The following is a 55,116-nucleotide window of genomic DNA, read 5'->3' on the forward strand; positions in this document are numbered from 1 at the left end:
GTAATCTGTGCGGTAATCGGCTGCGGGTTCCCAGCAGAATCCATCGCGACAAAGAAAGGTTGTGGGGTTGCCCCACTCATGAAAGCCGACTTCCACTGGTTGGTATTCGTACTGCTGACGTCGAACTTCCAAACGTTTCCTTTGAGGTCACCAGCGTAAATCACATCCACATCGCCGTCGTTATCTTCATCGACCACCGCGGGCGGAGCCAAACCATTGTCGCCCGCGACCCCTGTGTCGATCTTTTTGATCACCGCCCCTGTCGCTAGATCGAAAATATACAAAACGGCCTTGCCGCTCGTGGAGTTGTAGCCATTGCCGACGATAACCGCCCAGTCCCCATTGTTCATTTTTGCGATCACCGAGCGGCCGAGCATATAGCCAAGGTCGGGATCGCCGTTGCAGGCGACGACCGTGCCGCCGCTGTCGAAGCACTCCCATTTGACGTCGACTGGCGAAAACCCGTTTGGGTTCGTGACATCAAGCCCAAACAGTCCCTTGCCGCCGCGGCCCAAAGTGGCTACTAAGTAATTCTTACCATCCGTTTGACTGCGGTTTGAAACAACGATATCGCCGTCGACGAAATAGTCGTGGGTATAGGTGGGCTGACTCAGGTTTTTGAGTTTGGAAATCAGGGCACTGGGGATGTAGGCAAACAGTTCCTCTCCCGACGAGGCGTTGAAGGCGTGCAACATGCCGTCGTTGGCGCCCACATAAACCGTATCGGTGTCTTTGACGTAGAAGGGCGAGGAGTGAACGATATCGCCTAAAATGTTGTTCATCGCGCGGTTGCGCAGCGTCCCGCCGTTTTGCAATTCCTTGCTGCGCTCGCCGCGCAGGAAGTCGAGCACATCGGCGCTGCCAAGTGCGGTTTGATCCGCAGATGAAAGATTGCTCCAGAAAAACTCGACGGCATTGCCCCCCGAGCGGGTATAAATCTTTCGTGCTGACGGAGCAGGAATGTGTTCCGATGCTTTCCAGGTGGGTGTGGCGCCAACACCTGAACTGCTGATTGGATAAGCAAGGAGGTCGCCGGACCAGATCCCGCTATTGAACAACGCTTGAAAAATCAACGATTCATTGGCAAATTGGGTCGAATTCGCCGTCACGTTACTGGCCGAACCCGATTTCTCCAAAATGTTACTAAACGCCCGCTCTAACCCTTTGACCAGCTTACTGGGTTCAGAGACAAACACATAGTTGTCTGGCATACCATCGCCGTCGACATCCCACTCGGCGGGCAAATCGGGACGATTGTTGCCATTCAAATCGGTAAATCCGCCATATTTCCCGGCAAGGTAGAGCATGTTACGGTTGCCGCTGAGGGGATTAAGGGAATATTCTTGGGTATCGATGAAAAAGCTATTGAGACTCTGTTTCCCGGGAAGATCCGGGCGCAAATCGGTCGTATTGGCGTAATAGGCAAGCCCCGAAATGTAGTACGAATTTTGTTTTGGGGCATAAGGACAGGTTCCCATCACCTGGGCTAGGTTAGTAACCGTAACGCTTTTTCCGTTGTTGCAGTTGCCAGCGTTGCTGGAAACCCCGAAAACGTATCCCACCGTATCGCTGCCGGTTGCGTTGATCTGTGTCCAGGTGGTATGAAGACCTTCCATCTCACCAACTTGCTGAGTCAGCGTGGAGACGTTGATCGAGGAATCGGGATTGCTGGGCTCGCCGCAGTCGTTAGCGGTGAAACTAGCCGGCATTCCCGGTTGTTTTGCCTTGTCGCAGGTAAAAAAGGTGCCGGGGATCTTTTTGTCGAGCCAGGGGTTGGCGTCGTTGATCGCGACGACGAAGTTCTTCTGACAAGAAAACTGGATCGGATCGTTCCAGGTCGTGTAGATCGGAAAACTTCCCCCCGGCGCGCCCGCTGCGTATTCGGGTGTGGGCGGAAGTTTTTTGAAGTAGCGGATCACTTCGTAAAACATCTCGCCGATCGGATCGTACGATTTGTAGCCGTCGCGGTGGAAGCGGTTGATATAGTTGATCACCCCACTCCAGCCACCCGAGGCCCCCAAGGGGTTTGGATAAATCTGTCCGGTTGCGGGATTGATTTCTTTGGCGGCATTGGCCACGAGGTTGCCGCTCGCATCCATCTGCTTCTCGCCCACATAGCGCATCGGCGCGCGTAGCACCCCGCCATCGCGGGATTTGGAGTTGTCGTTGGTATAGGCAAAGACGCCAAAGCGCATCTTGTCGGCATAGCGCTGGATGAGCCCCTCAGGCTTGTAGACGGTGGTGCCGCCACTGGTATAACCCTTGCAATTGGCTTCCAGCCCTTTGCCCGGAACACAGACCTTGACCTTGACATTAAAAGTGCCTTTATTACTCCCCCCGTAACTGGTCCCAGCCTTGAACTGATATCCGCCAGCACTGTGGTTGGTGATATACAAGGGACCTGACCAGGGCGTGTATCCCTTTGCATTGGCGATGTATTTGACCGGGAACCAGCTTGCGTTGTCAATAGCTCTTGCACGCTGTAACACGGTCTGGGTCGTGTCATCAATCTCACGATCCCCCCCAGTCATCGTCCAGATGAACAGATCGATGGCAGTCATCGTCGCCCAATTGAGAAAATTGCCGCTCCATTTGGCGCTGTCGCTGCAGGTGTGGTTGGGCAATGAGGCAGCGCCACCGGGAAGGAAAATGCCACCACTCTTACTGTAGCTGTAGCATTTGTTGGGATCGAAAATGCCCAGATACGTGTAACTGGGGAAGAAGCAAGCGCCAACTTCGACTATATTACCATTATCATCCACCTGGTTTCTGCCCGTGCACCCCGGAGGATTGCCCGCCTGATCGGCGTAAGCGGCCCCTCCCATAGGGGTTTCCACCGACATATCGATCATCACATTGGCAAAAGCCGAAGTCGACACGAAAGGCGGGACGTTTGGGATCGTTGCTGCCAAGGACTCACTTAGCCAGATGATGCCCAAAAGGAAAAGCACTTTGCGCATTTTGCTCTCCTTCAATCCGTCGCATACACCGACTGCAGCATCACCGTCGCCCGCCCCGTCCCCGGATTGCTGCGCGCGGTAATGCGGTAGCGCTTGCAGTTTTTGGGATCGGAAGAGCCACCGTCGGTGCAGGGGAAGTTAGAGCCGAGATATTCCACGAAATACTGCGGGGTACCCGCGAGCCCTCCCAAGCTCACACTGGCATTGGCCCAGCCGGTAAAGTTCGATGCTTTCCAGCGCTCAGGGCAGTCTTTGTCCGGTGTTGGACACAGGCCGTTCACACAGTTGTTGATGGCCGAGGGCGACGTAGGGCAACTGTTGTCGGCATCGGTATAGCTGGGAAACCCGCTGTTGGGCGGAACGGTTTTCGACTGCGCCTCGGCCACCGCTTCGCCGACCCTTAGGGCAGCTTCAGCCGCTTGCAGGGCAAGGTTGCGGTCGAAAGTATTGGCAGCCATTTTTTCTTCCAGCGCTACGGTTTGGATGCCCGCGACCCCGAGCAAGGTAACGAGGACGAGCAGCACCAAGGCAACAATCAAAGCCGCACCCGATTGCTTTCTCATGGCACGCGATTTCTCAAGTTGACCACGGTGTACCATTTGCGCTCGACAGGTTGCAGGTCGGTGCCGACTTTTTCTAGAGTTTGAAAGGTAAACTCGACCCTTGCAGCAACCACGTTCTTCCAATCAGGTAAGCCGTCGCCGTCGTAATCGGGCACGGCATTGGCGTCGCGGTATTGGGAGTCCAAGCCGCCGCTTGGATTGCGGGCAAGGTATTGAATTTGCATATCGCTGATGCCTTCGGCGACTTCTTCGGCAATGCCTCCTGCCGTGCCGTTATTGTTTTGCAGCTTGAGGCGGTAGAGCGAGCGTCCTGCTGGTTCGTTGCAATTCGCTCTGCCGTTACAGCCGATATACCAGGCGTTCGCGGAGAGCTTGCTGATGAAACCCCCGCTGGTGAATGGATAACTGGGAGGGTCAGGGTTACCAGGAGGTTGCCCACAATTGGGGGGTACTGGATAACCGAGATATTTGCTGCAGTTGCCTGGGGAAACTGAGCTACCGGTGTTGTGGACGATGGTGTCGTTGCTCGAATTGGCATTTGTCGTCTGAAAAATCGCCGCCTGTTTGTAATCGCACACCAAGAGGATATCGCCATCGACGATCCCGTGGGTGGTGGTATTGACTTTGAATTGGGCAGAGGTGGGCTGGTGGTCTGTGATATACACCCCATCATTGGCCGTACCACTATGTACGATGACGGCGTCTGTGCCTGATGCGCGATCAGCGGCACCAGCGCCAAATGCCTTGGGGAATGTGTTGTCTGTGCCCTCGAAACCGTGGATGCCGTCACCCCAGTTCGACCACCAGCTGCCGGCAGCGCCGTTGAGCACGTTGGCGGTAGGTAGGTTGCTGCCGCAGGCAATTCCGCCCGCTTCGCGTATATCGCGCGCCATGATTTCAAAGGCATAACGGGCGCTTTCTTGCAGGCGGGCAAGGTTTTCGTTCTGCCGGTAGGCTTCACGGTTGGCCAAAAACACGCCGATTACTCCGCCGATCAGCAGCAGCCCTAAAACCAGAGCGACCATCAGCTCGACTAGAGAGAAACCGCGCGCGTTCATAGCTGGCTCGTCACCTCGATGATTTGAGTGGTCGACCCACCAGCGCGACTGTCGTCCCAGAATACCTTGACCGTGCAGCTCGTCGCCGTGCAGGCAATGAGGCCGCAGGCGGAATTTCCCAAGTTTTCCTTGAGCTTGCCTAGCCAATACGCCTGATCGCGGGTGATAAGGTCATTTTCGCTGGGGGGGTTGCATTCGGGGGTGTCGGGGCTGCCTGGCGTGCCGAGGTTGTAGCCACCTGCGGTCGCTGCATCCCTATTGGCGCGCATGGCATCGAGCATAAGATAAGCCAACATTGTCGCCTGGCTGCGCTGTAAGGCGCTTTGGTTAGCTTTGAGGGCGTTGGCTTGCAACGCTGCCACGCCCAAAAGGCCGATGGCCAGCACCAGGACGGCGATCAAAACTTCAATTAGGCCCAAACCGCGCTGTCGTTTCATGAGGTATAACAACTGGCAATATCGCCTGAGTCGTTTTCGGGAATGCCGTTGCCGTTCCTATCGCTACCCAGCCTGGGGCGCAGGCGGGTGATAACGATAGCTCTAGCGCCTACGGTTTGATTTTGGTAGCACACAGCGAAAGTGCCCATGTTGTTGGCTGTGCCCCTGGGGTCGTAGCGCAAATAGTTGCTGAAGTTGTTGTTAGGCCTTAAGGTGTAGCCTTCAGGCAATCCCGGCCAAACGCGCAAGATTTCGTCGCCAGGGGACCATTTACCGTCTTTATTGGTGTCCAAAAACGCCATCCAACCCGTCTCCCACTCATTTCCGCTCAGCGTGCACGCGGCGCCGTCGGCGGTTTTGCACAACCACACGCTTTGCCCGCGTTTGATAGCTTCCGAGCGGGCAAAGTTGATCGCAGCCATAAATTCGTTGGTCGCCGATGTCAGGCGGTTGCTTTGGACGATCTGGAGAAACCCGGGCACGGCAACCGCAAGCAGGATCGCCGCCACGGCGATGGTCACCATCAGTTCCACCAGGGTAACACCACGCATCGCGAAAGCGAAGCGGCGGGCATGAAAGGATTTAGCCATCGGCAGTCTGTTCGAAAGCTTTTGCGGAACAGCTTAGCGCGCCGCGCAGAGAAAGAAAAGAGCGCTCCCGACGAACGGTAGGATTTTGCCGACGAGCGGCATCTCTTGCCGCGAGACTAAAACTCTTGCACCCATCTTGTCAGCTCGCGTGCCTGCTTTGGCAGCTTTGGGCTATCGGTGATCGCCCAAAGGGCGACGTAGGTATCAAGCAAGAGGTTCAAGGCTGTTGCCCACCCAAAAACAGACGCGTGATCTCCTCGTTGTGGGCGTCGATGTTGTCTGGCACCTCGAATTTGCCCTTGGCAACGCCAATGCGTTTGCCCGTTGACGCCATATCTATGGGTACCAGCTTGGCAACCGGACGCCCATTGCGGGCAATGACCCCGCGCCGAACCCCCAGCCACCACCCAGACACGAATCCGGGGGCAATTGCCGGGGGTGGCGCGCGCAAAGCCGAGACGTTACGAAAGGAGCGCCGCAATCACCCGTTCGGTGACCTCATCCACCGGCCCGACGCCATTGACGCGCCGGACTTTCGGTGCGGCAGGATCGCCGCTCGCTTCCCACGCAGTGTAGTAGTCGATGAGCGGTTTCGTCTGCTCATGGTAGACCTTGAGCCGCGCCCGCACGGTTTCTTCTTTGTCGTCGTCACGCTGAATGAGCGGTTCGCCCGTGACGTCGTCGACGCCGGGCTGTTTCGGGGGGTTGTATTTCACGTGGTAGGTGCGGCCTGATGCGGGATGGACCAACCGACCGCTCATCCGCTCTACGATCTCCTCATCGGGCACCTCAAAAACGAGCACGACATCGAGCGGCACGCCGTCGCGCTTCAATGCCTCGGCCTGTGCGAGTGTGCGCGGGAAACCATCGAAGAGGTAACCATTTGCGCAATCGGGCGCTTGCAGCCGCTCGCGCACCAGCCCCAGGATGATCTCATCAGAGACCAGTCCGCCGGCGTCCATCACCTTTTTCGCTTCCAACCCCAACGGCGTCCCCGCTTTGACCGCGGCGCGAAGCATGTCGCCCGTGGAGATCTGCGGAATGCCGAAGTGGCGACAGATCGCTTGTGCCTGGGTCCCTTTACCGGCTCCAGGCGGCCCCAAAAGAATCAAACGCATAACGTTTCCCTCCTTCTCGATTACCCAAACTCGTTCCTGCGCGATTGCGCGAAAAACGCACGGATCCGCGCTAAGTCCTCCGCGGTATCGACCCCTGGCGGCGGCGCTTCAGCAGCGAAATGGACGACGATGCGGGCGCCGTACCACAACGCACGCAGTTGTTCGAGTTTCTCTGCTGCCTCCAGCGGGGCTTCGCCCCACGTTGCAAAACGGCGCAAAAACCCGGCACGGTAGGCGTAGAGACCGATATGACGCCAAACGGGGACGGGTGGTGCCGCGTTCGCATCGAGCGCAAAGGGGTCTGCTTCCCGGACCCAAGGAAGAGGCGCCCGCGAGAAATAGTTCGCGTATCCGTTGCGATCGCAGACCACCTTGACCACATTGGGGTCACGCCATTCGCGCACCGTTGTCACCGGGACCGCTGCCGTAGCGATCGCCGCGTCGGGATGCGCGGCCAACCGTTCGACCACCGCATGAACGAGCGCAACCGGCAGTAGCGGTTCGTCCCCTTGCCAGTTCAGGACGATCGTCTCGTCCCCCCAACGTTGCTGCGTGACGACCTCTGCCAAACGATCCGTACCCGAAGGGTGTTCTGGCGCCGTCATCACCACGGCACCACCAGCCCGTTGCACCGCTTCGGCGATTCGCGGGTGATCGGTGGCCACCCAGACCGATTCGGCTGCCGCGCGCTGCGCTTGCTCCCAGACGCGGACCACGAGGGGCTTGCCCGCAACGTCCGCAAGCGCCTTTTCAGGAAGACGGCTCGAAGCAAACCGAGCCGGGATGACGATCTGAAACGGCGTCACAGCGCCCCCGCTTCGGGGCGTGGTTCCGAGGGGGGTGCTGCCGAAGCTACGCCCTTTTTGAGCGCGGCAACCTCCGCTTCACTGAGCGGCTCTGCCTCTTCGGCAAGCATCACAGGAATCCCATCGCGAACCGGATAGGCCAGACGATCGAATGGACAGACGAGCGCAAGCGGTTGTTTGCGCACGAGCAGTTTCCCTTTACACAGCGGGCAGACCAGGACGTCCAGAAGCTGCGGATCCATCGATCGTTTCCTCGATTCGGTCGACAAGTTCGGTTGGCACCTGGGCACGAACGACCAATACGAAATCGTCCGCCACGGCCCATTCGGCGCATTTTACCGCATCTTTCGCGGTAAAAAGGCGCCAAACCCCGGGTTCCGGTTTGGGGAGGTCATGCGCATGGAAACGGTGGTGATCGGGAAACGGATGGCGCGCTACCGTTGCTCCCAGCGCTTCGAGCGTGACAAAAAACCGTTCGGGATGGGCGATACCGGTGATCGCGGCAACGCGCCGCCCAGCGAGTTCGGAAAGCGGTATAAGGGTTTCGGCATCCCCTTTGCGCCCCCGTCGCCAAGCGGCGAGTGGCTGCAACCCGACGGGTTCGATCGTCAATGCCCAAGTGGCAGGGATTGCGTCACGCCCCAACAACGCACGTACGGTTGCCCGCGCCTCGGTGTCGTTTGCCGCACCGCGCACAAGCACCGCCGAAACGGAGCGCAACCGGTCAAGGGGCTCCCTGAGCGGCCCAGCCGGCAGCAACCAGCGATTGCCGAGTGTTGCGGGATCGAGCACGACCAGCTCGAATTGTCGCGCCAACCGGTGGTGCTGCAGGCCGTCGTCGGCTAGGATCACGTCCAGATGCGGCTCGGTGGCGAGCAGATGGGCAATAGCATGCGGGCGGTCGCGTCCGACGACCACCGGCACCCCGGTCGTCTGCGCCAGCAGCGTCGGTTCATCGCCGTGACGGCGGGGATCGCAGCCGCTCACCCGCTCGCAGCCGCCACGAGCGGTGACGTCACTGCGGTAACCGCGGCTGACCACCGCGACGCGTCGCCCCCGTTCGCGCAACGCACGCGCGAGCGCCTCCACCACGGGGGTTTTGCCGCTCCCTCCCGCAGTCAGGTTGCCAACGACGATCACCGGAACCGGAAAGCGCCGCCGGTGGCGTTGCGCCCAGGCGCGGTGCGCAAGAAACCCAAGGCGATAGCACGCCGCAAGCGGTAGTAGCGCCTGCGCCGCAAAGCCACGCGATTGCCACCAGCGCGGTGCTCCCCCGCGCACGCCACAGCACCTCACTGCGGTTGTTCCACCGCGAAGGTGACTTTGGCCAACCCCGCCTCTTGTGCGGCGCGCAGCGCGTCGATCACGCGCTGGTGCGGCGTTGCCGCGTCCGCTTCGATCACCACCACCGGGTCGCTCTTTGCTGGGGCTTGGCGCACCAACGCTTGACGGAGCGCCGCAACGTCTTGCGTCGGAACTGCGACGCCTTCGACGAACACCTGCCCGTGCGCGGTGATCTGGACGTGGATCGTTTCCGGCTCCTGCGCCGTCTGCGCTTCCCCTTCGGGGAGGTCGATCCGCAGCTGCCCCACTTGCGAAAAGGTGGTCGTGACACTCAAAAAGATGAGGATCACAAGCACCACGTCGATCAGGGGCACCAAGCTGAGCTCGGGGGCGTCGCGGCGCGAAGCCTGGGTAGTGAAACGCATCACCAAACCTCCCGACGCCTACCCGTCGACCCGCTCACCGTGCGCCACTTCGATGAGGCGCACCGCCGCCTGCTCCATCTCCAGGATGAGGTCGTCAACGTACGCGCGATAGTGGCGCCAGAAAATCGTTGCGGGAATCGCGATGATGAGCCCGAAACCGGTGGTGTAGAGCGCTACCGAAATGCCGTGCGCCAGTTGTTGCGGGTTCGCGGTGGCCCCTTGGGAGGCAAAGATCTCGATCATCCCGACGATCGTGCCAAAAAGACCCAGAAGGGGAGAAATCACCGCGATCGTTCCGAGCGTCGTCAAATAGCGTTCGAGTTCGTGGGCCACCACGCGCCCTTCGTCTTCGATCGCCTCTTTCATCACCTCACGGGGCGCCGCGTAGTTGCGGAGCCCGGCCGCAAGCACCCGCCCCAAGGGTGAGTGGGTCATCAATTTGACGGCCAGCGTGTTGGGCGATTCGCCACTGCGCAGCGCGCTCAGCACCGATTCGAGTAGTCCGGGCGGGTTGATGCGCCGTCTGCGTAGCGCCACCGCCCGCTCCAAAACGATCGCAAAGCCAACGACCGACGCGACGATGAGTGGCCACATCGGCCAGGAAAGCAGGGAAAAACTACCCACGAACGCACTCCTCGAGCATGGCTATCGAAAATGTGTGACAAAATACCACCAACGACTGCGGTTGCCAAGGTAAACGCCCCATGTCCGAACCCATCTGGACCGTCTCTGACCTCGCCGAAGCGGTGCGCGCATCGCTCGCCACCGCGTTTCCGACCCCACTCTGGGTCACGGGAGAGGTCAGCAACTTCAGCCGCGCGCCATCTGGGCACTACTACTTCACACTGCGTGACGACAACGCGGCGATTGCCTGCACGTTGTGGCGATCGCGCGCCGAACGGATGATGCGGGGCGAGACGGGGGGGCTTCCCAAAAATGGCGACGCGATCGAAGTCTTCGGGCAACTGACCACCTACGCGCCGCGCGGCACCTACCAGCTCGATGTGCAACAGATCCGTGCCGCCGGCGCCGGCGCTTGGTTTCAGCGGTTTTTGGCGGTGAAGGCGAAATTGGAAACCGAAGGGCTCTTCGATGCGGCGCGCAAACGGCCGTTGCCCCGCTTTCCGCGCCGCATTGCGATCGTCACCAGCCCGCAAGCGGACGCGTTGCAGGATGTGTTGCGCACCCTTGCGGCGCGCGCGCCGATGATCACTGCGGTGCTCGTGCCCACGTTGGTGCAAGGCCCTCAAGCGCCGGATGCGATCGTCGCAGCGCTCACCACCGTGGCGCAATGTGCGGCGGCACTTCGTTTGGAAGCCGTGTTGCTGGTTCGTGGCGGCGGTGCCGCGGAAGATCTCGCAGCGTTCAACGAAGAGGCCGTTGCCCGCGCGATTGCCGCCTGCCCGATCCCGGTGGTAAGCGGCGTTGGACATGAGACCGACACGACGATCGCCGACTTCGTCGCGGACGCGCGCGCGCCGACCCCAACCGGTGCGGCGGTGCTGATCGCGCAAGGGTGGAGCGAAGGCACCGCCCAGATCCAAGAACTCGACGCGCGGCTCAAGCGTGCGTTTCGCATCCAGTGGCAGCAGGTCAATCAACAGCTCGATTGGGGGGAACGGGACCTGAAACGGCTCTCGCCCGCGTTCGCGATCCGCGAACGGCGCGAACGGCTCGAGCAGCGCTACGCCGCGCTGCGTGAAGCGCTTGCCCAACGGTTGCGCAGCTCAGCCCGAACGCTCGAGGCCACCGCCGCGCGGCTCTGCCACCCGCGCGCGCAACTCGCGGCCCAACGCACGGCGCTCGAGGCGATCGCGCAACGCCTTCCCCACCCGCTCGCGCTGCTTGCCCCCTATCGCAGGGCTTGGTCGGCAAGCAGTGACAGGTTACGCGCCGCCTCGTTCGATTTGGCAGAGCCGAAGCGGCGATTGGAGACGCTCGCTGCCCGCCTCGAGGCGCTTTCCCCCACCGCGGTCTTGGCACGCGGTTATGCGTTGGTGTTCGATTCCGAAAGCGGACGGCTCATTACCCGCGCCGCGCAATTGGAAACCGAGGAACGGATCGCGATCCAATTTGCCGACGCCCGGGCGTTAGCAGAGGTTGTCGGTGGCGAAAATACCGAGTAGAATGGTCAGGCTTTACTGTTCAACCAACCCATGGAGGGCCAAACGATGATCCATCAACTTCCCGAACTCCCGTTTGCGAAAAACGCGCTCGAACCCTATATGAGCGCTGAAACGCTCGAATACCACCACGACAAGCACCATCAGGCCTACGTCAATAACCTCAACAATCTGATCAAAGGGACCGAATTTGAAGACATGCCGCTCGAAGAGATCGTCAAGAAGGCTCCTGCTGGCGGCATCTACAACAACGCGGCGCAAACCTGGAACCACTCGTTTTTCTGGAACTGCCTCTCGCCAAACGGCGGCGGCGAGCCTTCCGGCGCGCTCAAAGCAGCGATCGAAGCGAAATGGGGGAGCTTCGACGCATTCAAGAAAGCGTTCCATGCCTCGGCCGTCGGCAACTTCGGTTCGGGCTGGACGTGGCTGGTGAAGAAAGCCGATGGCAGCGTCGATATCGTCAATATGGGCGCTGCCGGAACTCCGCTCACCACGGGGGATACGCCGCTTTTGACCATCGACGTCTGGGAGCACGCCTACTACATCGATTACCGCAACCGTCGCCCCGATTTCGTCACCGCGTTCCTCGACCATCTGGTCAATTGGTCGTTCGCGGAGCAAAACTACGCGGCGTGACCGCACCCCGTTTCGGTTGAACATCGCCCCGGCAACGGGGCTTTTTTACGCGAAGGGCAACCATGAGCAACCGGCATCCCATTTTGGCGCACATCGATGCGCTTGGGCAGCAGATCTGGCTCGATCAATTGACACGGGAATGGCTCCTCGATGGTACGTTGCGCGCGTGGCAAGCGAAAGGGGTCACTGGCGTTACCACCAACCCGGCGATCTTCGAAAAAGCGATCAGCCAAAGCGACGCGTACCGTGACGAACTCGCGGCGTTGCGGCAAAGCGACCTGGAGCCGGAAGCGGCGCTCGAACTGCTCGTAGCCGCCGATGTGCTCAGCGCCTGTCAACAGTTTCGCGCGACCTGGGACGAAAGCAACGGTCGCGCCGGATATGTCAGTATCGAAGTGAGCCCAGCATTGGCCCACGACCGTGACGGCACCATCGCTGCTGCGAAACGGCTCCTTGCGCGCATTCCCGAACCCAACGTGTTGATCAAGATTCCGGCAACCGCTGCAGGGATCGACGCGATGGCAACGCTCGTCGCCGAAGGGATCGGCGTCAATGTCACGCTGATTTTCTCTCCGGGTCAATGGCAGGCCGTCGTCGACGCCTACCGCCGAGCGGCTGCCGCGGCGCAAGCGCTAGGCATCACCCCGGGGTATAGCGTCGCGAGTGTCTTCCTTTCGCGAATGGACAGCGCGGTCGATCCCCTCCTGGCGGAACGGGCGCCGGAGCACCCGGAGTGGCAAGGGATGACGGCGGTTGCGATGGCCAAAGCGATCGGCGCCACGTATCGCAGCCTGTTGGCTACCGATCCCCTTTTTGCTGCACACCCGCAACGGGTTTTGTGGGCGAGCACCAGCACCAAGAACCCAGCCTATTCCGATCTTTTGTACGTCGAACCACTCATCGGGCCAGAAACGATCAATACCCTGCCACTCGCCACGCTCGAAGCGCTGCTCGATCACGGCAAAGCGGACGAAGCCACACTTGCGCTCCACGTCGACGAAGCACACCAGCATCTGCAACGTTTGCAGACGCTGGGTATCGACCTCGAGGCGATCGGCGCCGATCTGCAGCGCGCGGGGCTCAATGCGTTTGCGCAAGCCCAGGCGCGGTTGTTGGCGATCGTTGCCGGTTAGGCCGGCTGCATCACCGCTTCGGGGGGTTGGGCGTATTTCTCCAGCTCTTTCTTGCTCACCCCCTGGCGGCCGGTGCTGGTTTCGAAGAGCTCTTTCATGTCGAGGATCAGGACGATCTGACCGTTGGAGAGGATCGTCACACCCGCAACCCCTTTGGGTCGGAAATCTTCGAGCGACTTGATCACCGCGTCTTCCCGCCCAGCGAAGCTGTCGATACCAAGGATGAACGAAAATTCGGCCATTTGCATCAGTACGCCGTAATTGGGGCTGCGGGTCATCGGCCAATTGAGGAGCAGCGAAAGCGGCAAAATCGGCAGCACTTCGCCCCGCACCACCAACGTCGAGCGTCCACCTACCTCGCGCACCTCGTCGAGGTGAATCGGAAGGATTTCGCGCACCATCGAGAGCGGCACTGCGAAGGGTTGTTCGCCTAGGCGGACGAGCAGCACCGGCAGAATCGCGAGCGTGAGCGGCAGGCTGATGATGAAGGTCGTCCCGCGCCCCGGTTCCGATTGCACGTCGATCGTGCCGTTCAATTTGGTGATGTTGGTCCGCACCACGTCCATCCCCACGCCGCGCCCCGAGACGTCGGAGACCTTCTCTGCGGTGGAGAAACCGGGCAGAAAGATGAGGTTGAGGCTTTGCCGGTCGTCCAACCCGTTCGCTTCGTCGGCCGAAATCAACCCTTTCTCGACCGCTTTCGCGCGAATCTTTTCCGCACTCATCCCTTTGCCGTCGTCGGCGATGATGATCAGGATATGGTCCCCTTCCTGTTTCGCGGAGAGTTGAATCGTCCCTTCCGGTTTCTTCCCGGCAGCGATGCGCTCTTCCGGCGATTCGATACCGTGATCCACCGCGTTGCGGATGAGGTGAATGAGCGGATCCGAAAGATCGTCGATCATCGTCTTGTCGATCTCGGTCTCTTCACCGCTGATCACGAGTTCGATCTGTTTGCCGAGCTGGCGTGCCAAATCGCGCGCAATACGCGGATATTTCTGGAACAACCGCCCAATGGGCTGCATCCGCGTTTTCATCACCGCGTTTTGCAGGTCGGAAACCAAGAGATCGAGCTGATTGACCGAAACGTCGAGCGCATGAAGGGTATCGGGGTCGGTTTTCCCCGCCAGGATGTCGCTACGCAACGCGGTCAAGCGGTTTTTGGTAAGCCCGATTTCGCCCGCTAGGTTGAGCACCTGGTCGAGGCGCGACGTTTCGATGCGGATTCCCTGGTCCCGATTTTCGGCTGGCCGCCGCACCGGGGCAGGGACGGACGCGCGCTTGGGCGCAGGTGGCGCCGCTTTTGCTTCCGCTTTGCCGTCGTGCGCTTTGGCGTCGTCTGGCTTCGGCGTCGCCTTGGACTCGTTCGCTGTTTCCCCCGCAACCACTTGGTGCAGCAACTCCCAATCGGGTTCACTGCCCCCATCTTTACCCGAATCTACGGCATCGGCCTGGCTTTTGGTACCCCCACCTGCGGGTTCGGGCAGTTTCCCGGCAAGCGCGGCCCGCAACCGTTCGAGTAGTGACTCTTCCGCGGGCGGCGGTTGCACGCTGCGCTCCAAATAGGAGAACATGTCCCGGACGGCGGCGGTGGCTTCCAGGATCAGATCCATGAGCGATGGCGTGAGCGACAGTTCGTCGTTGCGCAGCTTGTCGAAGAGGTTTTCGGTCAGGTGACACAACGTCACCAGTTCGTTCGCGCCAAGAAACCCCGCACCCCCTTTGATGGTGTGAAACCCACGAAAAATTTCGTTCAAGAGATTTTTGTCGTGCGGGTTCTTTTCGAGCTCGACCAAACGGTTATCGACGCCTGAGAGCAGGTCTTCCGCTTCGACCAAAAAATCCTGGAGAAGGTCCTGCATACCAGCAAAATCGCTCATGGCTCTGCTCCTTGTTTCTGCGCTGTCCCGAGCCGTCAGAAGCCGAGACTACTCAGTAGATCATCCACCTCTTCTTGGGACGACAAAACGCCCTCCCCCTTCTGAACAGCCGGCCCATTCAGCAAGGCTTCGTCGCCTTCCGATTGGTGTTTTTTCTGTCGCAGCTCTTCTGGCATCGCTTCGATGAGGATCTGCAGCAGTTCGGTTTCGATCCGGCCGACGATCTCGATCACTTTTTTGATCACTTGACCGGTAAGGTCTTGGAAATCCTGCGCCATCACGATGTTCATGAGCTGCTCGGCGGTGAGGTGCGCGTTCTCTTCCGTAAGCGCAAGGAACGCATGCGTCTCTTTCGCAAGCGCTTTGAACTCCTGCGGCGAGAGCTGATTGGCAAAGAGCTGATCCCAACGGGCGCGCAGCGCCTGCGCTTTGCTCTCCAACTCTTTTTGCAACGGCGACGCGATCTCGGCCGCATTGAGGACCTTGACCGCAGCTTCTTCAGTTTTCTGCGCGATGTAGCGCAGCCGCTCTTTGGCATCGGGAACTGCTTGCGCTGCTTCCGCGACGACCGATTCACACCCAAGCTCTTTGAGCGCCTCATGGAGTTGCCGCGCCACCTTTCCGATGCGGCGGTAGAGTTCGTCGCGCTGCTCGGGTGTCAGGGGCGGTTCGGCTGCTTCGCCTGGGTCAGAAGCATCCGAATCCGCCTCGGCGCTTGCTTGAAACTGCTCGGCAACGGTATCGAACAGCGCCTGCAGTTCATCGCTGTCACCACTCTCCGTTTCCGGTTCCGAGCTCTGCGCAGCAGCGCCGACGATGCTGTCGAACAACGCTTGCAATTCGTCGCTGTCGCCAGATTCGTGTTTTTTACTCATCGTCTTGCTCCACGCGCTACTGTTTGCCCAGCTTCGCAAAGATGCGGTCGAGCTTTTCCGCCAACACCGCTGCCGTGAAAGGCTTGACGATGTATCCTGAAGCGCCCGCCTGCGCCGCCGCGATGATGTTCTCCTTTTTCGCTTCTGCGGTGATCATCAACACCGGCAGGTGTTTGAGCTTTTCGGAACTGCGGATCTTTCTGAGCAGCGTCAGCCCGTCCATGTTGGGCATGTTCCAGTCGGTGATGACGAAATCGAACGGTTGGCTTTCCAATTTGTTGAGTGCCACCTGGCCGTCTTCAGCCTCTTCGACGTTGGTGTACCCCAGTTCCTTCAACAGGTTGCGCACGATGCGACGCATCGTCGAAAAATCGTCGACCACCAGAAAACGGATTTTGTTTTTGTCCATGGATCAGCACTCCTTGATCATCGTGTGAGTAACGGCCGGAGGGTCTCGGCCAACGCATGGGCGTCGAATTTTGCCACATAGCCGTCGACACCCACCCGTTCGCCCATCGCCCGGTTCGCTTGCGACGAGAGCGAGGAGTGCATGATCACCGGAATGCCTTCGAAACGGGGGTCGGCCTTGATGTATTTGGTCAGCACATAACCGTCCATCTCCGGCATTTCGGCGTCGACCAAAATCACATCGACCTGTTCGCGCAAACTTTGGCCGGTTTGTTCGGCAAAATTGGCCATACTTTCGAGTCGCGCCCACGCCTCTGCGCCGTTGTTCGCATGTGCGTGCTTCACTCCGAGTTTGTCGAGCACCTCCGCAATCTTTTTACGCGCAACGCCCGAGTCATCGACGAAGAAGACGTGGTAGCGGTGCCCTTCGGGAATCGGCAAAATCGTCCCGACCACCTCTTCGCCAAAGACCCGCGCCAGAATCGATTCGACGTCGATGATCGAGACGATGCGGCCATCTGGGAGCTCGGTGATCGCAGTGATCATCCCGTGGACCTGCTGCGAGACGTTTTCCGGTTCGCGCACCAGCCCCCACTCGACGCGGATGATGCGGTCCACCGATTCGACGAGGAACGCCAACGTCTTTTGGCTGTATTCGGCAACCATCATCGTCGGTGCCAGGCGGTCGTCCATCGGCGCCAACCCCATCACCTTCGCCAACGACACCACCGGGATGACGTTGCCGCGCAGACTCACCAACCCTTCGACACCAGGCGGCACGTTGGGCGCGCGGGTGATGAACGGGGTGCTCATCACCTCACGCACTTTGAACACATTGACGCCAAAGATTTCGCTCGTCCCCAGCGAAAAGAGGAGGATTTCGAAACGGTTCGAGCCAGCCAACCCGGCGCGCGCCTCGATCTCTTCGAATGCACTGTGTTCCGACTTCTCCTCGACCAGTTCCGGTTCGATGACCGTTTTCGCAGGAAGATTCATCGCTCAGCCCTCCCGTTTGCCATGGGCTTCGTACAAAACGCGCCGCAGAATCGCCGCCAATTCTTGCGGCTGGAATTTCGGCACATACTCGTCGACCCCAACCGATTTGCCTAGATGTTGGTTCTGCATCCCGGAAAGCGACGAATGCATCAGGACCGGAATCCCGGCAAAGCGGCGGTCGGTCTTGATCTTTTTGGTGAGGATGAAACCGTCCATCTCCGGCATTTCGATATCGGTAAGCACCGCCGAGACGAGCTCTTTCACCGGTCGTTTGAGCGTACGCGCCCGTTCCGCGGCACGCTCCAGGTTCTCCCAGCATTGTCGGCCATTGACTGCTTCCACGTACCGGACGCCCAGCTTTTGCAGCGTCCGTTCGACCTGTTCGCGCGCGATCGCCGAATCGTCGGCGTAATAGATCGTGAAGCGGTCCGCATCGGGTAGGGGTTCGATACCGGCATAGAGATCCGCTTCCGCTTCGACCCCACCGGTGGTATCGGAAAGCACCTTTTCCACGTCGAGCAGCATCACCAAGCGCCCATCGGTGAGTTCCGTCACCGCGGTGACGAGCCCCCCCATCTTCGCGGTGAGCATATCGGGCGGCACCCGCATCTGCGACCAATCGAGCCGCAAGATGGTGTCGACCGATTCCACCAGGAACCCTTGCACGTGCTGGTTGTATTCGGTGACGATCATGATGTTGCGTTCGCTGCCCGGTTCCACCCCGACATATTCGCCCAGATCGACCACCGGTACCAACACGCCACGCAAACTCACCATCCCCTTCACCGCTTTGGGCATTTCCGGCGCTGCGGTGATCGGCGGGGTCTTCATCACTTCACGGACCTTGAAGACATTGATCCCAAAGGTCTCACGCCGCCCCGTGGCTTGACTCACTCCCAAGGTGAACAGCAAAATTTCGAGTTTGTTGGTGCCTGCAAGTTTCGTGCGCTCATCGATGCGTTTGAGCAGGTCGGTCATGATGGGCTCCTTGCGCGCTGTCACTTCGCGATAGTGCTATATTACGACGGATCAGAAAAAAACTTGAGGCAAATTGGACGAAAAAAAGGCCGCAATTTTTCCTCAAGTTTTTTGCGCTTTGGTCGATAATAATTCCATCCGTTCGGAACACGAGGAGCCCCCCATGTTCGGCAACAAGACCAAAATTCAAGAACAAGCAGCGCGGATCGCTGCGCTCACCGATGAACTGGCGCGCGCCCAGCAAGCGCTTCAGGAAGCACGTCGCGAAACAGAAGAGGCACGTGCCGAAGCCGACGCTTGCCGTACAGAAGCAGAGAATCTTCGCCGCGTCCTCAAAGAGTTCGTTGCGTTTGGGCAATCGCTCGGGAGCGTTCGCAGCAGTTTCGTGACGCTGGCCGAAACGGCAGAGGCCGACCAGGATCAGGCCGAGCATGCCGAAAAAGCTGCCGTGCATACGGAACAGGTGGTGCGTACCATCGCGAACAATCTGCAGAAGTTGGCTGAGGCATCGCAAGAGGCGATGACCAAGATCGGCGCGCTCGACGAGCGGGCGCAGCAGATCAGCGGCATCGTCAATCTGATCCGTGAGATCGCCGATCAAACCAACCTACTTGCGTTGAACGCGGCGATCGAAGCCGCACGCGCCGGTGAACAGGGGCGCGGATTTGCGGTGGTCGCCGACGAGGTACGCAAACTCGCCGAGCGCACCGCAGTGGCCACTTCCGATATCGCACGACTGGTCGAGCAGATCCGCAACGACAGCAGCGCAAGCCGCACTGCGATCGTCGCGTTGGCCGAACGCGCCCAAAGCTATAGCGAAGAGAGCCGCACCACGGCGCAAGAGGTAGAGGCGTTGGGGAATGAAATCGAAACGATCCACCGCGAAGCGGCGCTCTCGGCGCTGCGTGCGTTCTGCGAAATCGCGAAACTCGACCACATCGTGTACAAATTCGAGGTCTATCAGGTGATCCTGGGCAACAGCCAAAAAAGCGTGGACGAGTTCGCCAGCCATCAAGCGTGCCGGTTGGGCAAGTGGTACTACGAAGGGAAAGGGCACCACTGCTTCAGCCACTTCCCCGGTTTTCGCGACCTCGAAGCGCCACACCGTTCGGTACACGACGCGGCCAAAGCGGCTCTTACCGCGTACGCGCAGCACAACTGGGATCAGGTGGTTACCGCACTCGCGCGAATGAATGAGGCGTCGATGCAGGTGATCAACCTCTTGGATCGCCTGGTTACCGCGGGGGAAGAGAACCCAGCGCTCTTGCAGTGCGAAGATTAGTCGTCGACGAGACGATCCCAATCTTCACTGCCGTCCAACACCCCGCGTGCGCGCACTTTCACCGGCCGCCGCGGGGTGTTTGCTAAGCGCGCATTGCCTTTGTCGAGGGATGCGTGCGCGGCATCGTCGTTGCGCTGCAGTCGGGCCGATTCCGCATCGCCTTGAAGACCGTGGTGCGTTGCCCCTGTCGTCACCAACAGCCGCTCCAGTGCTTGCAAATCGGTGCGCAACGCACGGACCGCTAGATCGTCCGGGTAGCGTGCAGCGACGGCGTCGGCGTTGAGCGCCGCAAGCCGTACGTATTGCCACACTGCTTCCCAGTCCATGATGGCTTCGCTCCATGACGATCTTGTCATGAAGCGTTATCGGCACCAAGGAAAAAAACTTGAGGGTTTTTAGCGCGGACAGGAAGCTGCCCACCACCGCTCCGGATCGAGCACGGTAGCGAGCGCTTCTCCCCGAGTTGCCAACGCCACCCACCCCGCTTGGAGCGCCGCACCATCGGCTAACGGTTGGGTTGCCACGCCCCCTGCCCGTTCGGCACCATCGACACCGGTAAGTACCGTCCGCGTTCCGCAAGCCAGTGCCACCACCACAGGGTATTCGAACGGCGCACGGTCGGTTTCAGGAATGAGCGGCCGCCACGGGTATGGGGTACCGGCTAGGGAGAGGTACCACAGCCCGTTCACGAACCGGCAGGCATTTTTCGGCATCTGCGGGAAAAACGCCGCGACCGATTCTGCGGGCACCGCAACCGCTTGCTCCGCCACAGTGAGCCAGAACGCCCACAAGATCGCGGGCGCAAACGGCATCGCCATTTCCCAAGCGTCGTTGGTCTCGCGGACCACCCACGCGGCTTGGGTAGGCAATTCAGACAGCCACGCCGCTTTCACCGTCGCGACCCCGTCCGGATCCCCGGAGAGGACGAACCGAACCGTCGCGCCCATGCGATAGCACCGCATTGTCAGACGCAGCGCCCCGTGCGCCCCACACGCCTTGGCCGCGCTGAGCGCGACGTGTTGCCAGCGGTCGAGCACTTCGGCAAACGCTGGGGTGATCACCGCCGCGTCGCCGGTGAGGGTCACCGACCACGCCGGCAATTGCGTCCGCCATACCCCCTGCCACGTTTGCACCCAAAGAGACAACGGCAATTGGGCCGTGCGCACCGCGTCATACACCAAGCCGTCCGTTTCAGGGAACGACGACGCGGCGTGCTGCGCATGCACCAACGCACGCCACCACGTCTGCCAGGGGGCACCTTCCGCACCCGGTTCGCAGACCAGATCACCCGCCACGTCGGTGGCCGGAGAGGCGCTGAGATGGGGCGCACCCGTCTGAGGTTCGGTGGGCACCGATGGTGTTTCGATGGCGTTGGGTGCGTCAGGCGGCGGGACGGGTTGCGCCCGTTCCTCGGCAAGCCGTTCGACCGCGACAGAGCCAGGCACCGCAAAGAGTTCGACCGCATCGCGAAGTGCGCGTTTGTCCGCAGCCGCGCTCGTTACGATCCACGACCAGGTGGTTGCGTTTTCCGCGATAGGGTCGGGATCCGCGCGAACCGAACCGAACGCAGAAAGCGCCGCGACAAGCTCCTCCTGCATGGCCCGGCTCGCGCGCACGTGCGGCGCTGGGGTCAGAGTAACGCGCCACGCAGAAAATGGGTCGTTGGTGTGAACTTCCGTAGGCGCTTGTTCATCGAGCGCCGCCCCTTTTCCAGGCCATTTCGCCAACCGGTCTTCCAGAATGCGCGCGAGCCGCGAAAACGCTTCATCCCCCATCGCCGCCGCCGCGCCTTTGAGGGAGTGCGCCAAGCGGACCGCCTCTTGCTGAATCGCTTCGCTCCACCCGTCGCGGTCGGCCTGCGCCAAGAGGGATTCGATCGCCGAGATCGTTTCTGTTTTTTCTGCGGCGTAGAGCGCGTTCAATTCTTCGTCATTCACGCGCCACCCCACGCCGCAGCGTTTCCGTGATCTGCGAAGCCTGCTTGCGCAGATCCTCTTCGGCTTCGCGTTTCAGGACGATGATACTGATGCGCCGGTTTTGCGGCGCGTAGGGGTCTTCCGGCACGAACGGAACGGTGTCGGCCATGCCGACGACGCGAAAGACCTTCTCCGGATCCAGTCCTCCGGCGACCAACTCCCGCCGCGCCGCGTTCGCTCGGTCGGCCGAAAGTTCCCAGTTGGAGATGCCGCGCCCGTTGTTGGCAAACGGTGTCGCGTCGGTATGGCCTGCGATCATGATCTTGTTCTCGATTCCGCTCAGCGTCCGTCCAATGAGGCGCAACAGATCCCGCATGTACGGTTGGACCTCACTGCTGCCGGAAGCGAACATCGGCCGATTCTTCTCATCGACGATTTCGATCGCCAACCCGTCTTCGGTGATCTGCATCCGGATCTGGTCGCGCAACGCGCGTAAAGTGTTGTCAGCCTCGATCATCGCTTCGAGGAGCGAACGCACCCGCTCCATTTGTGCGAGTTCGCGCCGCTTCTGATTTTCCCGCTCCTGCGCCTCGGCGTCGCTCGTCGCACCTTGCACGCGTTGCACATCTGGGGATTCGTTCTTGTTGTCCGAGCGGCCTTTCGTGGGCAAAGACCCCTCGCCACCGTCGCGTTGGAACGTGCTTTTCGATGGGGTGTCCCCTCGTTTCACCTGCCCAACGCGCCGGGAGAGGTCCTCACCGCCCCCCGGAATGATCCGCTCAGCATCGCCGGAGCCCGACCCCCCTTCACGTGCGACTCTGAGCGGGTTCTGGAAAAATTGCGCGATCCCGTCGAGGTCTCCTTTCGCGGTCGAGCCCAACAGCCACATCAAAAGAAAAAAGGCCATCATCGCGGTGACGAAATCGGCGTACGCGATCTTCCATGCGCCGCCATGCGCGCCACCGCTGACCTTCTTGACCCGTTTGACGACGATCGGCTGTTGGGTATCGTCTCTCATCGCGCTACCCGATTACTTGCGGTTCTTGAGCTCTTCCTCGAGCTCGGCGAAGGTGGGCCGCACCGTCGACCACAACACCTTACGGCCAAACTCCACCGCCATCTGCGGCGGGTAGCCGTTCATGCTCGCGAGCAGCACCGCTTTTGCCACCTGAAAAGGCTTGCTGCCGTCTTGGACCTTGAGTTCGAGCTGGCTGGCGATGGGGCCGACGAAACCGTAGGAAACCAAGATCCCCAAGAAAGTCCCGACGAGCGCGCCGCCGATCATCTTCCCGAGCACCGCGGGCGGCTCCCCCACCGAACCCATCACGTTCACCACCCCCATCACCGCGACGACGATACCGAACGCGGGGACTGAGTCTGCTGCTTTCGAGATGAGGTGCGCCGGCAGATGCGCTTCGATGTGGTGGGTTTCGATCTCTTGCTCCATCAACCCTTCGACTTCGATCGCGTTGAGGCTGCCGCTCACCATCATCCGTAGGTAGTCGGTAATGAATTCCACCAGATGGTGGTCGTGCAACACCAACGGGTACTTGCCAAAAATGGCCGAACCTTCAGGGTTTTCGACGTCCTGCTCGATCGCCATCAACCCCTCTTTGCGCACCTTGGTGAGAATCTCGAAGAGCAGCGCCAGCAGTTCGATGTAAAACGCACGAGTGTAGGGCGAGTTCTTGAAAACCGCCGCAAGCCCGCCCACCGCCGCTTTCAACGAACTGGGGTTGTTGGACGCGACAAAACTCCCGATCAACAACCCGACGATCGCAATGTATTCGGTTGGGACGAAGAGGGCAGCAAGGCTACCGTGCACCGCGTAGGTGCCCAGCGCCGACGCCAAGATGATGACGTAGCCGATCAGGAGAAACATCGGGTCTTAGCCGTTTCCGATAGTGCTATCAACCGGTGACTGCAGACGCCACGCGCCGTCGGTTTTTCTTCACCGGGAGAGAACGTTGCGCAGCGGCCAAACGGTGCTTACGATTTTCTTGACCTGCTCCTGCGCGCGACGGCATGTGACACAGTCCGCAGACGAAGGTTTTCGCCGGTTCATAGGCGTGGGTGACGAAATGGCCGCCGCATTGCGAACAGGGCGTGAGTTGCAGCAACTCGGCGTTGAGAAAGCGCAGCAGCGTCCACGCCCGAGTGATACTCAATACCGGCTCGATCTGAACGGCATCTACGGTATCGAGATAGAGTTGGTACGCGGTGATCAAACGCCGCCGGTGGTCAGTTTCCGCCACCTGTTGCCAAAAATTGGCAAAGAGCGTGGAATGGACGTTCGGCTGCCAGCTCATGAACCAATCGGTCGAAAACGGAAGCATCCCTTTTGGCGGCGAGACACCCCGCACTTGCTTGTAGAGCTTCATCAGCCGATCGCGGCTCAGCACCACCTCCGCTTCCAGCAGCTGCATCCGCGCCCCCAGGCGGATCAATTCCGCTGCGATCAAAATTTCCTGCGCATCGGCTTCGATCTGTTCAAGTTTTTTCGCCATCGTCGTCTCCCACGATCGGGCTTTTCCGCGGTTTCGCTTGCGCCAAGATGAGCGCGTGCAACTGCGCTGCGGCTTCGTCGCGCCCTACGTCACCTGCCAATTGTTTCAACAACGCACCATCGAAGCGAAATTGCGGCACGAGCATCGCCCCTTGCGCCAGCCGGACCAGTTTGGCAGGCGAGAGCGTCTGCAACCACCGCAGGTCTTCCTCTGCAACACCCAGCTTCACGGCTGCTGCGGCAACGTTGTCGTGCGCCATCCGCTGCGCGAGGATGAGAAAGTTGAGGTTCAGCTCGCGAATTTCCTCGGCAAAGTCTGGGGCTGGCATCGTCGGCGCTCCTCCTGCCGCCACAGTATAGCAAGAAGCACCCTCGCCCAAAAAGGGAAAAAGCGAAAAAAATCGGCGGCAATTTCGGTTTGTGGTTTTTTTGCTACACTGTGCGCACCGCCGTTACCGCGTTTCGTCACGATGAATTTCTGTTCCGTCTGTGGCCATCCCGTCGAACGGAAGATCCCGCCGCTCGACCATCTGCCTCGTTACGTCTGCCCAAACTGCGCGACGATCCATTACGAAAATCCGCGCATCGTCGCGGGGACGTTGCCGCTACGGGGCAACCAGATCCTGCTCTGTCGCCGCGCGATCGCCCCACGAATCGGCTATTGGACGCTTCCTGCCGGATTCATGGAGTGTAACGAAAGCACCCTCGAAGCCGCGATGCGGGAAACCTGGGAAGAGGCGGGAGCGCGGGTTCGGATCGACGCGCTCCATGCGTTGCTGGACGTTCCCCACATCCATCAGGTGCACCTCTTCTACCGCGCGACCCTGTTGGACCTGGACTGGGTGCCTGGCGCTGAAACCTTGGAAATTCGCCTTTTTCCTTTATCGTGCTTGCCGTGGGACGAACTGGCGTTCCCAACGGTTCGCCGCGCGCTGGAGTACCTGTTGCGCGGCGAAGCCACCGCCCTCTCGCCACAGGGCACCACCCGCTATCCGACCGTGCCGCTCATCGAAACCTTGCCGCCACGCTCCGCACGCCCTTAGTGGCCCGCTCTTTCAGTAAACGAGACGCAACGTCCCGACCGCGTAGCGCTGCGCAAACGGCCGCGTCGATTCCACCCCTTCTTCGTAGGAAAGCAACTGGTACGATTTGGCGTCCCGTTGCTCGGTCACTTTTTGCGCTGCGCGCTGGAAAATGCGCCACGATTCGCCGTTGCCCCCTGTGGTGAGCGAGCGCATCGTCAGCACCAGACGGACCACCGCCTCCGATTCCGGTTGCACGGTAATCGTCCAGTTGGGGGCGAGCGGATCGTAGAGCGCGTAGGCAACCAGCGCCGCACCGCCCAATTGCCGCAGAAGCCCGAGATGGGAGATCGGCGCCGAGGTTGGAGTGGACGCAGTCGCCGCGGTAGCGCCAGTGCCAGTTGCAGCGTTCGCAGCGGAAACCCCTAGGGAGGAATCGGAGAGCAGCAGCGCGCTTCCGGCTACCGCCGCGCCCTCTCGCGCGATCTCGGCAGAAGTGAGCCGCTCCTGCGCACAACCGGTAAGCCCCACGGCCCCTCCCACTACGAGGACGAGCCACCACCCCCCTTTCGTGAAAAAAGAGCACCGCCTCATCCCTCTCCCCCATGCGCCGTGACGTCGCGCTCACAAATACTGGAACAAGCTGAGATTGGAAACCTTGACGAACGACTGTTGTGCCGCGGAGAGCACCATCTGTTGTTGCGCCAATCGCGACAACGCCTCGGTATAGTCGAGATCTTCGATGCGCGAGCGCGCCTGCGCGTAATCGAGATCGAGCGCTTTCCCCATCTCGGTGAGCGCATCGAGTTCCGCAAGTTGTGACCCCACCTTCGCTGTATAGTGTTGCACGCGCGCCAGGAAGCGATCGACCGCGTCGATCCCGGCGCTCGACGCATGGATGGTGGTGGTGCCAGCCGTAGCGGGATCAAGCGCGTCGATCGCATCTTGGAGGTCGTTGAAAAACCGTGCCAGCGGGTATTGCGTGGGCGGGCCAGCAACGAACGTGCTTTGATCGGCATCGAAGAGCCCCCCGGGGCCACCGGTCGAAGATCCCGGTACGTTCGCGTCGATCAGCCGCGCCGCGCCCACCCGCATCTGCTTGACGTTCGCATCCCCTTGATAGTAGTAACGATCGGGGGTCAGTGGGTTGCCGTCGTGATCGCCCCAGGCGACCGGCGGCCGATCGTTTTTGAAGCCCGCGAAGAGATAGTTTCCCTGTCCATCCTGACTGTTTGCCAACCCAACCAAATTGGCCAGTTGGCTGCGCAAATCCTGCGCGAGCGCCGCGCGGTCCGACGCCGCGAGCGCCCCCGTTCCCGCTTGCACGAACTTGTCGCGCATGTATTGCAGGGTGTCGCTCATCTGCGTCAAACGGGTATCGGTCAGCCCGAGCACGTCCTTTGCGTAGCCGATGTTTTCGAGAAACTGCTGGTTCACGCTCTGCGACTGCTGCAATTCGAGACTGCGCGCCGCACGTACCGGGTCGTCCGACGGTACGACCATCTTGCGACCGCTCGCCACCTGCAATTGGGTCTGATGCATTTGGGTCTGCGCCCGCTGCATCGCGAAGATGTTGCGGTCATAGACTTGGTTGGTTGCGATCCGTAACATAGCCGTTCTCCTGGTTACTGAGCAATCGCGAGCACTTCATCGAAGAGCTTCTGCGCGATCTGCATCGTCTTGCTCGCCGCCTGGTAGGCCTGTTGAAATTGGATGAGGTTCGCCGCCTCTTCGTCGAGGTTGACGCCCGCGTAGCTGTCCCGTGTCGCCTGCACCTGATCGACCAGCGCTTTACTGGCTGTGGCTTCGGTTTTCACCGAACGGGCAAGCGTGCCCAATTCGGCCACGGCGCTTGCCCAGGTGGTTTGAAACGTCGCGGTGGGAATACCCGACGCATCGGCAAAGAGCGTTTTCGTCGTCTGAAGGCTGGAAAGCGCCAGCATATTGACGTTGTCGGCAGGCCCTGAACCCGTTGCGCTCGTGGGATCGGCCTGCGCCGCGGCTACCGCGCGGGGATCGGTGAGTGCTACCGCCAAAGTTCCCCCTTGTGCAGGAAACGGCCGCACTACGACCCGTTCGCCGGCATTCAACGTACCAGTAAGGGTCAGCCCTTGAAACGTTGCCGGGAGCGTTGCTCCGGTATAAAGCGACTGACCGTCATGCAGCCGCGTGATGGTGTAATTGCTCCCATCGTACCGAATTTCGAACGATGCAGGTTGCATCGCCGCGACATCGAGCGGCGTTGCCCATCCTACGGTGAGGTTGCTCCCTTGGTCACCGGTGAAGGTCTGAGTTGACGGTACTCCGCCGAAAAAATCGCGATTGGTGACGCCATCCAAGCCGTACCCTTGCTGGTGTTGTGCATTGAACGCCAACGCCAATGTGGTCGCCAAGAAACCCAATTGGTCCTGAATCCGATCGAGCCCTTCACGGCGAAACGCCAGGAGCGCCCCCAGTTCCCCTCCGGTGACAAGCCGCTCGGGCAGCACCTGTGGAGCCCCGCTACCACCAAACTGGTAGGTTAGCCGACGGTGCATGGCATCGCCGGGATCGGCTTCGGTAGCGAGCGTAGCGCTTGCCACCCCTTGCACGAGTGTCTGGCCGCTACCGATAAACACCGACATCATCCCCTGGTCGTCGATCACCGTTTTGATCCCGATCAACCCGGCAAGCTCTTTCGCCAATTGATCCCGCTGATCGAGCAGGTCATTGGGGGGCGCTTCCGCACCGCGGGTCGACGCTTGCAGGATCTGTTGGTTGAGATCGGCGATGTTGCGCGCCAAAGCAGTCACCTGCTGCGCCACGCCGTCGAGGCGCTGCTCGACGTCTTGACGAATCTCGTCGATCCGCGCGTCGAAGAGGCGAAAGCGTGCCGTCAACACTTCGCCTTGCGAAAGGAGCGACTGCCGTGCTGCGATGCTTTCCGGGTTGTCTGCGACCTCCTGCACCGCGTCGAAAAACTGTTGCAGCGCAGGGGAAAGGCCAGCGTCCGGGTCCGCGACGAGGTTGTCGAGCGGCGCGATCAGCTCCTGATAGTGTTGCGCCTGCGCGTAGCGGGTAGTTGCAGCAAGAAGGTTGCCCTGCAAAAACTGGTCGTACGCGCGCTCCACGCCCACCAACAGCGCGCCCCTACCGATGTAGCCGAAGCCGACAAATTGCGGAAATTGGGTACTTTGGTTGACCCGCTGACGGCTATACCCTTCGGTATTGGCGTTCGCGATGTTGTGGCTTGCGGTATCGAGCTGATAGCGCGCCGCCATCAACCCCGTCAAGCCGATCTGTAACATCCCCATCGCACCGCTCCTGCTGCCGTTATCCCTGCAGAAAATCAAGCAAAGTTCATGCCAACCTCAGCCACGGTGCTTTGTAATGTCGCGTTCCGAACCACCCGGACAATTTTGTGCGCGTAGTCGGGATCGGTAGCGTACCCAGCCGCGGCAAGCGCCTGCGCAAACGCTTCGGGCGTGCGCGCGCCACGCACGCGCGCGTAACGGTCGTTCTCCGCGATCAACCGGACATAGTCGGCAAACGCAGCGTCGATCGAGGGATAGGCGCGAAATTCGGCAATCTCCGTTTGGGGCCGTCCGTTGCGGTATTCGGTGGTCTGCACCCGCACCCGCTCTCCGTCCCAGTCGCTTCCCGCTTTGATGTTGAAGAGGTTGTTCGACGGCCGACCGTCGGGGTGGCGGAGCATCGCGCTGCCCCAACCGGTTTCGAGCGCGGCTTGCGCCAACACGAACTCAGGAGCCAGACCGAGTGCTTCAGCAGCGCGGCGCGCAGCAGGAAGCAGTTCGCGGACGAAATGGGCGATCCGCTCCTCAGGAGGGGCATCGGCAGGCAAAGGGACGAAATTGGACGGCGCTGGCGCTACGGCTACAAGCGCAGCAGGCACCGTCGTTTCCGGCTCGGCGCTGTGCGTATCCAGCGTCGTTTCCCTCGCTGGATCCTGACGCTGCGCGTGCCCTTCTAACAGCGGTGTGCCGCCGTCGGCTGCGACCGGAACCAATGCCGGAGCTGGCTCCGTGGAAACGAGCGGCGTCAACGTGGGTTCCAGCCCCAGTAATGTCTGAACGAAATCGCGTTGTGCGATGAAGGATCGTTCGACGACCGGAGCCGTTTGCCCGTTCGCAGCGTCCGCTTGGCGGAACGATCGCTCGACCACGGGCGGTAACGCGGACGCGATCGCTGACAGGGTATTCCTTTCGTGCTCCGGGTTTGGAGCGCGGCGTGCTGCCACACGATTCGGCGCGTCATTTGCCGCAATCGCCGTCTCTGCGGCAACCTTTGCCGGATCGTCGGTTGCGCCCGGTTTCGGCAACCATTGCCGCGCCAGCAGCTCGGCAAGACCGACGCCCCCACTTTGGGCCAAATCGCTGGCCAGTTGCTGGTCGGAGAGTTCTTGCCACAGCTTGCGCGCACTGGAGTCGAAGAGGCCATTTTCGGGTACGGTCGCGCGCATCGCTTTCAACATCTGCTGCAACATCAGCGCTTCGAATTGGCGCGCCGCACTGCGGATGGCTGCGGGTTGGTCCTCGCCGCGCGCGGCACGCCGCAATGCGGCAACCGCACGCGGATCGAACGCGGGAAGCGAAGATACCGCCATCAGATCACCTCCAGCTCGGCTTCCAACGCGCCCGCCGCTTTCATTGCTTGCAAGATGCTGATGAGGTCCATCGGTGTCGCTCCGAGCGCGTTGAGCGCCTGGATCACCTCGGCCAGATTCGCTCCACCTTTGATGTGGTGGAGCACGCCAGGGGGTTGCTCGATCTTGACCGACTGCTGCCGTGCAACGACCGTCTCTCCGCCAGCAAGCGGTGCGGTCGGTTGGCTGACCTTGAGATCCTCTTGGATCGTTACCTTAAGGTTGCCGTGGGCGACTGCCACTGGCTTGAGCCGAACCTCCTGATTCATCACTACCGATCCAGTACGGGCATTGACGATCACTTTCGCGGGCTCAGTTGCCGGCGTAACCGGCAACTCCTGGAGTTGCCCAAGGAACGCAACGCGCGCACTTGCGTCGTGCGGCGCGTTGACGAGGATGGTCCGCCCATCTTGCGCGGCGGCGGTACCAGCGCCGAACTTCTGGTTGATCGCAGTCACGACCCGAGCAGCCGTGGTGAAATCGGTAGTTTTGAGCTCAAGGCGCAACGGGCCATTCGTTGCCAGTGCAACCGGCACTTCGCGTTCCACTGTGGCGCCCCCCGGGATCCGTCCGGCAGCCAGATGGTTGATCGTCTGCGCCGCACCACCTGCCTGCGCACCGGCGCCTCCGACCAAGACGTTTCCTTGCGCAATCGCGTAGATCTGCCCGTCAGCCCCTTTCAACGGCGTCATCACCAGAGTACCACCCCGTAAGCTTTTCGCGTTCCCGATCGACGAGACCGTGACGTCGATTCGCTGCCCCGGTTTGGCAAACGGGGGCAATTCCGCGGTGACCATCACCGCCGCGACGTTCTTGAGCTGCAAGCGCGTGCCCGGAGGGAGCGTCACGCCCAAATTACGCAGCATGTTGAGGGTGCTCTGAACGGTAAAAGGGGTTTGCGTCGTCTGGTCTCCTGACCCGTCGAGTCCGATCACCAGGCCGTACCCGACCAACTGGTTCTCCCGAACGCCAGCGATCGTCGCCAGTTCTTTGAGGCGTGCCGCGTGCGCAGCCGGTAAGAACGCGAGCCAACACGCAACCCCCACCGCGATCCTCCGCGCCACCGTTCTCCAACCGAACCCGTACCGCATCGTCACCTCCTCAGAAGGGCAGGAAGTTGAGGAAGAAGCGCTGCAACCACCCCATACGTTGCGCCTCGTCGATATAGCCACTGCCCACGTACTCGATGCGCGCGTCGGCCACTTGGGTCGACGCCACTGTGTTCTGCGCCGAGATGGTGTCGGGATTGACGACGCCCGAAAAGCGGATGTATTCGCGCCCTTGGTTGATCGCCAGCTGCTTTTCCCCCGAAACCAACAGATTGCCGTTCGGGAAGACGTCGATCACGGTTACGGTGATCGTGCCGCTGAAGGTGTTGTCGGCCGAAGCCGCCCCTTTCCCCTCCAAACTCATATCCGACGAAGCAGTCAGCCCCAGCCCCGTCAGTCCGCTCAACGGTAAGCGCGTGAGCGAATCGATACTGGCGGAGTTGTCCGATTTGCGCGACGCGCTTGCCGCCGAATTCTTCGTCGCCGAGGTTTTTTCGACTAGGTTGATCGTGAGGATGTCGCCGATGTAGCGCGGTTTGCGGTCTTCGAACAGCGGCCGCGCCACCTGCGGACGAAAGATTGCACCGTTGGGCGCCGGTTGCGCCTCGATCGGCAGTGGGCGCGCGGTCATCGGTTGGTGCACGATCGCAGGCGGCGTGGTATCGAGCGCGGCACAGCCTGCAAGGAGCGCCGCCCCCCAAGCGACCGCAAGCCGCGCCGCCCACTGCAGGACCTTTTTCTGCCACACGATCATTTCCCCATACCGTTTCATACCCAGCGCCGTCATGCTCGTTTCTCGTGATGCCCACGCATTGCTTACAGTTGCGTCAGCCGCCCCAACATCTGGTCCGAAGTTTGAATCGCTTTGGTGTTGAGCTCGTAGGCCCGTTGCGTGACGATCATGCTCACGAGCTCTTCGGCGACATTGACGTTGGAATTTTCGACATACCCTTGGATGATGCTTCCGGCGCCGTTCGTTCCGGGCACGTTGATCTGAGGGGCGCCACTCGCTGCGGTTTCAGCGAAGAGGTTTTCCCCGAGCGCTTGTAACCCCCCTTCATTGACGAAGGTCACTAGCTGGATCTGCCCCACCTGGGTCGGTGCCACCGCGCCGGGTTGCAGAACGCTCACGGTGCCGTCCTTGCCGATCGTGATCGACAAGGCGTCCGCCGGGATGTTGATCGCATCGGCGAGCGGATAGCCCGAGGCGGTGACGACATTGCCCTGATTGTCGAGCTGCAACGAGCCATCGCGGGTATAGGCGATGGTGCCGTCAGGCATCTGGATCTGCAAAAAACCGCGCCCTTGAATGGCGACATCGAGCGGATTGTCGGTCTTTTGCAGCGTTCCTTGTAAAAAGATTCGCTCGGTGGCAACCGGCCGCACGCCAGTTCCGAGCTGCAGGCCACTGCCGATCTGGTTCTGTTGGGTGTTCTGCGCCCCCGGCTGCCGCAGCGTCTGGTACAGCAGATCTTCGAACACCGCGCGCTGCCGTTTGTAGCCGGTGGTATTGACGTTCGCGGTTGTGTACCATCCTTTCTGTAAATTCCGTTTAGCGCCTCTGGCAGGAAGTGCGCGGCGCTCGGTCTGACGCCATGACTTCGAGAAAGGAGTATGCCCATCATGGCGATGCGTGTCGAAACCAATCCTTTGGAAATGGCTTATGCTGTGTTGCTCGAACACGGACTGGAGGGTGCCGGCGAGGCTCTGCGCATCCTCGTCAATGAAGCCGCCAAGATCGAACGATCCCAGTTCCTTGGAGCGGCGCCCTATGAACGTAGTGAGCGACGGCGTGACTACGCCAACGGGTACAAACCCAAGACGGTACTCACCCGCCTTGGTGAGCTGACCTTTCAGGTGCCCCAGGTGCGTTGCGGCGACTTCTACCCTTCTGCCCTCGAAAAAGGCACCCGCACCGATCAGGCGGTGCATCTGGCCCTGGCCGAGATGTACGTCCAGGGGGTCTCCACCCGCCGGGTGATCGAGGTACTGCAGCGCCTGCTGGGGCCGGAGATTTCGCTCTCCACCGCCCAGGTGAGCCGTGCCGCCGCCAGGCTCGACGAGGGGCTTGCGGCCTGGCGCGAGCGTCCTCTGGGCGAAGTGCCCTATCTCTTTCTGGATGCCCGTTACGAGAAAGTGCGGCTGGAAGGGCGAATCGTCGATTGTGCCGTCTTGATCGCCGTCGGCGTCGATGCGACGGGCAAACGGCGGGTGCTCGGTTGCACGGTGGCCACGTCGGAAGCCGAGATCAATTGGCGACGTTTCCTGGAATCCCTCCTGGCCAGAGGGTTGCACGGGATCAAGCTCATCATCGCGGATGATCATGCGGGCCTCAAAGCTGCCCGCAAAGCGGTGTTCCCTTCTGTTCCCTGGCAGCGTTGCCAGTTCCATCTGCAGCAAAACGCCGGCCAGTTCGTCACCCGACAGGAGGCGAAAAAGCACGTCGCCGCGACACTGCGCGCGATCTTCAATGCTCCGGACAAGGCAGAAGCCGAGCGGCTTTTGAAAGCCGCCCTGGACACCTGGCGCAAGGAGCATCCGAAACTGGCCGAGTGGGCCGAAACCGCGATTCCTGAATCCCTGACGGTGTTCGACTTCCCCGCTGCGCACCGTATCCGTTTGCGTACCACCAACGGGCTGGAACGCATCAACCGGGAACTGCGACGACGCACCCGGGTGGCCAGCATCTTCCCCAACATGGATTCCTGCCTGCGCCTGGTCTCGGCGCTGCTGGCCGAACTCGACGACGAGTGGATGACCGGCAAGGTCTATCTCAACCTCAACCCGTAACCCCGGCGTCATGACCAACACCACGGAAATTTACAGAAAAAAGGTTGCACAACCGACGTTCGCCAGGTTGTGGGAAATGACGTCGAGCTGGGTTTGCTGCGCGTCGAGCCCAGTGCGGGCGATCCAAAGCGAGCGGATCATCGCGGTTCTCCTGTTAGCAACTGCCAGGGGTCAAGATAGCCCAATCGGGCGAACGGAAGCGGGTAAAGTAACGGGTACTTTCCCGCCCAATTTGGTCATCGCGGCGACAACAGCGCGGTAGCGCGTTGATCGTCTTCTTCGGCAACCTGGATCGCCTTGGTATTCATCTCGAACTGGCGTGCGAGCGCAATCATCCGCACCATCTGGTCGACCACGTCGACGTTGGACTTTTCCAAGTACCCCCCACGCACAGAGACCATGGGGTCTTCAGGAGGTGGCGGCGTCCCGGCCGGCAGGCGAAAGAGCCCGTCGTCACCGCGCTGCAATTGGGTAACCGGCGGATTGACGAGCCGTAACCGCCCCACCGCTTCGACCTGTCCGTTCGCGGGGTCGATCGCGTTGATCGTGCCGTCTTTGCCGACCAGATAGGTACGGTCGGGCGGAAGGGTGATCGGCGCGCCGCCTTCGCCCAAGACCATTTGGCCGTTCGGCAGCCGCAACATTCCGCCGTTGTCAACCTGAAACGCACCGTTGCGGGTGTAGGCTTCGCCCCCATCAGGCAATTGCACTGCGAACCAGCCAGGACCTGCGATCGCGACGTCGAGCGCACGCCCGGTCTGCTCCAGCACCCCTTCGGAAAAACGCGCTGAAACGGTGGCATCGACGACGAACGCACGGCTGGGGAGCGCTTGAGATTGCACATTCACCGCACGGAGCCGATGCAACGCCTCTTTGAACCCCGGGGTATCGACGTTCGCCAGGTTGTTCGCGACCGCCGCCTGCTGTTCGAGCGTATATTTCGCGCCGGTCATCGCGAGGTAGATCATTCTGTCCATGGCTTACCCTTCACCCTTACCGCAGGTTGATCACGGTCTGCAAGATCTGGTCTTGCGTGCGGATCGATTGTGCGTTTGCCTGGTAGGCCCGCTGCTGGATGATCATATTGACAAGTTCCGCGGTGAGATCGACGTTCGAGGACTCCACCGCGCCGCCAGAGATGAAACCGCGCGTGCCCGACCCCGGAATCCCCGCCGCTGCCTGCCCCGATTCGAGCGACGCCGCCCACATGTTGTCGCCCATCGAGATCAACGCGTTGGGGTTGCGAAAGGTCGCGATCGCCACCGTGGCGATATCCTTCACGTCACCGTTGGTGTAGCGCGCCTGTAACCGCCCCTCTTTGGTCACCGAAACGCTCGCGAGCTCCCCCGCAGGCTGGCCATCCTGGGTGAGCGTCGTCACGGATGAGGCCAGCGAATATTGCGTGGCGTTGAACGTGACATCCACCACGCCGTCGCCATTTCCACCAAAATCGGCGCCGTTCGACAGCGGCGAAGTGACATTGACGGTCAGATTGGGTGAAGAGGTCAATGCGCCAGCACCGTCGAAGGTCATCGTCCCAATCGGGTTATTGGTGACCAGCGTAGGGTCACCGTCGAACGAACCATAAACGTTCCAACTGCCCGGCGCGGTTTTTTGGAAATAGAAGGTAAGGTTGTGCGCGATTCCCAGCGAATCGTAGACCTGCACCGAAGTGCTGAAATTGTAGGTATCCGGATTGGTGGCATCGAACGTCGCGGTGATCGCAGGCTGCCCCGCGTCGAGGTTGAACGTCATCTCGACTTGGCTCGTCTCAGCGGGCTTGCCCGCATCGAACGGCACCCGGATCGGTTGCGGGTCACCGGCTCCTGCAGCCCCGGGATACCCCAGCAACTGGTAGCCGTTTGCCGAAATGACGTAACCGTCTTTGTCGAGCTGAAATTCACCGGCGCGGGTATAGAACATCTGCAGGTCGTTCGCAACGGGTCGCTTGGTGATGAAAAACCCTTCGCCGTTGATCGCCATATCGAGCGCATTGCCGGTCGTGGTAATGCTTCCCTGCGTGAAGCTTTGCCGCACTGCTGGCACGCTCACGCCGCTTCCCACCTGCATGTAGGGGTTTGCCCCCAACGTGGTGGAATAGACGTCGGCAAAAACGGTCTGATTCGCTTTGAAACCGGTGGTGTTGGCGTTCGCGACGTTGTGGCTGATCACATCGAGCGCTTTTGCGGAACTCGACAGACCGCTCAAACCTTGCTGGAAGGCCATCGTTCTTCTCCTTTAACTCAGGACCTGTTTGATCTCATCCAGCCGATAGATCCCATCGGAGCCAAGCTGCAGGTCGGCGCCATTCGGCCCCCGCACCACCGCAGTGACCTGCGCCAACTGCAACGCTTTTGCTGTAACCGGATCCCCATTGCTTTTTGCCTCGATTACCATGCGGTAGGTGCCCGGTGCAGCGATCTGACCGTCGTCGGCACGGCCATCCCAGACGAAGTTGTGGGTACCCGCGTCCAGCGCACCCAGGTCCAGTTTGCGCACGGGCAGGCCATTTGCGTCGAAGAGGGTCACGGTGACCTGATCGGCGGGTTGCGCCAATTCGACACCACCCACGCCCCCTGCTTGCGTCAGTTCCAACCGCTCGCCTTCGATCAACACGCCGCGGCCCACCAACGCCGAGAGTTCGGAAACGCTGTTGGTATCCAAAAACTGCTGGAACATTTTGTTGAGGTTCTCGATCCCCTGAACCGTGCTCATCTGCGCCAGTTGCGAGGTCACCTCCGCGTTGTCCATCGGGTTGAGCGGATCCTGGTTTTTGAGCTGCGTGGTCAGCAACGTCAAAAACCGGTTCTGCATCTCGTCGGTTGCCGACGCGGTGCTGCCTTGGCGCCCCCCCAGACGAGCCAAAATGGCGTCGGCGCGGGTGGCTGTGGTTGCGTCGCTCGTAGCGGGGATCGCGCTCATGGCTCAACTCCTTAGGCGTTAGCCTTGCAACAGACGCAAGACGTTTTGCGGCGCGGCGTTTGCTTGCGCGAGCATCGCGGTCCCAGCCTGCTGCAGGATCTGAGCGCGCGAGAGCGCCGCGGTCTCTTGCGCGAAATCGGCGTCCCGGATGCGGCTGCGTGACGCTGAGAGGTTTTCGATCGCGCTTTGCAGGTTGTTGATCGTGGCCTGGAAGCGCGACTGCACTGCACCGAGCGTTGCCCGGATGTCATTCACCGTTTTGAGTGCCGCATCGACTGCGCTGATTGCCGAAAGTGCTTCGGCAACGCCGGAGATCGACTGAGCAGCCGTCGTAGCATCATTGATCGCCGACGCGTTGCCACCGGAAAAGATGTTGAACGCCGAAATCGCGATCTTGTCTGAGGCGGTCACCGAATCGACCGTATTCCCGGTATAGACACCCTCGGTCGTGAAGCCACTTGCTGTGGTCGTGCCGCTAAAATTGGCACCCACCTGAAAAATAAATGCCGCAGAAGCCCCGGTTGCTGCACTATTGTTCAAAACCTTCACACCATTGAATTCGGTATCCCGACCAATACGCTCGATTTCAAGCTGCAACTGCCGGAACTCTTTTTGCAGCGCATCGCGGTCGCTCACCGAGTTCGTCGCGTTTGCCGATTGCACCGCGAGATCGCGCATCCGTTGCAGAATGTCTGCGATCTGCCCCAATGCCCCTTCGGTGACCTGCGCCATCGAGATCGCGTCGTTGGCGTTCCGAACCGCGACGGTCATGCCGCGTATCCCAGAGGTCATCCGTTCGGAAATCGCGAGCCCCGCAGCGTCGTCCTTGGCGCTGTTGATGCGCAGCCCCGAGCTCAACCGCTGCATCGCGGTCTGCATCTCGAGCCCGCTCTTATAGAGGTTACGCTGCGCGTTGAGGCTCATGATGTTGGTGTTGATCACGCTCATGATATGGCTCCTTTTCGAATTTGGGCGAACCGCCCCTCACGTTATCTAAAGTGGGCGTTACTGCCCGATCGACAATGTTTTCTTTAGCAAATCTCGTGCCGTATTCATCACTTCGACATTGTTTTGGTACGAACGAGACGCTGAAATCATGTTCACCATCTCTTCCACGACATTGACGTTCGGCATGCGCACATACCCGTTGGCGTCTGCTGCCGGGTTGTGTGGGTCATAGACCATGCGGAAAGGGGCGGCGCTCTCTACGATCTCTTTGACCCGCACCCCTTTTGCCACCTCACCCTGAATCGGACGGACTTGAAAAACTACCTGCTTACTGCGATAGGGTTGTCCGTTTTCGTCGACCACACTCTCGACGTTCGCGAGGTTCGACGCGGTGGTATTCAACCGCACCGACTGCGCCGAAAGCGCGGAACCCGCCACCTGAAAGACATTCAACAGACTCATCGCTCACGCTCCTCATTGCCCTGTGATTGCGGTGCGCATCCCCCGCAACAACCGGTTGATGAAGTTGAGACTCGCTTCGTAGTAGAGGGTGGTTTCCGCAAACGCGGCGCGCTCCTGATCCATATCGACCGTGTTGCCATCGACACTGCTCTGGAGTTCGGTGCGATAGCCGGTAAAGGCGTCAAGCGGCAGCGCCGCTTCTTGAGTGCCCGCAAGGTGTGCAGGATGCGTACGCTTCAGTTCCGGAGCCGAAACTCCCCGTTTTTCTCGCACCGCCCCCAACGCAGCGCGAAAATCGAGATCTTTCGCTTTATAATGGGGCGTGTCGGCGTTGGCGATATTCGACGCGATCATCTGCTGGCGTTGGTTGTGCACCCGCAGTGCGGCGCGTTGAAACGCCAAGACCTTTTCCATTTTGTCCACCATGACTCTGCTCCTTCCAAACGACCCACCCACTTCACAAGCAGGTTGCATGCCAGACAGAATATCGCGCCGCGTTCCATCCGAACGGCAAAAAAAAGCGGCTTTTTTTCGGCAATTGGCCAGTTTTGCCGCGGCAAAGGTTGCCGTTCTCTTTTTTTTCACCCTCATCGTAAGCGCGCCACCCGCGCGCGCAGCAGCGGACCAAGCGGAGCCGACCGTACTGTCACAAACCGAGCTGACGCGGATGGTCGAAGATGCGGTTACCCCGTTACTGCGCGGCATCGAGGACCGTGTCACGTTTGAAATCGCCTCCCCATCGGTATTGGAAAACCGCCCGGCCTGTACCGCAGCGCAAGTCGACGTTCCGCCCGGCCAACGCCTTTGGGGACAGATCATGGTGACACTGCGCTGTTTTGCGCCCGATCCCTGGACGGTCTACGTGCCGGTCTACGTTCGCCGCTTCGGCACCTATCTTGTGACCACACGCCCGCTGCGGCACCGGGAAACCGTAACCGCCCGCGACGTTCGACCCGTGGAAGGGGAGCTCACCACGCTACCCGAAGACGTCGTGCGCGCCACTTCCGAGGCGGTAGGAAAAGAGTTGCGCGTGAGTGTCGCACCTGGGCAACCTTTGCGAAGCAGTTGGCTCGTCGCACCACTTGTCGTGCGCAACGGACAAAACGTCACCGTGATCCAACATGGCAAAGGTTTCCGCGTCGAAACCGAAGGACGCGCGATGAATAGTGCCGCTCAAGGCGAAGCGGTGCGCGTGATGCTGCCCAACCGCCAGGTGATCGAAGGCAGCGCCACAGCCGACGGCGCAGTGGTCGTCGAATGAAAAACGGCTCAAGAATTTTCCGCGTGAACCGTTAACTGCGAATACCGGAATCGAGGAACGGGAAACCGATGAAAATCGACAAACCAATTCTGCCACCTGGCGGAGACCCTTCAGTGCGCGGGACTCCATCGACGCGCAAGCCGGAACCGGGCCCAGGAGGGGGTCGTCTGCCTCCTCCTCCATCGGCATCGGCGGACGAAACCGTTGCGCTCTCTTCCCGAGCGAGCCTTCTGGCGCGAGCGGAGCAGATGATGAACGAGGTTCCCGAAATCGACTGGCAGCGAGTCGAGACGCTGCGCGCCGCGATTCAAAGCGGTCAATTCCGGATCCACCCGGAAAAAATTGCCGACAGCTTGGTGCGTGAAGTCGAAGCATTGCTCCATTCCGAATCATGAGCGAAGCGAAGCTGCCCGCGCCCACCGCGACCCAGCAGACCCTCCTTGCGCGCATACTCCAAGAGGAAATCGCGGTGCTGAAAAGCTTTCTGACGGCACTCGACGCCGAACGGCGCGCCCTGCACAGCAACGACCCCGCAGCGATCGAAGCGGCCGTCACGGAAAAAAACCGCATCGCCGACCAGCTTCAAGGGTTCGAGCGCCAGAAGCTGCGGGTGGTGGCAAGCACTGTTGCCGGTGCCGAGTCGGAACAGAAAGCGGTGCTCACCGCGTGGCAACGGTTGCCGCCGCTTGCCGACGCGTGGCATGCAGTGTGTCAACTGGCCAGACAATGTCAGGAGCGCAACCAAGAAAACGGGGTATTGCTGCGAGAGAAACAGCATTTCGTGCAGCAAGCGCTCGACGTGTTGCTCCACAGTCAAGAGCGCCTGAACATCTATGATGACAAAGGGCAATCGCGCTTGACCCTCACGGGGCATTCCCGGAAAATCGGTTCGGCGTGAATGCGTAACGAAGGGGTACGATGGAGCGGTTCGTCATCTTCAACCAAAAAGGGGGCGTAGGCAAATCGACGCTTGCGGTCAATTTGGCGGCAATCGCTGCGGCACAAGGGCATCGCACCTTGTTGATCGACCTCGACCCGCAGGGCAACGCCACGCTCTACGCGCTGGGTGCCATTGAGTCGCCCAAACCCACGCTTGCCGATTACTTCGATCAAACGCTCAATTTTCGCCTCAACCCCTGGCCCAGCGAAGCGTTCGCCCACCCCACTCGGTGGTCCAACCTGGCGGTTGCCGCCAGCGATCCCGAACTGGAAGCGCTCCTGCCCAAGCTGGAGAGCCGCTACAAAATCTTCAAACTCCGTGACCTTTTGGATCAGTTGGCGCCGGCATTCGATCGCGTCTATCTCGACACGCCGCCTGCCCTCAATTTCCTGACCCGCTCTGCGCTCATCGCAGGCCACCACTGCCTGATCCCCTATGACTGCGACGATTTTTCGCGCCGGGCGCTGCTGCAACTCGCGGAAACGGTAGCGGAAATCCGGATCGACCACAACCCGCGCTTGGCCATCTTGGGCATCGTCGTCAACCAGTACCAAACGCGGGCCGGGGTGACGCAACGCGCCGTGGCGCAGCTTGCCGAATCGGGATTGCCGGTATTGGAACCCTTCTTGACTTCGTCGGTGGTGGTGAAAACGTCCCACGAACGGCGCGAACCCCTGATCGCTTTTGCCCCGAAACACCCCTTGACGCAAAAAATGGTTGCGCTCTTCGCCGCGATCGAAGCCCGCGTTCCCCAGTCGTAACGCACTATTGACTGCTGCCGCTCCGGCAACCCCCAGTACCTTTCCCGTTTACAACGCTTCGAGCTTCGCCACGCTCAAGAGCAACCGTTTGACCCCGACACTAGGGCCGAAACGAACCGTTGCCTGTTGGTGCACACCGCTGCCTTCCACTTGAAGAATCACCCCTTCGCCAAACTTGGGATGACGAACCGCTTGTCCTGGCTGCCACGAGGAACCGGGCCGATCACCCGACGTGTGCGCAGATGGCGGGGAAGACGCCGCGCTCGACTCGGCGTCCCATCCCGGCGCACGCGGCTTGCGCCCCGAAAGCGGCAACAACAGCGTTTCGGGAATCTCGGTAACGAAACGGGAAACCGGGCGGTAACGACTTGCGCCATGCCAAAACCGGCTTGCCGCCCAACTCAAATAGAGCCGCTCTTTGGCACGAGTGACCGCTACGTACATCAACCGCCGCTCCTCTTCCAGGCCGGCACCGTCGCCGCCAAAATTGGGGAGCGCATTTTCGTGAGGGAATACCCCATCTTCCAACCCGACCAAAAAAACAGCGCCGAACTCCAGCCCTTTCGCGGCATGCACCGTCATCAGACGCACCGCGCGCTCGTGACTCCCTGCTTGCATTTCCCCCGATTCGAGCGCGGCGTGCTGAAGAAACAGGGTGAGCATCTCGTGCCCGGTCGCCGTGATGCCTTCGCGCGCCATCTCGGTGACGAATTCGTGGCCCGCATCAACGAGCGCCGCCAGGTTCTCCAGCCGCTCTTCGCGCGCTGCGCGATCACGCGTAGCTTCTTCGGCAAAAAGGGCCTGTAAGCCGCTCTTTTCGATCACGAGCGCGATCGCATCCGGAAGCGGCAACGTCGCGGTGGCATCGCGCAGCTCGTCGATGAGCGCCGCAAAGCGCTGGACAGCCGCGCCGCCGCGACCACCAAGCTTATTCACCGCGGCCTCCCAATGCCCTTCGCTCTCAGCCGCAGCGAGCAACTGTTCGACCGTTTTCGCCCCGATACCCCGTGCCGGCACGTTGATCACCCGCAAGAGCGCATTGGTGTCGTCCGGCAACACCAGAAGACGCAAATAGGCGATCGCGTGTTTGATCTCCGCGCGGTCGAAAAAACGCACCCCCCCATAGACACGATACGGAATCCCCGCAGCCAAGAGGTGATGCTCGAAAACGCGCGACATCGCATTCGTGCGGTAGAGCACCGCAATCTCGTCGGCACTCCAGCCGTCGCGAATCAGTGCGCCGATTTCATCGACGACAAATTGCGCCTCTTGCCCTTCGTCCATCGCCTCGAAGGTGCGGATCGGCTCCCCTTCGCCGCGATCGGTCACGAGTTTTTTCCCCAACCGGCTCGCGTTGTTGGCGATGATGGCGTTCGCTGCAGCCAGAATGTTGCCCGCCGAACGGTAGTTGCGTTCGAGCCGCACGAGCTCCGCTTGGTATTCTTGCTGAAAGCGCGCCAGCAACGCGCTCATCGCGCCGCGAAAGCCGTAGATCGCCTGATCGTCGTCCCCGACGCAGAAGAGCCACGCCCCCACCTCACCGGTAGCGACATCGCATGCCAACTGTTGCAACCAACGGTATTGCAACGGGTTGGTGTCCTGGAACTCATCGACCAAGACGTGCTGGAAACGTTGGCGATAGTGCGCCCGCAAGGTTTCGTTGCGGTGCAGCAGTTCGAGCGCCCGCAAGAGCAATTCGGCGAAATCGACCACCCCTTCGCGCGCGCACGCGGCTTCGTACTCCTGCCACAAGGTGAGGAACAATTGCCCGCGCGCGCCTTGTGGCGCGAGCTCCTCCGGTCGCTCCCCGCGTTCTTTGTGGGCGTTGATGAACCCGACGAGTTCGCGCGGCGCCACCATCGCTTCTGGGACCGCCAAACGCTTGAGCAGCCGTTTCACCAACGCCAACTGGTCGGCCGCATCCAGAATCTGGAACGCCGTCGGCAACCCGGCTTCGGTGGCATGACGGCGCAACAGACGGTGCGCGATGCTGTGAAACGTCCCCAACCAAACACCCCGCTGCCCATCCACCGCTGCTGGCACCACCAATTGTGCCAACCGCTCGCGCATCTCCCGCGCCGCCTTGTTGGTGAAGGTGACTGCCAGAATCGCACCCGGATCGACCCCTTCCCGCTCGATCAACCACGCAATCCGGTGGGTCAACACGCGCGTCTTTCCCGAGCCGGCGCCAGCCAATACCAGCGCATGGCCAGGCGGCAGGGTCACCGCACGCCGCTGTTGAGGATCCAGGCGGTCGAGCACACCGTCGGTCATCACGCATCCTTTTCGCCGTACCAGGCGCGATTGTACCCAAGCCGCCCTACTGCCCCCGCTCACGTGGGGATCCCGTCAAGAAAAATCGCGAGAACAAGAACAAACGCTCAAAAAGACTGAACCGAAATTCTTGCCTTATCACTTTTGATGCGATAAAATTCGCGATTACACTGTTTCATGGTGATCTCCTCCTTTCTTTTGAGTGGTTTTGTCTCCCTCCCTCTCCATCTAACCCATGGAGTTCCCGCCCGCGCCCTTCGCGCGGGCTTTTTTTTGCCGCTTGCCTTCGCGCTATACTTCGATTCTTACGCGCATGGCAAGGAATCGCGATGAAAGAGAAGTACGACGCCTTTTCGATCGAACAGACCGTCCAAAACGAGTGGGAAGCCACGCAACCCTTCGCGGTGGCCGAAGACCCCAACCGCCCGAAGTTCTACTGCCTCTCGATGTTCCCCTACCCCTCCGGCAAACTCCACATGGGACATGTGCGCAACTACACGATCGGCGACGTCCTGGCCCGAGCCAAACGGATGCAAGGGTTCAACGTGCTCCAACCGATGGGGTGGGACGCATTTGGGATGCCCGCGGAAAATGCCGCGCTTCAAAACGGCGTACCCCCCGCGCAATGGACCTACAGCAACATCGCCTATATGAAGGGGCAATTGAAACGGTTGGGTTTTGCGATCGACTGGCAACGCGAACTCACCACCTGCCGTCCCGAATACTATCGGTGGGAGCAGTGGCTCTTCAAACGGCTCTACCAGAAGCGGTTGATCTACCGCAAGATGGGTTGGGTCAATTGGGACCCGGTCGACCAGACGGTGCTCGCGAACGAACAGGTGATCGACGGCCGCGGGTGGCGCAGCGGTGCGCTCGTGGAAAAGCGCGAAATTCCCATGTACTACATGCGCATCACCGCGTACGCCGAAGAACTGCTGCAAGGGCTCGAAACGCTCCCCGGTTGGCCGGAACAAGTCAAACGGATGCAAGCGAACTGGATCGGCAAGAGCGTTGGCGCCGAGGTTCGGTTCCCCTACGACGAAGACTCGATCGGCGAAAGCGGTGTGCTCACTGTCTTCACCACCCGTCCAGACACCTTGATGGGCGCCACCTACGTCGCGGTCGCGGCCGAGCATCCGCTCGCGACGAAAGCCGCGCAAAACGACCCGCAATTGGCCGAATTCATTGCCGAATGCCGCCGGGGGTCGGTCGCCGAGGCCGACCTCGCGACCATGGAAAAGAAAGGGATGCCCACCCCCTATTTCGTGCGTCACCCCCTCACGGGCGAAAAACTCCCCGTCTGGGTTGCGAATTACGTCTTGATGGCGTACGGCGAAGGGGCGGTGATGGCGGTGCCCGCGCACGACGAACGCGATTACGCCTTCGCGCAAAAATATCGTCTGCCGATTCGCCAAGTCATTCGTCCCGACGGCTTCACCGGCACGATCGACGGCAGAGGCCCATGGGAAGAGACCTTTGCGGCCAAAGGGACACTGGTCGACTCCGGCCCCTTCACCGGGCTCACGTCGGAGCAAGCGTTCGACGCCATCATCGCCGCGCTCGCGGAAAAAGGGCTGGGTCAGCAGCGGGTCCAATATCGCTTGCGCGATTGGGGGATCTCACGCCAACGCTACTGGGGTTGCCCAATTCCGGTGATTCACTGCGACCACTGCGGTGAGGTACTCGTCCCCGACGAACAACTCCCCGTCGTTCTGCCCGAATCGGTCGAGATCACCGGTCGCGGCTCACCGCTAGCTGAACTCGCCGACTGGGTCAACGTCCCCTGCCCCGAATGCGGGCGACCCGCACGGCGGGAAACCGACACGATGGACACCTTCGTCGAATCGAGTTGGTATTTCCTGCGTTACTGTTGTCCCGACAACGACCAGGCGATGGTCGACGACCGGGTCAAGTACTGGATGCCCGTCGACCAATACATCGGCGGAATCGAGCACGCGATCCTGCACCTACTCTATTCTCGCTTCTTCACCCGTGCGATGCGGGACCTCGGGCTCATCCCCTTTTCGGAACCCTTCACCAACCTCTTGACACAGGGGATGGTCGTTGCCGAAACCTTCTACCGCGAAGACCCGACAACCGGCAAAAAAACCTGGATCAATCCGGCCGACGTGATCCTGGAACGCGACAGCAAAGGTCGACCGATCTCCGCGGTACACCGCGTCGATGGCAAACCGGTCACCATCGGCGGCATCGAGAAGATGTCGAAGTCCAAAAACAACGGTGTCGACCCACAAGCCCTCATCGACCAATACGGCGCCGACACCGCGCGCTTCTTCATCATCTTCGCCGCGCCGCCGGAAGCGCAGCTCGAATGGTCCGATGCGGGCGTCGAAGGGGCACATCGCTTCTTGCGCCGTGTTTGGGCGTTCGGCGTTCGCTACCGCAACGAAATCGCGCCCCAGCTTCCCACGACCGCTGAGGCGCGCAGCTCGGCGCTGCGGCAACTTGCCGCGCCCCTGGCTGCGGCACGGCGCGAATTGCACCTCATCCTGGAACAGGCGAACCGTGACCTGGCGAAACTCCAATTCAATACCGTCGCAGCCGCGACGATGAAAATGCTCAACCTGCTCGAGCGCCTGCCCGATGGTGACGCAACCGAACGCGCGGCGCTCGCGCACGAAGGGTTCTCGATTCTCCTCAGAGTGCTCGCACCGATCACCCCGCACGTCACCGAGATCCTGTGGCGCGAATGCGGCTTCGGCACATCGCTGCTCGACGCCCCGTGGCCCGAAGTCGATTCCGACGCGCTCACGGTCGCCGAAATCGAACTGGTTTTGCAAATCAACGGCAAGACTCGCGGCAAAGTCACTGTCCCGTCCGACGCCGCCGAAACCACGATTCGCGAACGCACGCTGGCGCACGAACTCGTTCAGGCGGCACTCGATGGGAAGGAGCCGCGGCGTGTGATCATCGTTCCGGGAAGGCTCGTCAATGTCGTCGTTTGAGACCCAGCGCCGCCGCGTATTGACCGGCGTCGCGCTCGTGCCGGCGCTTCTTCTCGCTGCGTGCGGTTTTCGCCCTCGTCATTACGTGGGGTTGGCGCAGCGCACGCTCCACTTCCGTTTCGACCGTGCCGCAGCACTCGAACCGCTCGTTCACGAGATGCTCGCGGGCACACCGGCAACGGTGGTCACGGACCCCAAAGCCGCGGACGCGACGGTCGTTTTGGGGCCGCTCGAAGAAGCGCGGGAGATCATCGCGCTCTCTGCCAGCGGGACGGTTCGCGAATACGCGTTGCGCAGCGTCCTGACCGTTCGCCTCGTCGACCGCGCAGGCGAAGAGCGGCTGCCGCCAACCCGCCTCGTTGCCGAACGGGACTACAGCTACGACGACAGCCGCATCGCGGCCCGCGCTGAAGAGGAGCAGGTGATTCTCACCGACATGCGGCGCGAACTCCTCAGGCGTGCCCTCTTGCTCGTCGACCGTCGGCTTGTGGCGCGACCATGAAATATCCCGCTGCCCGCCTGCCACAGCTCTTGACCCGCAGCCCGTTTCCCCCACTCTGGGCGGTGACGGGCGATGAGCCGCTCCTCATCGAAGAGGCCGCCGACGCGATTCGCACGCACGCCAAAGCAGCCGGGTTCACGGCGCGGGAACGGGTCGTCATCGACAAAGGGGATGCGCTCACCACGCTCACACTCGCAACCGAGAGCCTCTCGCTCTTCGCCGAATCGCGTTTGCTGGAACTCCGCTTCCTGGTCCCCCCGCAGGGCAAAGAGGCACCCCTCTGGTTTGCCGCCCTCTGCGACCGGCCACCGGAAGCCACCGTCACCCTGCTGATTCTGCCCCCGCTCGACTGGGCCACGAAAAAGACACGCTGGTACCAAACCCTCGAAAAAGGGGCGATCCTTGTCGAAACCCAAGCTCCGAGCCGCACGCAACTGCCCCAATGGTGGGCCGAACGGCTGCACGCCCAAGGGCAGCATGCCTCGCGCGAACTCTTGGCCTATTTGGCTGAATGCAGTGAAGGAAACCTGCTTGCCGCGAAACAACAACTGGTGCTCTTAGCCCTCCTCTTTCCACCCGGCCCCCTACCGGAAGCAGAGGTCCGCGCAGCAGTCGCCGAAGTCGCCCGCTTCGACCCGTTCGAACTGCGGCTTGCGGTCCTTACCCGCAACGCAACGCGCGCCGCCCGCCTGATCACCGCGCTGCGCGACGAAGGCGTAGCCGAAGCGCTCGTCCTCTGGGCGCTCGCTGCGGGCGTTCGCGCGCTTGCTCGAGCAAGCGAAGCCGCGGACCCGCGCGCGGTGGATGCGATCGCGAAAAGCGAAAAACTCTTCAGCCCTGTTGAAAAGCAGGCCTTGCGCAGCGCCACCCGATTGGAGTCCGCACAATGCCATCAGTGGCTCCGCCGAGTAGCACAACTCGACCGGATCGCCAAAGGGGTCGAAGCGGGTGACTTCTGGTGCGAAGCCGAACGTCTCGCGCTCGCGCTCAACCCCGCGACGCGCACCTCTGCCGACTTTTCCGTTACCTGGAGCACACTATGACCGAAACCATCGACGCCTATTTCGACCGTCTGGGGCAAGCCGCGCGCACCGCCGCGCAAGCGATCGCGCGCGCGGGCACCGCACAGAAAAACGCGGCGCTTCGCGCGATCGCCGACGCGCTCGACGCTGCGCGTTCGGACCTTACCGCCGCTAACGAACACGACCTACAAGCGGCGCACGCAGCGGGCCTATCGCCCGCGCTGATCGACCGCCTCACGCTCTCCCCCAAAGTGATCGACGCGATGATCGAAGGGCTCGAACAGATCGCGGACCTACCCGACCCTGTCGGCGAAATCCGCGAACTTCGGCAACGCCCCTCCGGTATCCAAGTGGGCCGAATGCGCGTGCCGCTCGGCGTGGTTGGCATCATCTATGAATCGCGCCCGAACGTCACCGTCGACGCCGCGGCTCTCTGCCTCAAAGCGGGCAACGCGGCGATTCTTCGTGGCGGGAAAGAAGCGATCCACAGCAACCAGGCAATCGCCCGGTGCGTTCAGCAAGGATTGGCTGCGGCCCAGCTCCCGGCCATGGTCGTGCAGGTGATCGAACGAACCGAACGCGAACTCGTCACCCGCCTCGTGTCGTCGCCGCAATACGTCGATGTGATCGTGCCGCGCGGCGGCAAAGGGCTCATCGAAGCGGTCGCTCAAGCCGCGAAAGTCCCCGTGATCAAACACCTGGACGGCAATTGCCACGTCTACGTGCACGCTGCCGCGAAACCCGAATGGGTCGTCCCGATCGTCGAAAACGCCAAAACCCACCGCTACGGGGTCTGTAACGCCGCAGAGACGCTCTTGATCGACGAAGCGGTTGCCCCTCGCTACCTCCCCGAGATCGGCGCGATGCTCGCGCGCCACGGCGTCGAGATGCGTTGTTGCCCGAAAGCGTGGTCCCTCTTGCATGCCGCGCCACAAGTTCCTGCCGAACTGCTCAAACCGGCCACCGAGGCCGATTGGGCGACCGAATACCTCGCCCCGATCCTCGCGATTCGGGTCGTCACCGGGCTCGATGACGCGATCGACCACATCGCGCGCTACAGCTCGCACCACACCGAAGCGATCATCACGGAAGACTACTCGGCGGCGATGCGCTTTTTACGCGAAGTCGACTCCGCGTCGGTGATGGTAAACGCCTCGACGCGCTTCGCCGACGGGTTCGAATACGGATTGGGTGCCGAAATCGGTATCTCTACCGACAAATTCCACGCGCGCGGCCCTGTAGGCTTGGAAGGCCTGACCAGCGAAAAATGGATCGTACTGGGACACGGCACGATCCGCCGCTGACGCGAAAACGCTGAGCCTGGACCGGTGCGAGGATCGTTGACCTGCGCGACGATGAGCGCTACGATACCATTTCATTCAAACGTTTGTTGGAGGAGAAAAATGGTTCGTACGCTCATCGCTCTATTTCTCTCTTACGTACTGCTCGCCGCAGCCCCTGCGCAGGCGGAAATCAAGCTGGGCAGCGCCACTTTCCCCGAATCGATCACCCTCGACGGCACGCCGCTCCATCTCAATGGCGCAGGAATCCGCAGCAAGTTCATCTTCCACGTCTACGCGATGGGGCTCTATCTGCCGCAACCGGTCACCCTGGCCGAAGCCGCGCTCACCAGCCCCCCGCCACGCGCGATCCGCATTCAACTGCTGCGCGACCTCTCGGGCGCCACGTTCGCGGACGCGCTGATCGAAGGGCTGAAACAGAATCAACCGCAGGAAGCGCTCACCGCTTATCAAGCCAGCATCGACACTTTGCGCCAAGCGATCCTTTCGCACAGCGAATACAAAGAAAACAGCGTCGTTTTGATCAGCGAAGACAAAAACGGAACGGTGCACATCACCGTTCAAGACAAACCGTTGGTCGAGCCGATTCAACAACCGGGCTTCTTTTCCCTGCTCCTGAGTATCTGGCTCGGCCCGAAACCCGCACAAGATTCCCTCAAAACCGAGCTCCTCAAAGGGAGCGCTTCCTGACGCGTTTCCTTACCGGTACAATCGTCGCTATACCCGATCCCGGAGATGGCGACGATGCCGCCCCAACCAAAACCCAACGCCACCCTGTGGGTTGTAGCCCGGCCGCTACTCGCCCCCTTTTGGCTGGAAATCGCGGCAACCGAAGACGGCACCGTGATTGCCGCTACGTTTCGCACCGATCCTCCACCGTCTCGTCCGCAAGCGAACGCCCCTGCGGCGATTCATCAACTCAGCCACTGGCTCGACACCTGGCTCGAAGCACCGGCAACCCCACTTTGGCCGCGGGTTGCACCACAAGGGACCCCATTTCAACAACGCGTCTGGAACGCGTTACGAACCATCCCCTGCGGTGAAACACGCACGTACGGTGCGCTTGCCGCGCACTTGTCTACCAGCCCGCGTGCGGTCGGCGCCGCGTGTGGCGCAAACCCCTGCCCGATCGTGATTCCCTGTCACCGAGTTGTCGGCAAAAACGGGGCGCTGATCGGCTTTTCCGGTGGTCATTCCGGTGCCTGGCTCGACCTCAAAGCATGGCTACTCGAGCGCGAAAACGCGCGAACGTGACGCGCGCCAAACCGGTTACGCTTACCCCCCTCTCCCAACAATGGATCGACGCGTTCATCGACCATCTGTGGTGGGAAGAGGGGCTGAGTGCAAACACCCGCGCGAGTTACCGCCACGACCTCACCGGCTTTGCCCAATGGCTCGAACAACGCAATGAAACTTTCCGCACGGTCACCGCGGTAACGCTCCTCACCTATCTGGCAGAAAAACCCAGTAAAACAGCTTCGCAACGGCGCCTGATCGCCTGTTGGCGGAAATTTTTCGGCTGGCTCGTCCGGGAAGGAAAAATGGCGCACAACCCATGCCTGACTTTGACCCAACCGCCTTTGCCGCCCAGATTACCCAAAACCCTCACCGAAAACGAAGTCGAAAACCTGCTGCAGGCCCCGGACCCGGAAACCCTGTTGGGTTTACGCGACAAAGCGATACTCGAACTCCTCTACGCAACGGGTCTTCGCGTCGGCGAATTGGTCACATTGCACTTGGCGCAATTGCGGCTCCAAGAAGGTTGGCTCATCGCCACGGGGAAAGGGAATAAAGAACGGCTGATCCCTTTTGGGGAATTAGCTGGCGAATGGCTGAGCCGTTACCTGCGTGACGCGCGCCCCAAACTCTGCAAACCGCATACCACCGATGCACTTTTTCTCACCCAAAATGGCGGAGCGATGACTCGGCAACGCTGTTGGCAATTGATCAAACGCTATGCCATCGCAGCAGGGATCGACCCGCGCAAAATTTCCCCCCATACCCTACGCCATGCGTTTGCCACCCACTTATTGAATCATGGCGCCGATTTACGCGCGGTCCAGATGTTACTTGGCCACGCCGATATCAGTACCACACAAATCTATACCCATGTCGCGCACGCCCGTCTCGAAGCGCTCTACCATCGCCACCACCCCCGCGCCTAATCCTCACGCGCTTGTCAAAACAAACAGTTTTGCTAAAATAGAAACGTTCGTTCAATTTATAAAAGGAATTCCGCTATGGCTCTGCACAATATCCCATTGGAAACGCTCGAAGCCCTTTCCATCGAAGCTTTGGAAGAGCTGAAAAAAGATATCGAAAAAACCATCGTCAAAAAACAAGATGAGCGGCTCGAACAACTCAAAGAAGAGGTTCGGCAAATGGCCGAACGGCTCGGCGTTCCCTTTGAAACGCTTCTGGAGCGGTTGACCCGCGAACGGAGTGGCAAGGGGCGCAAAAATAGCGCGCCGAAACGCAAACTGCCGTGGCGCTTCCGCCACCCTACCGATCCCGACAAAGGTTGGACGGGCCGCGGTTTGCCACCGAAATGGCTCCAAGAGTGGGAAGCCTCTGGGCGTTCGCGTGAAGAGCTGCGCATCGGCTAACGATGAGTTGGCACATCCTGTTCGCGCTGCTCTTTGGCTACGCGCTCGGATCCGTTCCCTTTGCGCTGATCACCAGTAAACTCTTCGGCTTGCCCGATCCGCGCACTTTCGGATCGAAAAACCCGGGCGCTACCAATGTGCTGCGCACCGGTCACAAAGGAGCAGCGCTTTTGACGCTCATCGGTGACGCTGGCAAAGGCGCCGCTGCGGTACTGATCGCACAAGCTGCGACGCAATCCCCCACCCTGGCGGCTGCCGCAGGGCTCGGCGCTTTTCTGGGCCACGTCTTCAGCTATTTCCTTCGTTTTCAGGGCGGGAAAGGGGTCGCTACCGCGCTCGGCGTCCTGTTGGCGATCCAACCGTTGTTGGGTCTCATCGCCGCGCTCATCTGGCTGACCGTCGCGGTGGTCTCCCGCTACTCGTCACTGGCGGCGCTCATTGCGGCGCTCCTTACCCCACCGCTCGCGTGGCTCCTCAACCGCACCCCAGCCGAAGTGGCTCTCGTCACCGTACTCGCAGCGATACTTATCGCACGACACCACCAAAACATTCGCAATCTTTTGCAAGGGACAGAGTCGAAAATCGGCGTTAAAGCGGCAACGGCCAGCGCGGATGGATCATCACCCGGTAATCCGTCTTCACCGGAAAACCCAACCTGACGCGTTGCGCCGCAGCGTGCGCAATCATCGCTCCATTGTCGGTGCACCACTGCGGCGGGGGAAAGACGACCGAACAGCCTAGCGCCTCCAACTCAGCCGCCAAACGCGCGCGCAACTGCGCATTCGCGGTGACTCCGCCCGCCGCAACCAGACGGCGGGCACCCGTCATCTCGACCGAACGCACGGTTTTAGCCACCAACACGTCGATCACCGCCGCTTGAAACGACGCCGCCAGATCCGCCTTCGCCTGAGGGTCGTCGCCAATCGTTTCGGCAGCAAGCGCCACCGCGGTTTTCAATCCACTGAAACTGAACGCGATCTCCGACGACTGCATAAGCGGGCGCGGCAGTGCATAGCGCGTTGCATCCCCCTGCTCGGCCAGTTTTGCCAACTGTGGGCCGCCCGGATAGCCCAACCCCAGGATTTTGGCGGTTTTGTCGAACGCTTCACCCGCTGCATCATCGATCGTCTCGCCCAACAACCGATAGCGCCCCACGCCTTCGACCCACAAAAGCTGCGTATGACCGCCCGAAACAAGGAGCGCCACGAACGGAAACGCCAAATCGGGCGCAGCCATCAACGGCGAAAGCAGATGTCCTTCCAAATGGTGGATCGGCATCGTCGGAACCCCGCGGGCAAACGCCCAACTCTCGGCAAACGCTGCGCCCACCAAAAGCGCGCCTGCCAAACCGGGCCCCGCCGTGTACGCGACCAGATCCACATCCGCCGGCGTCCAGCGCGCCTGCGTGAGCGCACGCGCGACGAGCAGCGGCAACCGCCGCACATGGTCGCGCGACGCCAACTCTGGCACCACTCCGCCATAATGGGCGTGCAACGCCACTTGAGAAAACAGTTCGTGCGCAACCAGCCCGGAAGCGTCATCCCAAAGCGCCACCCCGGTCTCGTCACACGACGTTTCGATCGCCAAAATCCGTTTCATGCCGCGATTGTACCGAATCCCACCGTGAAAAGCCTTGCCCCCAGTTGCCGCACTCAGGTATAATCGCATGCTTTCCGGTACCAGATTCGAGGAAACATTCATGCCCTACGTGCGTGTCAAAGAAAACGAACCCGCCGACGTGGCGATCCGCCGCTTCAAGCGTCTGGTGGAAAAAGCGGGGATTTTGACGGAACTGCGCAAACGCGAGTTCTATGAAAAACCTTCGGAAGAGCGCAAACGCAAGCGCGCTGCCGCGATCAAACGCTACCAGAAAAAACTGCGGATGCAGATGCTTCCCCCGAAAATGTACTGATCACATTTTTTTCCTTCGTTTTGCTGCCTGCCACACTGAAGGAGCCGCTGACTTCAGTGTGGCGATTTGCTTTGCGCTGCAATGATCCCGCCTGAGTTCGTCGAAACCCTTCTTGCGCGCACCGACATCGTCGAAGTCATCGGCAAGCGGATCAAACTCAAAAAATCGGGCGTGAACTATTTTGCCTGTTGCCCATTCCACGGCGAAAAAACCCCCTCATTTTCCGTTTCACCCAGCAAACAGTTCTACCACTGCTTCGGCTGTGGCGCCCACGGCACTGCGATCACCTTCTTGATGGAATACGAGGGGATCTCCTTTCCCGATGCCGTCGAAGCGCTCGCCCAAGAAGCCGGCTTAGTCGTTCCCAAAACCCGAACGGGTGACCCAAAAGCCGCGGAAACGGCCCGCAACGAACGCGAACAGTTGTTGCATCTCCTCGAAAAAGCCGCCCACTTCTATCAGCAGCAACTGGCACGCCACCCCGAAGCGCTCCGATACCTGGAACGCCGTGGCATCGGGCGTGACGCGATCCACCACTTCGGCTTGGGATATGCGCCGGACGACTGGCAAGCGCTCGCAGCGATCTTTCCCCATTACAACGATCCCCTCTTGGAAAAAGCGGGCCTGGTGATCGCACAGGACAACGGACGCCGCTACGACCGCTTTCGCCACCGCATCCTCTTTCCGATCCACAACCGCCGCGGACAGGTGGTCGCTTTCGGCGGCCGCGTACTCGACCAAAGCGAACCGAAATACCTCAACTCGCCTGAAACCCCACTCTTCAGCAAAAGCCACGAACTCTATGCGCTAGCGCTTGCACGAGACGCAATTCGCACGCGCGGACACGTGATCGTAACCGAAGGGTACATGGATGTCGTCTCGCTTTGGCAGCACGGCATCGACAACGCGGTTGCGGTGTTGGGTACTGCCGCCACGCCGCACCACGTCCGGACGCTCGTCACCCTCACCGACGAGATCCTCTTCTGTTTCGACGGCGACGACGCGGGGCGCCGTGCCGCATGGCGCGCGCTCGAACAGAGCCTGGAAGCACTCAAAGACGGCGTGACGCTGCGCTTTGCCTTCTTGCCAGAAGGGGAAGACCCCGACTCCCTCGTACGCTGCGTCGGCACGGACGCGTTTCGCGAGCACCTTCAACAGAGCCGCACGCTCAGCCAATACCTGATCGAGACGCTCACGGAAAATGAGTCACTCGACACCCCCGAAGGACGCGCGCGCCTTATCCACCACGCGCAACCGCTCATTGCCCGCATCGCCGCCCCAGAGCTCAAGCGCCAGATCGAACAGGAGATCGCCGAGCGCGCCCGTATCCCACTCGATGACTGGGCGGCCGCGGCAACGCCTCGTGTCGCACCGCGGCGGACACGGACACGCACGCAACCGCATTGGCACGCCACACCGCGCAAAACCGTTGCAACGTTGGGAACGCGTCTTCTACGACTGCTCCTTGCCCACCCGCGGCTTGCCGCGCGCGTTCCCGTCAACTGGCTCGACGCCTCGGAAGATCCCGACCTCCAAGCGGCACAACGGCTTGTCGATGCGATCGAACACGGCGAAATCGCGCCGGAGCACCCGCTTGCTGCGATCCTCTCCCATTTCCAATCGGACGAATCCCTGCGCGCCCGGCTTGAATCTCATGCCGCGGCGCTCGTCGAAGAATCCGCACCCGACGACACCGACCCGGAAAGCGAGCTTGCCGATCTCCTCGATGCCCTCGCTGCCCAGACCCTGCAACGCGAAATCGCTG

The 55,116-nt window shown here is 60.8% G+C and carries 58 protein-coding genes and 4 pseudogenes (2 of these 62 cut by a window edge); 22 read left to right on the forward strand and 40 right to left on the reverse strand.

Annotation, left to right across the window (positions count from 1 at the left end; genetic code table 11):
* From HPTL_RS07770 to HPTL_RS07830, 13 genes and pseudogenes are all read right to left on the reverse strand, one after another.
* Positions 1 to 2,960 carry the 5' portion of a pilus assembly protein gene (locus HPTL_RS07770; protein ID WP_119335481.1) on the reverse strand. 667 nt of this gene lie to the left of the window's left edge, so the window shows 2,960 of its 3,627 coding nt (coding positions 1–2,960); its start codon is at positions 2,958 to 2,960; the stop codon falls past the left edge of the window.
* 11 nt (positions 2,961 to 2,971) lie between these two features.
* Positions 2,972 to 3,523 carry a pilus assembly PilX family protein gene (locus tag HPTL_RS07775; protein ID WP_197713636.1) on the reverse strand — a complete coding sequence of 184 codons (552 nt, stop codon included), beginning with the start codon at positions 3,521 to 3,523 and terminating at the stop codon, positions 2,972 to 2,974.
* Positions 3,520 to 4,581 carry a PilW family protein gene (locus HPTL_RS07780; protein ID WP_119335483.1) on the reverse strand — a complete coding sequence of 354 codons (1,062 nt, stop codon included), beginning with the start codon at positions 4,579 to 4,581 and terminating at the stop codon, positions 3,520 to 3,522. The genes HPTL_RS07775 and HPTL_RS07780 overlap by 4 nt, the downstream gene beginning before the upstream one ends.
* Positions 4,578 to 5,018: a type IV pilus modification protein PilV gene (gene pilV, locus HPTL_RS07785; protein ID WP_119335484.1), complete on the reverse strand. Its 441-nt coding sequence runs from the start codon at positions 5,016 to 5,018 to the stop codon at positions 4,578 to 4,580. The genes HPTL_RS07780 and pilV overlap by 4 nt, the downstream gene beginning before the upstream one ends.
* Positions 5,015 to 5,608: a GspH/FimT family pseudopilin gene (locus HPTL_RS07790; RefSeq protein WP_119335485.1), complete on the reverse strand. Its 594-nt coding sequence runs from the start codon at positions 5,606 to 5,608 to the stop codon at positions 5,015 to 5,017. Before HPTL_RS07790 ends, pilV begins: the two co-directional genes overlap by 4 nt.
* Positions 5,609 to 5,748: 140 nt before the next feature.
* A pseudogene (locus tag HPTL_RS11660) lies at positions 5,749 to 5,829 on the reverse strand (PIN domain nuclease); the annotation flags it as partial.
* Positions 5,826 to 6,023: a type II toxin-antitoxin system Phd/YefM family antitoxin gene (locus HPTL_RS07800; RefSeq protein ID WP_197713637.1), complete on the reverse strand. Its 198-nt coding sequence runs from the start codon at positions 6,021 to 6,023 to the stop codon at positions 5,826 to 5,828. The gene HPTL_RS07800 and the pseudogene HPTL_RS11660, both read right to left, overlap by 4 nt.
* A gap of 46 nt (positions 6,024 to 6,069) precedes the next feature.
* Positions 6,070 to 6,726, reverse strand: coding sequence for an adenylate kinase (gene adk, locus HPTL_RS07805; protein ID WP_119335486.1), 657 nt, complete (start codon positions 6,724 to 6,726; stop codon positions 6,070 to 6,072).
* Between the two features lie 20 nt (positions 6,727 to 6,746).
* Positions 6,747 to 7,532 (reverse strand): 3-deoxy-manno-octulosonate cytidylyltransferase, encoded by a 786-nt coding sequence (kdsB, locus tag HPTL_RS07810; RefSeq protein WP_119335487.1) that lies wholly within the window; start codon positions 7,530 to 7,532, stop codon positions 6,747 to 6,749.
* Positions 7,529 to 7,774 carry a Trm112 family protein gene (locus HPTL_RS07815; RefSeq protein WP_119335488.1) on the reverse strand — a complete coding sequence of 82 codons (246 nt, stop codon included), beginning with the start codon at positions 7,772 to 7,774 and terminating at the stop codon, positions 7,529 to 7,531. The genes kdsB and HPTL_RS07815 overlap by 4 nt, the downstream gene beginning before the upstream one ends.
* Positions 7,731 to 8,813, reverse strand: coding sequence for a tetraacyldisaccharide 4'-kinase (gene lpxK, locus HPTL_RS07820; RefSeq protein WP_119335489.1), 1,083 nt, complete (start codon positions 8,811 to 8,813; stop codon positions 7,731 to 7,733). The genes HPTL_RS07815 and lpxK overlap by 44 nt, the downstream gene beginning before the upstream one ends.
* An 11-nt stretch (positions 8,814 to 8,824) precedes the next feature.
* Positions 8,825 to 9,241 carry an ExbD/TolR family protein gene (locus HPTL_RS07825; RefSeq protein WP_119335490.1) on the reverse strand — a complete coding sequence of 139 codons (417 nt, stop codon included), beginning with the start codon at positions 9,239 to 9,241 and terminating at the stop codon, positions 8,825 to 8,827.
* 18 nt (positions 9,242 to 9,259) lie between these two features.
* Positions 9,260 to 9,835: a MotA/TolQ/ExbB proton channel family protein gene (locus tag HPTL_RS07830; protein WP_119336130.1), complete on the reverse strand. Its 576-nt coding sequence runs from the start codon at positions 9,833 to 9,835 to the stop codon at positions 9,260 to 9,262.
* 110 nt (positions 9,836 to 9,945) lie between these two features.
* On the opposite strand from HPTL_RS07830, the gene xseA reads away from it, so the two are divergent.
* From xseA to tal, 3 genes are all read left to right on the forward strand, one after another.
* Entirely contained in the window at positions 9,946 to 11,367 is a 1,422-nt protein-coding gene (xseA, locus tag HPTL_RS07835; RefSeq protein WP_119335491.1) for an exodeoxyribonuclease VII large subunit, read from the forward strand.
* A gap of 45 nt (positions 11,368 to 11,412) precedes the next feature.
* Entirely contained in the window at positions 11,413 to 12,000 is a 588-nt protein-coding gene (locus HPTL_RS07840) for a superoxide dismutase (RefSeq protein ID WP_119335492.1), read from the forward strand.
* A gap of 62 nt (positions 12,001 to 12,062) precedes the next feature.
* Positions 12,063 to 13,133, forward strand: coding sequence for a transaldolase (tal, locus tag HPTL_RS07845; RefSeq protein ID WP_119335493.1), 1,071 nt, complete (start codon positions 12,063 to 12,065; stop codon positions 13,131 to 13,133).
* Here tal and HPTL_RS07850 read toward each other — a convergent pair.
* Genes HPTL_RS07850 through HPTL_RS07870 form a run of 5 tightly spaced genes read right to left on the reverse strand, consistent with a single transcriptional unit; the run spans position 13,130 to position 18,267 of the window.
* Positions 13,130 to 15,010, reverse strand: coding sequence for a chemotaxis protein CheA (locus HPTL_RS07850; protein ID WP_197713639.1), 1,881 nt, complete (start codon positions 15,008 to 15,010; stop codon positions 13,130 to 13,132). The genes tal and HPTL_RS07850 overlap by 4 nt on opposite strands.
* 35 nt (positions 15,011 to 15,045) lie before the next feature.
* Complete coding sequence (gene cheZ / locus HPTL_RS07855) at positions 15,046 to 15,885, reverse strand: protein phosphatase CheZ (RefSeq protein WP_119335494.1); 840 nt, start codon at positions 15,883 to 15,885, stop codon at positions 15,046 to 15,048.
* Positions 15,886 to 15,901: 16 nt separating this feature from the next.
* Entirely contained in the window at positions 15,902 to 16,294 is a 393-nt protein-coding gene (cheY, locus tag HPTL_RS07860) for a chemotaxis response regulator CheY (RefSeq protein ID WP_119335495.1), read from the reverse strand.
* A 17-nt stretch (positions 16,295 to 16,311) separates the two neighbouring features.
* Positions 16,312 to 17,289, reverse strand: coding sequence for a chemotaxis protein (locus HPTL_RS07865; protein ID WP_119335496.1), 978 nt, complete (start codon positions 17,287 to 17,289; stop codon positions 16,312 to 16,314).
* Positions 17,290 to 17,292: 3 nt separating this feature from the next.
* Positions 17,293 to 18,267 carry a chemotaxis protein gene (locus HPTL_RS07870; protein WP_119335497.1) on the reverse strand — a complete coding sequence of 325 codons (975 nt, stop codon included), beginning with the start codon at positions 18,265 to 18,267 and terminating at the stop codon, positions 17,293 to 17,295.
* A 163-nt stretch (positions 18,268 to 18,430) separates the two neighbouring features.
* Here HPTL_RS07870 and HPTL_RS11665 point away from each other — a divergent pair.
* A pseudogene (locus HPTL_RS11665) lies at positions 18,431 to 19,090 on the forward strand (methyl-accepting chemotaxis protein); the annotation flags it as partial.
* Positions 19,091 to 19,258: 168 nt separating this feature from the next.
* Complete coding sequence (locus HPTL_RS11670) at positions 19,259 to 19,549, forward strand: CZB domain-containing protein (RefSeq protein ID WP_232000032.1); 291 nt, start codon at positions 19,259 to 19,261, stop codon at positions 19,547 to 19,549.
* Here HPTL_RS11670 and HPTL_RS07880 read toward each other — a convergent pair.
* The 6 genes from HPTL_RS07880 to HPTL_RS07905 form a co-directional block, all read right to left on the reverse strand.
* Complete coding sequence (locus HPTL_RS07880; RefSeq protein WP_119335499.1) at positions 19,546 to 19,875, reverse strand: hypothetical protein; 330 nt, start codon at positions 19,873 to 19,875, stop codon at positions 19,546 to 19,548. The two genes, HPTL_RS11670 and HPTL_RS07880, sit on opposite strands and share 4 nt — an antisense overlap.
* A gap of 69 nt (positions 19,876 to 19,944) precedes the next feature.
* A complete protein-coding gene (locus HPTL_RS07885; RefSeq protein ID WP_170141313.1) occupies positions 19,945 to 21,486 on the reverse strand; it encodes an Hpt domain-containing protein in 1,542 nt (513 codons plus the stop codon).
* Entirely contained in the window at positions 21,479 to 22,483 is a 1,005-nt protein-coding gene (gene motB / locus HPTL_RS07890) for a flagellar motor protein MotB (RefSeq protein ID WP_119335501.1), read from the reverse strand. The genes HPTL_RS07885 and motB overlap by 8 nt, the downstream gene beginning before the upstream one ends.
* Positions 22,484 to 22,495: 12 nt before the next feature.
* A complete protein-coding gene (gene motA, locus HPTL_RS07895) occupies positions 22,496 to 23,347 on the reverse strand; it encodes a flagellar motor stator protein MotA (RefSeq protein ID WP_119335502.1) in 852 nt (283 codons plus the stop codon).
* Between the two features lie 28 nt (positions 23,348 to 23,375).
* Positions 23,376 to 23,972, reverse strand: a complete 597-nt coding sequence (flhC, locus tag HPTL_RS07900; protein ID WP_119335503.1) for a flagellar transcriptional regulator FlhC — start codon at positions 23,970 to 23,972, stop codon at positions 23,376 to 23,378.
* Complete coding sequence (locus HPTL_RS07905) at positions 23,956 to 24,300, reverse strand: flagellar transcriptional regulator FlhD (RefSeq protein ID WP_119335504.1); 345 nt, start codon at positions 24,298 to 24,300, stop codon at positions 23,956 to 23,958. Before HPTL_RS07905 ends, flhC begins: the two co-directional genes overlap by 17 nt.
* A gap of 141 nt (positions 24,301 to 24,441) precedes the next feature.
* On the opposite strand from HPTL_RS07905, the gene HPTL_RS07910 reads away from it, so the two are divergent.
* Positions 24,442 to 25,014, forward strand: coding sequence for an NUDIX hydrolase (locus HPTL_RS07910; protein ID WP_119335505.1), 573 nt, complete (start codon positions 24,442 to 24,444; stop codon positions 25,012 to 25,014).
* 12 nt (positions 25,015 to 25,026) lie between these two features.
* Here HPTL_RS07910 and HPTL_RS07915 read toward each other — a convergent pair whose 3' ends face one another.
* From HPTL_RS07915 to flgG, 7 genes and pseudogenes are all read right to left on the reverse strand, one after another.
* Positions 25,027 to 25,587 carry a hypothetical protein gene (locus tag HPTL_RS07915; RefSeq protein ID WP_119335506.1) on the reverse strand — a complete coding sequence of 187 codons (561 nt, stop codon included), beginning with the start codon at positions 25,585 to 25,587 and terminating at the stop codon, positions 25,027 to 25,029.
* A gap of 30 nt (positions 25,588 to 25,617) precedes the next feature.
* On the reverse strand, positions 25,618 to 26,604 hold the full coding sequence (flgL, locus tag HPTL_RS07920) for a flagellar hook-associated protein FlgL (RefSeq protein ID WP_119335507.1): 987 nt from the start codon (positions 26,602 to 26,604) through the stop codon (positions 25,618 to 25,620).
* Between the two features lie 14 nt (positions 26,605 to 26,618).
* Positions 26,619 to 28,286 (reverse strand): flagellar hook-associated protein FlgK, encoded by a 1,668-nt coding sequence (gene flgK, locus HPTL_RS07925; protein WP_119335508.1) that lies wholly within the window; start codon positions 28,284 to 28,286, stop codon positions 26,619 to 26,621.
* A 35-nt stretch (positions 28,287 to 28,321) separates the two neighbouring features.
* Entirely contained in the window at positions 28,322 to 29,596 is a 1,275-nt protein-coding gene (locus tag HPTL_RS07930) for a glucosaminidase domain-containing protein (RefSeq protein WP_119335509.1), read from the reverse strand.
* On the reverse strand, positions 29,596 to 30,726 hold the full coding sequence (locus tag HPTL_RS07935; RefSeq protein ID WP_119335510.1) for a flagellar basal body P-ring protein FlgI: 1,131 nt from the start codon (positions 30,724 to 30,726) through the stop codon (positions 29,596 to 29,598). The genes HPTL_RS07930 and HPTL_RS07935 overlap by 1 nt, the downstream gene beginning before the upstream one ends.
* Before the next feature lie 10 nt (positions 30,727 to 30,736).
* Positions 30,737 to 31,471 carry a flagellar basal body L-ring protein FlgH gene (locus HPTL_RS07940; protein WP_219972740.1) on the reverse strand — a complete coding sequence of 245 codons (735 nt, stop codon included), beginning with the start codon at positions 31,469 to 31,471 and terminating at the stop codon, positions 30,737 to 30,739.
* 29 nt (positions 31,472 to 31,500) lie between these two features.
* A pseudogene (flgG, locus tag HPTL_RS07945) lies at positions 31,501 to 32,205 on the reverse strand (flagellar basal-body rod protein FlgG); the annotation flags it as partial.
* 102 nt (positions 32,206 to 32,307) lie between these two features.
* Between flgG and HPTL_RS07950 the strand changes: the two are divergent.
* Entirely contained in the window at positions 32,308 to 33,474 is a 1,167-nt protein-coding gene (locus tag HPTL_RS07950) for an IS256 family transposase (RefSeq protein ID WP_119334379.1), read from the forward strand.
* Positions 33,475 to 33,513: 39 nt separating this feature from the next.
* Here the strand turns inward: HPTL_RS07950 and HPTL_RS07955 are convergent.
* The 7 genes and pseudogenes from HPTL_RS07955 to flgB form a co-directional block, all read right to left on the reverse strand.
* A pseudogene (locus HPTL_RS07955) lies at positions 33,514 to 33,615 on the reverse strand (flagellar basal body protein); the annotation flags it as partial.
* A 95-nt stretch (positions 33,616 to 33,710) separates the two neighbouring features.
* Positions 33,711 to 34,451, reverse strand: a complete 741-nt coding sequence (gene flgF, locus HPTL_RS07960; RefSeq protein WP_119335511.1) for a flagellar basal-body rod protein FlgF — start codon at positions 34,449 to 34,451, stop codon at positions 33,711 to 33,713.
* A 16-nt stretch (positions 34,452 to 34,467) separates the two neighbouring features.
* Positions 34,468 to 35,700: a flagellar hook protein FlgE gene (gene flgE / locus HPTL_RS07965; RefSeq protein WP_119335512.1), complete on the reverse strand. Its 1,233-nt coding sequence runs from the start codon at positions 35,698 to 35,700 to the stop codon at positions 34,468 to 34,470.
* A 12-nt stretch (positions 35,701 to 35,712) separates the two neighbouring features.
* Complete coding sequence (locus tag HPTL_RS07970; RefSeq protein WP_119335513.1) at positions 35,713 to 36,396, reverse strand: flagellar hook assembly protein FlgD; 684 nt, start codon at positions 36,394 to 36,396, stop codon at positions 35,713 to 35,715.
* An 18-nt stretch (positions 36,397 to 36,414) separates the two neighbouring features.
* The gene (locus HPTL_RS07975) at positions 36,415 to 37,347 is read right to left on the reverse strand and encodes a flagellin N-terminal helical domain-containing protein (protein ID WP_119335514.1); all 933 of its coding nucleotides are present in this window, start codon (positions 37,345 to 37,347) and stop codon (positions 36,415 to 36,417) included.
* Between the two features lie 54 nt (positions 37,348 to 37,401).
* Positions 37,402 to 37,806 (reverse strand): flagellar basal body rod protein FlgC, encoded by a 405-nt coding sequence (gene flgC, locus HPTL_RS07980; protein ID WP_119335515.1) that lies wholly within the window; start codon positions 37,804 to 37,806, stop codon positions 37,402 to 37,404.
* Between the two features lie 12 nt (positions 37,807 to 37,818).
* Positions 37,819 to 38,232, reverse strand: coding sequence for a flagellar basal body rod protein FlgB (gene flgB / locus HPTL_RS07985; protein WP_119335516.1), 414 nt, complete (start codon positions 38,230 to 38,232; stop codon positions 37,819 to 37,821).
* Positions 38,233 to 38,278: 46 nt separating this feature from the next.
* On the opposite strand from flgB, the gene flgA reads away from it, so the two are divergent.
* The 4 genes from flgA to HPTL_RS08005 all read left to right on the forward strand — a co-directional run bounded on the left by flgA (position 38,279) and on the right by HPTL_RS08005 (position 40,768).
* The gene (gene flgA / locus HPTL_RS07990; RefSeq protein ID WP_170141314.1) at positions 38,279 to 39,067 is read left to right on the forward strand and encodes a flagellar basal body P-ring formation chaperone FlgA; all 789 of its coding nucleotides are present in this window, start codon (positions 38,279 to 38,281) and stop codon (positions 39,065 to 39,067) included.
* A 68-nt stretch (positions 39,068 to 39,135) separates the two neighbouring features.
* Positions 39,136 to 39,462 carry a flagellar biosynthesis anti-sigma factor FlgM gene (flgM, locus tag HPTL_RS07995; RefSeq protein WP_119335518.1) on the forward strand — a complete coding sequence of 109 codons (327 nt, stop codon included), beginning with the start codon at positions 39,136 to 39,138 and terminating at the stop codon, positions 39,460 to 39,462.
* Positions 39,459 to 39,965 (forward strand): flagella synthesis protein FlgN, encoded by a 507-nt coding sequence (locus HPTL_RS08000; protein WP_119335519.1) that lies wholly within the window; start codon positions 39,459 to 39,461, stop codon positions 39,963 to 39,965. The genes flgM and HPTL_RS08000 overlap by 4 nt, the downstream gene beginning before the upstream one ends.
* Before the next feature lie 20 nt (positions 39,966 to 39,985).
* Complete coding sequence (locus HPTL_RS08005; RefSeq protein ID WP_119335520.1) at positions 39,986 to 40,768, forward strand: ParA family protein; 783 nt, start codon at positions 39,986 to 39,988, stop codon at positions 40,766 to 40,768.
* 48 nt (positions 40,769 to 40,816) lie between these two features.
* Here HPTL_RS08005 and HPTL_RS08010 read toward each other — a convergent pair whose 3' ends face one another.
* On the reverse strand, positions 40,817 to 43,042 hold the full coding sequence (locus tag HPTL_RS08010) for a UvrD-helicase domain-containing protein (protein ID WP_119335521.1): 2,226 nt from the start codon (positions 43,040 to 43,042) through the stop codon (positions 40,817 to 40,819).
* Positions 43,043 to 43,371: 329 nt separating this feature from the next.
* Here HPTL_RS08010 and leuS point away from each other — a divergent pair, with 329 nt between their 5' ends.
* From leuS to plsY, 9 genes are all read left to right on the forward strand, one after another.
* A complete protein-coding gene (leuS, locus tag HPTL_RS08015) occupies positions 43,372 to 46,008 on the forward strand; it encodes a leucine--tRNA ligase (protein WP_119335522.1) in 2,637 nt (878 codons plus the stop codon).
* A complete protein-coding gene (locus HPTL_RS08020) occupies positions 45,995 to 46,510 on the forward strand; it encodes an LPS-assembly lipoprotein LptE (protein WP_119335523.1) in 516 nt (171 codons plus the stop codon). Before leuS ends, HPTL_RS08020 begins: the two co-directional genes overlap by 14 nt.
* The gene (gene holA, locus HPTL_RS08025) at positions 46,507 to 47,553 is read left to right on the forward strand and encodes a DNA polymerase III subunit delta (RefSeq protein ID WP_119335524.1); all 1,047 of its coding nucleotides are present in this window, start codon (positions 46,507 to 46,509) and stop codon (positions 47,551 to 47,553) included. Before HPTL_RS08020 ends, holA begins: the two co-directional genes overlap by 4 nt.
* A complete protein-coding gene (locus tag HPTL_RS08030; protein ID WP_119335525.1) occupies positions 47,550 to 48,836 on the forward strand; it encodes a glutamate-5-semialdehyde dehydrogenase in 1,287 nt (428 codons plus the stop codon). Before holA ends, HPTL_RS08030 begins: the two co-directional genes overlap by 4 nt.
* A gap of 99 nt (positions 48,837 to 48,935) precedes the next feature.
* The gene (locus HPTL_RS08035; RefSeq protein ID WP_170141315.1) at positions 48,936 to 49,523 is read left to right on the forward strand and encodes a chalcone isomerase family protein; all 588 of its coding nucleotides are present in this window, start codon (positions 48,936 to 48,938) and stop codon (positions 49,521 to 49,523) included.
* Positions 49,524 to 49,577: 54 nt separating this feature from the next.
* Entirely contained in the window at positions 49,578 to 50,087 is a 510-nt protein-coding gene (locus HPTL_RS08040) for a methylated-DNA--[protein]-cysteine S-methyltransferase (protein ID WP_119336134.1), read from the forward strand.
* Positions 50,084 to 50,998 (forward strand): site-specific tyrosine recombinase XerD, encoded by a 915-nt coding sequence (gene xerD / locus HPTL_RS08045; RefSeq protein WP_269461295.1) that lies wholly within the window; start codon positions 50,084 to 50,086, stop codon positions 50,996 to 50,998. The genes HPTL_RS08040 and xerD overlap by 4 nt, the downstream gene beginning before the upstream one ends.
* A gap of 75 nt (positions 50,999 to 51,073) precedes the next feature.
* Positions 51,074 to 51,439: an H-NS histone family protein gene (locus HPTL_RS08050; protein ID WP_119335528.1), complete on the forward strand. Its 366-nt coding sequence runs from the start codon at positions 51,074 to 51,076 to the stop codon at positions 51,437 to 51,439.
* A gap of 2 nt (positions 51,440 to 51,441) precedes the next feature.
* Positions 51,442 to 52,098: a glycerol-3-phosphate 1-O-acyltransferase PlsY gene (gene plsY, locus HPTL_RS08055; protein ID WP_119335529.1), complete on the forward strand. Its 657-nt coding sequence runs from the start codon at positions 51,442 to 51,444 to the stop codon at positions 52,096 to 52,098.
* On the opposite strand, the gene tsaD is transcribed toward plsY, so the two are convergent.
* Positions 52,028 to 53,038: a tRNA (adenosine(37)-N6)-threonylcarbamoyltransferase complex transferase subunit TsaD gene (tsaD, locus tag HPTL_RS08060; RefSeq protein WP_119335530.1), complete on the reverse strand. Its 1,011-nt coding sequence runs from the start codon at positions 53,036 to 53,038 to the stop codon at positions 52,028 to 52,030. The two genes, plsY and tsaD, sit on opposite strands and share 71 nt — an antisense overlap.
* Positions 53,039 to 53,138: 100 nt before the next feature.
* Here tsaD and rpsU point away from each other — a divergent pair, with 100 nt between their 5' ends.
* Together rpsU and dnaG are read left to right on the forward strand one after the other, a co-directional pair.
* The gene (rpsU, locus tag HPTL_RS08065; RefSeq protein WP_119335531.1) at positions 53,139 to 53,351 is read left to right on the forward strand and encodes a 30S ribosomal protein S21; all 213 of its coding nucleotides are present in this window, start codon (positions 53,139 to 53,141) and stop codon (positions 53,349 to 53,351) included.
* An 81-nt stretch (positions 53,352 to 53,432) separates the two neighbouring features.
* Positions 53,433 to 55,116, forward strand: partial view of a DNA primase gene (gene dnaG / locus HPTL_RS08070; RefSeq protein ID WP_119336135.1) — the 5' portion only. It continues 110 nt past the right edge of the window; 1,684 of the gene's 1,794 nt are visible here — the first part of the coding sequence; it begins with the start codon at positions 53,433 to 53,435; its stop codon lies off the right edge, out of view.

The organism is Hydrogenophilus thermoluteolus (assembly GCF_003574215.1).
In the GTDB taxonomy this organism is placed as follows: domain Bacteria; phylum Pseudomonadota; class Gammaproteobacteria; order Burkholderiales; family Rhodocyclaceae; genus Hydrogenophilus; species Hydrogenophilus thermoluteolus.

Excerpts from the sequence above, each read along its gene's own strand:
- HPTL_RS08050 (WP_119335528.1), top strand. The coding sequence starts at position 51,074 with ATGGCTCTGCACAATATCCCATTGGAAACGCTCGAAGCCCTTTCCATC.
- HPTL_RS07880 (WP_119335499.1), bottom strand. The coding sequence starts at position 19,875 with ATGGACTGGGAAGCAGTGTGGCAATACGTACGGCTTGCGGCGCTCAAC.
- HPTL_RS07840 (WP_119335492.1), top strand. The coding sequence starts at position 11,413 with ATGATCCATCAACTTCCCGAACTCCCGTTTGCGAAAAACGCGCTCGAA.
- leuS (WP_119335522.1), top strand. The coding sequence starts at position 43,372 with ATGAAAGAGAAGTACGACGCCTTTTCGATCGAACAGACCGTCCAAAAC.
- holA (WP_119335524.1), top strand. The coding sequence starts at position 46,507 with ATGAAATATCCCGCTGCCCGCCTGCCACAGCTCTTGACCCGCAGCCCG.
- flgC (WP_119335515.1), bottom strand. The coding sequence starts at position 37,806 with ATGAGTCTGTTGAATGTCTTTCAGGTGGCGGGTTCCGCGCTTTCGGCG.
- motA (WP_119335502.1), bottom strand. The coding sequence starts at position 23,347 with ATGTTTCTCCTGATCGGCTACGTCATCATCTTGGCGTCGGCGCTGGGC.
- plsY (WP_119335529.1), top strand. The coding sequence starts at position 51,442 with ATGAGTTGGCACATCCTGTTCGCGCTGCTCTTTGGCTACGCGCTCGGA.
- HPTL_RS08005 (WP_119335520.1), top strand. The coding sequence starts at position 39,986 with ATGGAGCGGTTCGTCATCTTCAACCAAAAAGGGGGCGTAGGCAAATCG.
- flgL (WP_119335507.1), bottom strand. The coding sequence starts at position 26,604 with ATGTTACGGATCGCAACCAACCAAGTCTATGACCGCAACATCTTCGCG.
- xseA (WP_119335491.1), top strand. The coding sequence starts at position 9,946 with ATGTCCGAACCCATCTGGACCGTCTCTGACCTCGCCGAAGCGGTGCGC.
- HPTL_RS08000 (WP_119335519.1), top strand. The coding sequence starts at position 39,459 with ATGAGCGAAGCGAAGCTGCCCGCGCCCACCGCGACCCAGCAGACCCTC.
- HPTL_RS08010 (WP_119335521.1), bottom strand. The coding sequence starts at position 43,042 with ATGACCGACGGTGTGCTCGACCGCCTGGATCCTCAACAGCGGCGTGCG.
- rpsU (WP_119335531.1), top strand. The coding sequence starts at position 53,139 with ATGCCCTACGTGCGTGTCAAAGAAAACGAACCCGCCGACGTGGCGATC.
- flgF (WP_119335511.1), bottom strand. The coding sequence starts at position 34,451 with ATGGACAGAATGATCTACCTCGCGATGACCGGCGCGAAATATACGCTC.
- HPTL_RS07950 (WP_119334379.1), top strand. The coding sequence starts at position 32,308 with ATGGCGATGCGTGTCGAAACCAATCCTTTGGAAATGGCTTATGCTGTG.
- flgA (WP_170141314.1), top strand. The coding sequence starts at position 38,279 with ATGCCAGACAGAATATCGCGCCGCGTTCCATCCGAACGGCAAAAAAAA.
- motB (WP_119335501.1), bottom strand. The coding sequence starts at position 22,483 with ATGAGAGACGATACCCAACAGCCGATCGTCGTCAAACGGGTCAAGAAG.
- cheZ (WP_119335494.1), bottom strand. The coding sequence starts at position 15,885 with ATGAGTAAAAAACACGAATCTGGCGACAGCGACGAATTGCAAGCGTTG.
- HPTL_RS07780 (WP_119335483.1), bottom strand. The coding sequence starts at position 4,581 with ATGAACGCGCGCGGTTTCTCTCTAGTCGAGCTGATGGTCGCTCTGGTT.
- flgK (WP_119335508.1), bottom strand. The coding sequence starts at position 28,286 with ATGGGGATGTTACAGATCGGCTTGACGGGGTTGATGGCGGCGCGCTAT.
- tsaD (WP_119335530.1), bottom strand. The coding sequence starts at position 53,038 with ATGAAACGGATTTTGGCGATCGAAACGTCGTGTGACGAGACCGGGGTG.
- HPTL_RS07915 (WP_119335506.1), bottom strand. The coding sequence starts at position 25,587 with ATGAGGCGGTGCTCTTTTTTCACGAAAGGGGGGTGGTGGCTCGTCCTC.
- HPTL_RS07905 (WP_119335504.1), bottom strand. The coding sequence starts at position 24,300 with ATGCCAGCCCCAGACTTTGCCGAGGAAATTCGCGAGCTGAACCTCAAC.
- HPTL_RS07970 (WP_119335513.1), bottom strand. The coding sequence starts at position 36,396 with ATGAGCGCGATCCCCGCTACGAGCGACGCAACCACAGCCACCCGCGCC.
- HPTL_RS07850 (WP_197713639.1), bottom strand. The coding sequence starts at position 15,010 with ATGAGCGATTTTGCTGGTATGCAGGACCTTCTCCAGGATTTTTTGGTC.
- tal (WP_119335493.1), top strand. The coding sequence starts at position 12,063 with ATGAGCAACCGGCATCCCATTTTGGCGCACATCGATGCGCTTGGGCAG.
- flhC (WP_119335503.1), bottom strand. The coding sequence starts at position 23,972 with ATGGCGAAAAAACTTGAACAGATCGAAGCCGATGCGCAGGAAATTTTG.
- flgM (WP_119335518.1), top strand. The coding sequence starts at position 39,136 with ATGAAAATCGACAAACCAATTCTGCCACCTGGCGGAGACCCTTCAGTG.
- cheY (WP_119335495.1), bottom strand. The coding sequence starts at position 16,294 with ATGGACAAAAACAAAATCCGTTTTCTGGTGGTCGACGATTTTTCGACG.
- HPTL_RS07825 (WP_119335490.1), bottom strand. The coding sequence starts at position 9,241 with ATGCGTTTCACTACCCAGGCTTCGCGCCGCGACGCCCCCGAGCTCAGC.
- HPTL_RS07775 (WP_197713636.1), bottom strand. The coding sequence starts at position 3,523 with ATGAGAAAGCAATCGGGTGCGGCTTTGATTGTTGCCTTGGTGCTGCTC.
- flgE (WP_119335512.1), bottom strand. The coding sequence starts at position 35,700 with ATGGCCTTCCAGCAAGGTTTGAGCGGTCTGTCGAGTTCCGCAAAAGCG.
- HPTL_RS07930 (WP_119335509.1), bottom strand. The coding sequence starts at position 29,596 with ATGGCGGTATCTTCGCTTCCCGCGTTCGATCCGCGTGCGGTTGCCGCA.
- HPTL_RS08030 (WP_119335525.1), top strand. The coding sequence starts at position 47,550 with ATGACCGAAACCATCGACGCCTATTTCGACCGTCTGGGGCAAGCCGCG.
- HPTL_RS07865 (WP_119335496.1), bottom strand. The coding sequence starts at position 17,289 with ATGAATCTTCCTGCGAAAACGGTCATCGAACCGGAACTGGTCGAGGAG.
- HPTL_RS07815 (WP_119335488.1), bottom strand. The coding sequence starts at position 7,774 with ATGGATCCGCAGCTTCTGGACGTCCTGGTCTGCCCGCTGTGTAAAGGG.
- HPTL_RS07940 (WP_219972740.1), bottom strand. The coding sequence starts at position 31,471 with ATGACGGCGCTGGGTATGAAACGGTATGGGGAAATGATCGTGTGGCAG.
- HPTL_RS08020 (WP_119335523.1), top strand. The coding sequence starts at position 45,995 with ATGTCGTCGTTTGAGACCCAGCGCCGCCGCGTATTGACCGGCGTCGCG.
- HPTL_RS07870 (WP_119335497.1), bottom strand. The coding sequence starts at position 18,267 with ATGACCGACCTGCTCAAACGCATCGATGAGCGCACGAAACTTGCAGGC.
- HPTL_RS07910 (WP_119335505.1), top strand. The coding sequence starts at position 24,442 with ATGAATTTCTGTTCCGTCTGTGGCCATCCCGTCGAACGGAAGATCCCG.
- flgB (WP_119335516.1), bottom strand. The coding sequence starts at position 38,232 with ATGGTGGACAAAATGGAAAAGGTCTTGGCGTTTCAACGCGCCGCACTG.
- HPTL_RS08035 (WP_170141315.1), top strand. The coding sequence starts at position 48,936 with ATGGTTCGTACGCTCATCGCTCTATTTCTCTCTTACGTACTGCTCGCC.
- HPTL_RS07790 (WP_119335485.1), bottom strand. The coding sequence starts at position 5,608 with ATGGCTAAATCCTTTCATGCCCGCCGCTTCGCTTTCGCGATGCGTGGT.
- HPTL_RS07935 (WP_119335510.1), bottom strand. The coding sequence starts at position 30,726 with ATGCGGTACGGGTTCGGTTGGAGAACGGTGGCGCGGAGGATCGCGGTG.
- adk (WP_119335486.1), bottom strand. The coding sequence starts at position 6,726 with ATGCGTTTGATTCTTTTGGGGCCGCCTGGAGCCGGTAAAGGGACCCAG.
- pilV (WP_119335484.1), bottom strand. The coding sequence starts at position 5,018 with ATGAAACGACAGCGCGGTTTGGGCCTAATTGAAGTTTTGATCGCCGTC.
- HPTL_RS07830 (WP_119336130.1), bottom strand. The coding sequence starts at position 9,835 with ATGTGGCCACTCATCGTCGCGTCGGTCGTTGGCTTTGCGATCGTTTTG.
- HPTL_RS08040 (WP_119336134.1), top strand. The coding sequence starts at position 49,578 with ATGCCGCCCCAACCAAAACCCAACGCCACCCTGTGGGTTGTAGCCCGG.